Annotated in this window: 49 protein-coding genes, 5 pseudogenes and 1 riboswitch (1 of these 55 only partly in view); of the genes and pseudogenes, 22 read left to right on the forward strand and 32 right to left on the reverse strand. The window is 63.1% G+C overall.

All coding sequences use genetic code 11. The features are described from left to right. A protein-coding gene (locus tag AC0L2M_RS17810; protein WP_473535489.1) for an iron-containing redox enzyme family protein crosses the window boundary here: on the forward strand, nt 1-224 show its 3' end. 466 nt of this gene lie to the left of the window's left edge; only the last 224 of its 690 coding nucleotides appear in the window; its start codon lies off the left edge, out of view; the stop codon is at nt 222-224. Nucleotides 225-469: 245 nt separating this feature from the next. On the opposite strand, the gene AC0L2M_RS17815 is transcribed toward AC0L2M_RS17810, so the two are convergent. The 3 genes and pseudogenes from AC0L2M_RS17815 to AC0L2M_RS17825 all read right to left on the reverse strand — a co-directional run bounded on the left by AC0L2M_RS17815 (nt 470) and on the right by AC0L2M_RS17825 (nt 2355). Further along, complete coding sequence (locus AC0L2M_RS17815; RefSeq protein ID WP_473535490.1) at nt 470-946, reverse strand: ferredoxin reductase domain-containing protein; 477 nt, start codon at nt 944-946, stop codon at nt 470-472. 242 nt (nt 947-1188) lie between these two features. Further along, nucleotides 1189-1441, reverse strand: a pseudogene (locus AC0L2M_RS17820) (patatin-like phospholipase family protein); the annotation flags it as partial. Nucleotides 1442-1455: 14 nt separating this feature from the next. After that, nucleotides 1456-2355 (reverse strand): HNH endonuclease, encoded by a 900-nt coding sequence (locus AC0L2M_RS17825; protein ID WP_473535491.1) that lies wholly within the window; start codon nt 2353-2355, stop codon nt 1456-1458. Between the two features lie 198 nt (nt 2356-2553). Between AC0L2M_RS17825 and AC0L2M_RS17830 the strand changes: the two genes are divergently transcribed. Both AC0L2M_RS17830 and AC0L2M_RS17835 read left to right on the forward strand, forming a co-directional pair. After that, nucleotides 2554-3204: a dihydrofolate reductase family protein gene (locus AC0L2M_RS17830; protein ID WP_473535492.1), complete on the forward strand. Its 651-nt coding sequence runs from the start codon at nt 2554-2556 to the stop codon at nt 3202-3204. A gap of 136 nt (nt 3205-3340) precedes the next feature. After that, nucleotides 3341-3446 (forward strand): annotated as a pseudogene (locus AC0L2M_RS17835) (GntR family transcriptional regulator); the annotation flags it as partial. Between the two features lie 130 nt (nt 3447-3576). On the opposite strand, the gene AC0L2M_RS17840 reads toward AC0L2M_RS17835, so the two are convergent. The 7 genes from AC0L2M_RS17840 to AC0L2M_RS17870 all read right to left on the reverse strand — a co-directional run bounded on the left by AC0L2M_RS17840 (nt 3577) and on the right by AC0L2M_RS17870 (nt 11477). Further along, the gene (locus tag AC0L2M_RS17840) at nt 3577-4290 is read right to left on the reverse strand and encodes an ABC transporter ATP-binding protein (protein WP_027156099.1); all 714 of its coding nucleotides are present in this window, start codon (nt 4288-4290) and stop codon (nt 3577-3579) included. Further along, entirely contained in the window at nt 4287-5027 is a 741-nt protein-coding gene (locus tag AC0L2M_RS17845) for an ABC transporter ATP-binding protein (RefSeq protein WP_473480489.1), read from the reverse strand. The genes AC0L2M_RS17840 and AC0L2M_RS17845 overlap by 4 nt, the downstream gene beginning before the upstream one ends. A 2-nt stretch (nt 5028-5029) precedes the next feature. Continuing rightward, the gene (locus tag AC0L2M_RS17850) at nt 5030-6016 is read right to left on the reverse strand and encodes a branched-chain amino acid ABC transporter permease (RefSeq protein ID WP_128248390.1); all 987 of its coding nucleotides are present in this window, start codon (nt 6014-6016) and stop codon (nt 5030-5032) included. A gap of 13 nt (nt 6017-6029) precedes the next feature. Beyond that, nucleotides 6030-6902, reverse strand: coding sequence for a branched-chain amino acid ABC transporter permease (locus AC0L2M_RS17855; protein WP_128176818.1), 873 nt, complete (start codon nt 6900-6902; stop codon nt 6030-6032). Between the two features lie 181 nt (nt 6903-7083). After that, on the reverse strand, nt 7084-8355 hold the full coding sequence (locus AC0L2M_RS17860; RefSeq protein ID WP_128248389.1) for an amino acid ABC transporter substrate-binding protein: 1272 nt from the start codon (nt 8353-8355) through the stop codon (nt 7084-7086). 456 nt (nt 8356-8811) lie between these two features. Next, nucleotides 8812-10170, reverse strand: a complete 1359-nt coding sequence (locus AC0L2M_RS17865; RefSeq protein ID WP_473535493.1) for a phosphatase PAP2 family protein — start codon at nt 10168-10170, stop codon at nt 8812-8814. A gap of 398 nt (nt 10171-10568) precedes the next feature. Then, nucleotides 10569-11477 carry a LysR family transcriptional regulator gene (locus tag AC0L2M_RS17870; protein ID WP_473535494.1) on the reverse strand — a complete coding sequence of 303 codons (909 nt, stop codon included), beginning with the start codon at nt 11475-11477 and terminating at the stop codon, nt 10569-10571. 166 nt (nt 11478-11643) lie between these two features. Between AC0L2M_RS17870 and AC0L2M_RS17875 the strand changes: the two genes are divergently transcribed. Together AC0L2M_RS17875 and AC0L2M_RS17880 are read left to right on the forward strand one after the other, a co-directional pair. Next, nucleotides 11644-12540 carry an MBL fold metallo-hydrolase gene (locus AC0L2M_RS17875; protein ID WP_288142302.1) on the forward strand — a complete coding sequence of 299 codons (897 nt, stop codon included), beginning with the start codon at nt 11644-11646 and terminating at the stop codon, nt 12538-12540. Nucleotides 12541-12802: 262 nt separating this feature from the next. Continuing rightward, the gene (locus tag AC0L2M_RS17880) at nt 12803-13948 is read left to right on the forward strand and encodes a CapA family protein (RefSeq protein ID WP_473535495.1); all 1146 of its coding nucleotides are present in this window, start codon (nt 12803-12805) and stop codon (nt 13946-13948) included. 32 nt (nt 13949-13980) lie between these two features. Here AC0L2M_RS17880 and AC0L2M_RS17885 read toward each other — a convergent pair whose 3' ends face one another. Both AC0L2M_RS17885 and AC0L2M_RS17890 read right to left on the reverse strand, forming a co-directional pair. Further along, entirely contained in the window at nt 13981-14406 is a 426-nt protein-coding gene (locus AC0L2M_RS17885; protein WP_023802275.1) for a c-type cytochrome, read from the reverse strand. A 65-nt stretch (nt 14407-14471) separates the two neighbouring features. Beyond that, the gene (locus tag AC0L2M_RS17890; RefSeq protein ID WP_023802274.1) at nt 14472-14831 is read right to left on the reverse strand and encodes a hypothetical protein; all 360 of its coding nucleotides are present in this window, start codon (nt 14829-14831) and stop codon (nt 14472-14474) included. Between the two features lie 358 nt (nt 14832-15189). Here AC0L2M_RS17890 and AC0L2M_RS17895 point away from each other — a divergent pair, with 358 nt between their 5' ends. After that, entirely contained in the window at nt 15190-16341 is a 1152-nt protein-coding gene (locus AC0L2M_RS17895; RefSeq protein WP_023802273.1) for a helix-turn-helix transcriptional regulator, read from the forward strand. Between the two features lie 128 nt (nt 16342-16469). Here AC0L2M_RS17895 and AC0L2M_RS17900 read toward each other — a convergent pair whose 3' ends face one another. The 5 genes from AC0L2M_RS17900 to AC0L2M_RS17920 all read right to left on the reverse strand — a co-directional run bounded on the left by AC0L2M_RS17900 (nt 16470) and on the right by AC0L2M_RS17920 (nt 23106). Beyond that, entirely contained in the window at nt 16470-17354 is an 885-nt protein-coding gene (locus AC0L2M_RS17900) for a patatin-like phospholipase family protein (protein ID WP_023802272.1), read from the reverse strand. Nucleotides 17355-17374: 20 nt separating this feature from the next. Further along, entirely contained in the window at nt 17375-18715 is a 1341-nt protein-coding gene (locus AC0L2M_RS17905; protein ID WP_473535543.1) for a M16 family metallopeptidase, read from the reverse strand. A 262-nt stretch (nt 18716-18977) separates the two neighbouring features. Beyond that, the gene (locus tag AC0L2M_RS17910) at nt 18978-20342 is read right to left on the reverse strand and encodes a M16 family metallopeptidase (RefSeq protein WP_023802270.1); all 1365 of its coding nucleotides are present in this window, start codon (nt 20340-20342) and stop codon (nt 18978-18980) included. Nucleotides 20343-20435: 93 nt separating this feature from the next. Then, entirely contained in the window at nt 20436-20990 is a 555-nt protein-coding gene (gene rsmD, locus AC0L2M_RS17915; protein ID WP_473535496.1) for a 16S rRNA (guanine(966)-N(2))-methyltransferase RsmD, read from the reverse strand. Then, nucleotides 20971-23106, reverse strand: a complete 2136-nt coding sequence (locus AC0L2M_RS17920) for a pseudouridine synthase (RefSeq protein WP_473535497.1) — start codon at nt 23104-23106, stop codon at nt 20971-20973. The genes rsmD and AC0L2M_RS17920 overlap by 20 nt, the downstream gene beginning before the upstream one ends. A 176-nt stretch (nt 23107-23282) precedes the next feature. Here AC0L2M_RS17920 and AC0L2M_RS17925 point away from each other — a divergent pair, with 176 nt between their 5' ends. After that, entirely contained in the window at nt 23283-23735 is a 453-nt protein-coding gene (locus AC0L2M_RS17925; protein ID WP_023802268.1) for a nucleoside deaminase, read from the forward strand. A 28-nt stretch (nt 23736-23763) separates the two neighbouring features. On the opposite strand, the gene AC0L2M_RS17930 is transcribed toward AC0L2M_RS17925, so the two are convergent. Both AC0L2M_RS17930 and ileS read right to left on the reverse strand, forming a co-directional pair. After that, nucleotides 23764-24438 carry a hypothetical protein gene (locus AC0L2M_RS17930; protein WP_023802267.1) on the reverse strand — a complete coding sequence of 225 codons (675 nt, stop codon included), beginning with the start codon at nt 24436-24438 and terminating at the stop codon, nt 23764-23766. 272 nt (nt 24439-24710) lie between these two features. Continuing rightward, entirely contained in the window at nt 24711-27698 is a 2988-nt protein-coding gene (gene ileS / locus AC0L2M_RS17935) for an isoleucine--tRNA ligase (protein ID WP_473535544.1), read from the reverse strand. Nucleotides 27699-27753: 55 nt separating this feature from the next. Between ileS and AC0L2M_RS17940 the strand changes: the two genes are divergently transcribed. Beyond that, nucleotides 27754-27939 carry a hypothetical protein gene (locus AC0L2M_RS17940; RefSeq protein WP_023802265.1) on the forward strand — a complete coding sequence of 62 codons (186 nt, stop codon included), beginning with the start codon at nt 27754-27756 and terminating at the stop codon, nt 27937-27939. A 37-nt stretch (nt 27940-27976) separates the two neighbouring features. Further along, nucleotides 27977-28270, forward strand: coding sequence for an antitoxin Xre/MbcA/ParS toxin-binding domain-containing protein (locus AC0L2M_RS17945; protein WP_473535545.1), 294 nt, complete (start codon nt 27977-27979; stop codon nt 28268-28270). A 35-nt stretch (nt 28271-28305) separates the two neighbouring features. Here AC0L2M_RS17945 and AC0L2M_RS17950 read toward each other — a convergent pair whose 3' ends face one another. The 3 genes from AC0L2M_RS17950 to AC0L2M_RS17960 all read right to left on the reverse strand — a co-directional run bounded on the left by AC0L2M_RS17950 (nt 28306) and on the right by AC0L2M_RS17960 (nt 31237). Continuing rightward, complete coding sequence (locus AC0L2M_RS17950; protein WP_473535498.1) at nt 28306-29118, reverse strand: MipA/OmpV family protein; 813 nt, start codon at nt 29116-29118, stop codon at nt 28306-28308. Between the two features lie 231 nt (nt 29119-29349). Beyond that, complete coding sequence (locus AC0L2M_RS17955; RefSeq protein WP_473535499.1) at nt 29350-30333, reverse strand: bifunctional riboflavin kinase/FAD synthetase; 984 nt, start codon at nt 30331-30333, stop codon at nt 29350-29352. Between the two features lie 43 nt (nt 30334-30376). Further along, the gene (locus AC0L2M_RS17960) at nt 30377-31237 is read right to left on the reverse strand and encodes a TIGR01459 family HAD-type hydrolase (RefSeq protein ID WP_023802261.1); all 861 of its coding nucleotides are present in this window, start codon (nt 31235-31237) and stop codon (nt 30377-30379) included. Nucleotides 31238-31606: 369 nt separating this feature from the next. Here AC0L2M_RS17960 and AC0L2M_RS17965 point away from each other — a divergent pair. Beyond that, nucleotides 31607-33554 (forward strand): annotated as a pseudogene (locus AC0L2M_RS17965) (pilus assembly protein TadG-related protein). 294 nt (nt 33555-33848) lie between these two features. Here AC0L2M_RS17965 and AC0L2M_RS17970 read toward each other — a convergent pair. Continuing rightward, nucleotides 33849-34676 (reverse strand): DUF2189 domain-containing protein, encoded by an 828-nt coding sequence (locus tag AC0L2M_RS17970; RefSeq protein WP_419696669.1) that lies wholly within the window; start codon nt 34674-34676, stop codon nt 33849-33851. 170 nt (nt 34677-34846) lie between these two features. Next, nucleotides 34847-35551, reverse strand: coding sequence for a glutathione S-transferase family protein (locus AC0L2M_RS17975; protein WP_473535500.1), 705 nt, complete (start codon nt 35549-35551; stop codon nt 34847-34849). A 106-nt stretch (nt 35552-35657) separates the two neighbouring features. Between AC0L2M_RS17975 and AC0L2M_RS17980 the strand changes: the two genes are divergently transcribed. From AC0L2M_RS17980 to AC0L2M_RS17995, 4 genes are all read left to right on the forward strand, one after another. Continuing rightward, entirely contained in the window at nt 35658-36017 is a 360-nt protein-coding gene (locus tag AC0L2M_RS17980; protein WP_023802257.1) for a winged helix-turn-helix transcriptional regulator, read from the forward strand. A gap of 234 nt (nt 36018-36251) precedes the next feature. Then, nucleotides 36252-37373, forward strand: a complete 1122-nt coding sequence (locus AC0L2M_RS17985) for a PspA/IM30 family protein (protein ID WP_023802256.1) — start codon at nt 36252-36254, stop codon at nt 37371-37373. A 5-nt stretch (nt 37374-37378) separates the two neighbouring features. Next, on the forward strand, nt 37379-37999 hold the full coding sequence (locus tag AC0L2M_RS17990; RefSeq protein WP_128169755.1) for an OB-fold-containig protein: 621 nt from the start codon (nt 37379-37381) through the stop codon (nt 37997-37999). Between the two features lie 54 nt (nt 38000-38053). After that, nucleotides 38054-39754 (forward strand): flotillin family protein, encoded by a 1701-nt coding sequence (locus AC0L2M_RS17995; protein WP_128169754.1) that lies wholly within the window; start codon nt 38054-38056, stop codon nt 39752-39754. A 175-nt stretch (nt 39755-39929) separates the two neighbouring features. On the opposite strand, the gene AC0L2M_RS18000 is transcribed toward AC0L2M_RS17995, so the two are convergent. Further along, the gene (locus AC0L2M_RS18000; protein ID WP_128169753.1) at nt 39930-41024 is read right to left on the reverse strand and encodes an alkene reductase; all 1095 of its coding nucleotides are present in this window, start codon (nt 41022-41024) and stop codon (nt 39930-39932) included. Nucleotides 41025-41084: 60 nt separating this feature from the next. After that, nucleotides 41085-41870 carry an SDR family NAD(P)-dependent oxidoreductase gene (locus AC0L2M_RS18005; protein WP_023802252.1) on the reverse strand — a complete coding sequence of 262 codons (786 nt, stop codon included), beginning with the start codon at nt 41868-41870 and terminating at the stop codon, nt 41085-41087. 110 nt (nt 41871-41980) lie between these two features. Between AC0L2M_RS18005 and AC0L2M_RS18010 the strand changes: the two genes are divergently transcribed. Then, on the forward strand, nt 41981-42544 hold the full coding sequence (locus tag AC0L2M_RS18010; RefSeq protein WP_023802251.1) for a TetR/AcrR family transcriptional regulator: 564 nt from the start codon (nt 41981-41983) through the stop codon (nt 42542-42544). A 227-nt stretch (nt 42545-42771) separates the two neighbouring features. Beyond that, complete coding sequence (locus tag AC0L2M_RS18015) at nt 42772-43257, forward strand: CAP domain-containing protein (protein WP_128169800.1); 486 nt, start codon at nt 42772-42774, stop codon at nt 43255-43257. Between the two features lie 69 nt (nt 43258-43326). Here the strand turns inward: AC0L2M_RS18015 and AC0L2M_RS18020 are convergent, their stop codons facing one another. The 3 genes and pseudogenes from AC0L2M_RS18020 to AC0L2M_RS18030 form a co-directional block, all read right to left on the reverse strand. Next, nucleotides 43327-46014, reverse strand: coding sequence for an EAL domain-containing protein (locus AC0L2M_RS18020; protein WP_473535501.1), 2688 nt, complete (start codon nt 46012-46014; stop codon nt 43327-43329). Between the two features lie 435 nt (nt 46015-46449). Further along, nucleotides 46450-46554 (reverse strand): annotated as a pseudogene (locus tag AC0L2M_RS18025) (iron ABC transporter permease); the annotation flags it as partial. A gap of 286 nt (nt 46555-46840) precedes the next feature. Then, a pseudogene (locus AC0L2M_RS18030) lies at nt 46841-47290 on the reverse strand (ATP-binding cassette domain-containing protein); the annotation flags it as partial. 88 nt (nt 47291-47378) lie between these two features. Continuing rightward, a riboswitch (cobalamin riboswitch) is annotated at nt 47379-47579 on the reverse strand. Between the two features lie 265 nt (nt 47580-47844). Here AC0L2M_RS18030 and AC0L2M_RS18035 point away from each other — a divergent pair. Next, nucleotides 47845-48675 carry an AraC family transcriptional regulator gene (locus AC0L2M_RS18035; protein ID WP_128169747.1) on the forward strand — a complete coding sequence of 277 codons (831 nt, stop codon included), beginning with the start codon at nt 47845-47847 and terminating at the stop codon, nt 48673-48675. A gap of 99 nt (nt 48676-48774) precedes the next feature. Here the strand turns inward: AC0L2M_RS18035 and AC0L2M_RS18040 are convergent, their stop codons facing one another. After that, nucleotides 48775-49710: a bifunctional helix-turn-helix transcriptional regulator/GNAT family N-acetyltransferase gene (locus AC0L2M_RS18040; RefSeq protein WP_128169746.1), complete on the reverse strand. Its 936-nt coding sequence runs from the start codon at nt 49708-49710 to the stop codon at nt 48775-48777. A gap of 250 nt (nt 49711-49960) precedes the next feature. Here AC0L2M_RS18040 and groES point away from each other — a divergent pair, with 250 nt between their 5' ends. Next, nucleotides 49961-50257 (forward strand): co-chaperone GroES, encoded by a 297-nt coding sequence (groES, locus tag AC0L2M_RS18045; protein ID WP_006203049.1) that lies wholly within the window; start codon nt 49961-49963, stop codon nt 50255-50257. 61 nt (nt 50258-50318) lie between these two features. Continuing rightward, a complete protein-coding gene (groL, locus tag AC0L2M_RS18050) occupies nt 50319-51974 on the forward strand; it encodes a chaperonin GroEL (protein WP_473535502.1) in 1656 nt (551 codons plus the stop codon). 230 nt (nt 51975-52204) lie between these two features. On the opposite strand, the gene AC0L2M_RS18055 is transcribed toward groL, so the two are convergent. Then, nucleotides 52205-52816, reverse strand: coding sequence for a TetR/AcrR family transcriptional regulator (locus AC0L2M_RS18055; RefSeq protein WP_128169192.1), 612 nt, complete (start codon nt 52814-52816; stop codon nt 52205-52207). Nucleotides 52817-52931: 115 nt separating this feature from the next. Here AC0L2M_RS18055 and AC0L2M_RS18060 point away from each other — a divergent pair, with 115 nt between their 5' ends. Together AC0L2M_RS18060 and AC0L2M_RS18065 are read left to right on the forward strand one after the other, a co-directional pair. Beyond that, nucleotides 52932-53381: an OsmC family protein gene (locus AC0L2M_RS18060; protein ID WP_023800599.1), complete on the forward strand. Its 450-nt coding sequence runs from the start codon at nt 52932-52934 to the stop codon at nt 53379-53381. Between the two features lie 17 nt (nt 53382-53398). Beyond that, nucleotides 53399-53785, forward strand: coding sequence for a nuclear transport factor 2 family protein (locus tag AC0L2M_RS18065; RefSeq protein ID WP_128169193.1), 387 nt, complete (start codon nt 53399-53401; stop codon nt 53783-53785). A gap of 11 nt (nt 53786-53796) precedes the next feature. Here the strand turns inward: AC0L2M_RS18065 and AC0L2M_RS18070 are convergent, their stop codons facing one another. After that, nucleotides 53797-54408 carry a LysE family translocator gene (locus AC0L2M_RS18070; RefSeq protein ID WP_128169194.1) on the reverse strand — a complete coding sequence of 204 codons (612 nt, stop codon included), beginning with the start codon at nt 54406-54408 and terminating at the stop codon, nt 53797-53799. A 492-nt stretch (nt 54409-54900) separates the two neighbouring features. Here AC0L2M_RS18070 and AC0L2M_RS18075 point away from each other — a divergent pair, with 492 nt between their 5' ends. Further along, nucleotides 54901-56205: a metal-dependent hydrolase family protein gene (locus AC0L2M_RS18075; RefSeq protein ID WP_287074329.1), complete on the forward strand. Its 1305-nt coding sequence runs from the start codon at nt 54901-54903 to the stop codon at nt 56203-56205. The last annotated feature ends 20 nt before the right edge of the window (nt 56206-56225 follow it).

Raw genomic sequence — 56225 nt, forward strand, 5'->3', positions numbered from 1 at the left:
GAGATCGGTCGGGCGTTCCTGAAGCGGCATTCAGGACATTGAGAATTCATGGAGAGCTTGATCCGACACATAGTGCCGAGATCGACGACACATTGAATGAACTCCCGCTGGGCAAAACCCATCTCGAAATGATTGGCGTGAGCGTCCTTCATACTTGCGAGTGGCTCTCCAGGAGCGTCCAATCCTTGAGACCCGTCGAGTCTTTGGCGAGAAGGGTTCGCTGACATACAGCAACCGCGTTCGACAGATCGCATAGCCGACCTGCTCGTTCGCTGTGTGCAAGGTGTAGCCAGCTCACCGTCTGCACAATTTGGTGATGTAGAGGTGACAATTGTGCGCCGCATCGAGCAGGATCTCTCCGGGCGCACAAAGATGCTCCACGCCAGACCTGGCGAAGCGGACGCGCGTTGGGCCAGCGACAGCCGATTGCGGAGGCATGGAATTGCCCACCGCGCCCCCGAAACTTTCCTCATGATACTGCGAGAGTGCGTGCCGATCTCCGCGAAGCAGGCCCGAACCGTCTGCATAAACGGCTCGGGGCCGCAAACGTAAGACGTGCGTGGTGAAGGTCCGGAACCAGCCGCAAGAGCATGGGGCCGTCGATCCGACCCTTAGGGCCCTGCCACGCCGAACCTTCCTGGCTGCAGATGAAACTTACATCGACATTGGAGAATCGCGCGGCGAGCGCCTCCAACTCGGAGCGGAAGGCGATGTCGTCCGCCGTCCGAGCGCAGTGAATGAAACGGATGTCATGGCCAGATGCCCGGTCGGTTAGCGCCCGCAGCATCGACATAACGGGAGTGATGCCGCTGCCGCCCGAAAGGAAAAGCGGCTTCTCGCATGGTAGATCGTCGAAGTTGAAACCTCCGACAGGCCCTTCTATTTCAATGTCGTGGCCTGCCCGGAGATTATCGTGGAGCCAGTTTGAAACGAGGCCGCCCTTCACTCGCGTCGACGCGTGGGAGGATCACCCAAGCTTGGTAGCAACGGCTGGCTTCGGTAGCTCCAGCCGTAGCTCGAATGTCTGCAACGGAGAAGCCTGATCAACGTCCGGAATTGGCGCAACTACGATGTCCAGAGTAATCGCCGGCAACGTCTGCTATCGGGCAACAGCAAAGATCACCTCAATGGCCGACATTGGGCGCGTTGCTGCCATTCGCAACGCCGAGAATGAAGGTCTCGAACGGGTCAAAAGCGACAGTTCCAACTCTCCCCTTCGCGAGGCGCACCCCTGCACCGACCACCTTCCCGCTTTAGCTCGTCCATAATGTCAGCCGTTTCGGCCAGCAAGGCATCGATCTTCATGAAATGGAGCAAGCGGTATTTCGACACCGCCGGGCGGATCAAGATGATCGAGCTGACACTGCCTCACCTTGTTGGCAATGATCGACCGCATCATCAGTTGCGCGGCGCCGAACATCGGGTCGACTGAGGTCGGGTGTCCGGCGACGCGCCTCACTGCTTGAAGCAGTGGTCGCGGTGCCATTGCAGGAAATGAGCATGCGGGCGTTCAAACTGTCGGCGAGGCGGAAGCGCGCGACGGGCCTTGTTTATGAATGCCTGCACGCTGTCGAGGTCGTTGACCTGTCGCGAGATCAGAATTTCCAAGTCATCGGATAGGCTGATCAATCCGCGATCGAACATCCAGTGTGCTGTACCAGACAGTGCGATCCCATTGTTGATGACATCCGGGCCGTTCGCTTCGACCGGTCGAATATGGGCGGCGGAAACTTCGGCCCGGCCGCCGCCATTGATCAACTTCAGTCCCGTGATCGCGCACCGCTTATCATAGGCGCGCAAGACGATGCGACGAAAAATGCGATCCCGCACAATTCGCGATTCGATGTAGCTTACGCGATCACGGCTCTGCTCGAATTCGAATGGCGCCTGCTCATCCTGAAAGCCAGCAGATGTACCGGTCTCATCAACGCGCGGTAGCAACAACTCATTCGTCTCCAGGCCCAAATCGATAATGCGGTTGAAGTCGCTTGGACTGATCGGCCGGACGGCCGATTGGGCGCGACCGGAAATCCGCTCTTGGTCGTTGAGCAAGCCTCGTTCAACGAGACCGTCAGTTCCGTTGAACGGGACAGGATTGACGAAATCGAGATAGGTTCCGGGCTCAATCAGAGCGAGATACATATCAGGCGTCACAGGATCGGGAATGACCTGTTGGACTTTGGCTACCGCGTAATAGCCACGGGTATCGGTTACCTTGCTAGGCTCGTAGTAAATGATCCAGTCACCCACGCATGCTTCGACACGACGTAGATACGGGCGAGGAAACTGGTATTGCTCTGCGGGGCGGTCGTTGTAGATCGAATCTGGGCGGTGAATGAAGACCCCGAATCCCATGAGCTTCCTGCAATGCGTTCTTTGGGAATATCTGCGTCAGATGTAACACCAATCCGATCTTGGGAACTTAGTCCAGGTCGGAGAAGCTTTTCCCCATGGTATCGGTCCTTTGGAGGCGAATAGGGAAAGCCCCTAACAAGCGACCGCGCTATTTTCACGGAACGTGTCGCGAAAGGCCTGTGACAGAAGGAGAGCGCCATGCGAAAACTCATCGTCACCGAATTCATCAGCGTCGATGGCATCGCCGAGGTCGAGAGGCTGCCTGGCGTGACCTGGAACGATGAAATGCAAAGGTTCAAGGAGGATGAGCTTGCCGACAGCGGCGCCATGCTTTTGGGGCGCACGACCTATGAGATTTTTGCCGGCTCATGGCCCAAGGAAACCGGAGATTTCGCCGACCGGTTCAACGCGCTGCCGAAATATGTCGCGTCGACGAGCTTGAAGGCGCTCGACTGGAAACCGGCCGAGCTGCTGAAGGGCGCATTGCCGCAAGCGGTCAGGCAACTGAAGCAAGGCAGCGGCGGCAACATCTATGTGCATGGCAGCCTCAGCGTCGCGCAGGAATTGCTGCGCCATAACCTGGTCGACCGCGTCAGGTTGCTCAGCTACCCCCAGCGCCGTCGGCCAGGGCAAGCCGCTGTTCCCGTCCGGCGAGCAGGTGCCGCTCGAGCTGATCTCGGCCACGCAATTCAGCAACGGCGTGGTGGCGCTCGAGTATGCGGCTGTGGTTGCGAAGTCGTGATGAGCGAGCGCCGATGTCGGCCAATCTCCCCACTCGTGGGGAACTCGTGGGGGAGATGCCCGGCAGGGCAGAGGGGGCGCGAAAGAACGCAAGCATTTGAGTTTTAGCTGCCGTAACGGCGCAGTTGCGATTTAGGTTGGCGGGACAGAGCCCCCTCTGGCCTGCCGGCCATCTCCCCCACAAGGGGGAGATCGGCAGCTTCAGCCTACGACGCGCTACTGGACGGCTCGCTGAAGCCCGGCGGAGCGCGAGCTTTCGCTGCGGCTAGGCGTGTCGCGACCGCTACTGCGAGAGGCGCTGCGCTCGCTTGCCATGCTCGGCTTTCCTGGACCTCCGCCACGGCAGGGGCCGCCGCCGTCGCGCTCGCGCGCGCCATCAGGGCCTGCCACAGCCTCGGTAGGCTACCGCGAGACTGTGACAGCGGCTCGGTTGGACAATTCACGACACAGTTTGCAGTACCTATAAAGTGCCAAGCGGCATCAGGCGCCGCCCATATAGATGTCCATGATCTGTCGGTCGTTGCGGACATCTCCGGGCGTGCCTTCGAAGCGCTTTTCTCCGGCGGCCAGGATATAGAGCCGGTCGGCGATCGGCATGGCCTCGCGAATATTCTGCTCGACCATGAGAATGCCGATGCCACGCGCGGTCAGCACCTTGATGCGCTCCAGCGTCTCGCTCACCATGGCCGGCGAAAGGCCGGCGGACGGTTCGTCGAGCAGAATGAAACGCGGTTCCGACACCAGCGCGCGCGCCAGCGCCAGCATCGCCTGTTCGCCGCCTGAAAGGGCTCCGGCCGTGGTCTTGCGCCGCCGCGCCAGCGATGGATATTGGTCGACCAGAGCCTCGATGCGCCTGTCCACCAGCTTCCGGTCGGCAATGGCGTAGCCGCCCATGCGCAGATTTTCCATCACCGTCAGCCGTGGAAACACGCCGCCGCCCTGCGGCATCAGCACCAGGCCCTGGCGCACGACTTCATGAACCGGCAAATTGCCGATCGTTTCGCCGCCAAGCCCGATTGTGCCGCCCCATACCGGCAGCGCGCCGGCGATCGCTTTCAGCAAGGTCGACTTCCCGCAGCCATTGGGGCCGAAGATGCAGGTGATCTTGCCGGCTTCCGCGACAAGGGAGACGCCATGGACGATCTCCTGCTTGCCGTAGCCCGCAACGACGCTGTCTGCGACCAACGTGCTCATTGCGGACGCCCTAGATAGGTCTGCATGACTTCGGAATTTTGCACGATGTCCTCGAACGCGCCGCTGGTCACCACCCGCCCTGAATCCATGACGATGATGCGGTCGCAGACATTGCGCACCATTTCCATGTCATGCTCGATGACGAAGAAGCTGGTTCCCTGCTCGCGCAGCCTGGCGATCGCTTCCAGGATGATCTTGCGGATGTTGGGGTGGACGCCGGCCGTCACCTCGTCGAGCAGGATGAGGGACGCCTGGCGCATGATCACGCGGCCGAATTCGAGCAGTTTCTGCTGGCCGCCGGACAAGTCGGACGCGCGGTTGTTGGCGACCGGTTCGAGATGCAACAGCGCCAGCGTCTCGTCCGCCCGCTGGTGCGCGCCATGCCAATTACCCTCAGCAGCCGCGGCCAGAAGGTTCCCACTGACTGTCATGTTCTCGAACAACGCCGGGATCTGAAAGGTGCGCGCGAGACCGAGGCGGGCTATCGTATAGGCCTTTTTGCCACCGATCTCATGGCCGTCGAACAGGATCTGCCCGCGATCGGGCGTCTCCATGCCGGCCACGAGGTTGAACAGGGTCGATTTGCCCGAGCCGTTGGGGCCGATGAGGCCGGCGATCTCGCCGCGTCCGACCTCCAGGTCGACGCCGGCGGCTGCCTGGATGCCGCCGAAATGCTTGTGCACGTCGCGAACGAAGAGGATGGGCTGGTCGCCTGGCGCGGGCGCTTGCGCCGTCATGCTCACGAGCGTCCTCCCTGGCGGGAGCCGAGCAGGCGTCCGAGCACCGTGTCGAGCACGCTGCCTGATTTCCCGCTTCGCCGCGCAAACAGGCCGACGATGCCGTTGGGCAGGAACAGCACCACCAGGATGATGGCGGCGCCGAGAATGGCGATATAGAAGGCGGTATCGCCATAGTACATCCAGATAAGCCGGTTGACGAAGAACAGCGCGACGCCGCCGATGGCCGGCCCCCACAGGCTGCCGAGCCCGCCGAGCAGGACCATGACGACCATCTGGTCGGTGATGTCGCCGCCGAACACGCTCTTTGGATTGATGAAGGTCACCCAGTAGGCGAAAATACTGCCGAACACGGAGGCGACGACGGCGCTGAGCATGAAGGTCTGCAACTTGACCAGCGAGGTGTTGATGCCCATGGCTTCGGCCGCCGGTTCGTGATCCCGTAAGGCCTTGACCTTCAAGCCGAAGCGGGAGCGCTCGAACAGCGACCAGGTGAGGAAATAGGTCAGGACGGCGGCCGCGAACATGGCGAAGTAGAAGAAGCGCTCGTTGAGGAAGGGAGGCAGGCCGATACCGCCGGTTCCGCCGGTGAAATCGACGACGGTGGCGAACTGCATGAGCACTTCGGCGAAGGCCCAGGTGGCGATGGCGAAATAAGCGCCGCGCAGCCGCAATGTCGGCGCGCCGATGACGACCGCAAACAGGGCTGTGACGATCATGCCGATGGGAATGGTTGCGAGGAACGGCACAGCGAAATCCGCGCCCATCAGGATGGCGGTGGCGTAGGCGCCGATGCCGAAGAAGGCCGAATGGCCGAAATTGATGTAGCCGGCATAGCCGCCTAGCATGTTCCAGGAACAGGCGAGCCCCGCCCACATCAGCGCGCCGGTGGCGATGCGCAGCCAGTAATTGTTGACCAGCACCGGCAGCAACGCCAGCACGACGAGGATGACGACGAGGAGAAGCGGGCCGGCCCAACGATTTTTCATGATCTGGGCCATCTCACAGTCCGCGCCGCAGGATGCCGCGCGGGGAAATCAACAGGACAAGGAAGAGCGTTGCGAAGATCGCGAGATGCGAGTAGCTGGCTCCGCCATAAGTCGCGACAAAGGCTTCGATGACGCCCAGAAGCAGGGCCGCCACAAGCGCGCCGCCCAGCGAGCCCAGCCCTGCCAGCACGGCGACGAAGAAGGCGAACAGCGTATAGCGCAGGCCGATCTCCGGATTGACCGAATAGATGCCTCCCATCAGAACGCCCGACATCGCCGTGATCCCCGCGTAGAGCCCGTAAACATTGGCGCTGAGACGCCGGATGTTGACCCCCATCAAGGCGGCGTTCTGGCGATTTTCGGCCGTCGCCCGGATCGCCAGCCCGTAGCGCGTGCGAAAGAGAAAGAAAAACAGCCCGCCGGCGATGAGTACCGCGAACGCCGCCGCCGCCACCCGGATCAGGGGCACCGTGACCGGGCCGATCATGATGCTGTGACCGCTAAGCGCCGTCGGCACGCTATGCGTATTGAAACCCCAGACGGTCAGCATTCCGCCGCGCAGCAAGGTGAAGATGCCGAAGGTCAGCGCAAGCGCCATCAGTTCGGGTCGCGCCGTGCGGCTGTTTCGAACATTGTAGATCATCGGCCCCATGAGATAGCCGATCGCGCCGAACAGGACGAAGGCCATCGGCATGGCGAGGAACCCGTCTATGCCGAGAAAGGCCGCCATGTAATAGGCGAAGTAGCCGCCGAGCACGACCCATGCCCCGACCGCAAAGTCGATGACATGGAGCACGCCGAAGGTCAGTTGGAAGGCGATCGAAAACGTGGCGATGACACCGCCTATCAGTAGGCCGTTGAGCAGGGTTTGAAGAAAAAGATCCAATGGCAAACCTGTCCGTCAGTCCAAAAAGTCCGCAACATGCTTTTGGCGCGAGTGTGAATAGACGCCCGCAGTATAAAGCCCAACCTACATCCTGGCCTTTGGAAGAGCCGGCCGTCATCATGCTGCCCGCTGGCGTAGCAGGCGACGGCGAATAGCGACTCCGCCCGGCCTCAAATCGCGATTATTTCCAGGCCGGCAACGGGTAGATGAACTCGGCCGCGGCCGCTTCCTTCGGGCCGACAGCGACGGTCTTTCCATCCTGGATCTGGATCATGACCGGCACCGGCTGGATGTTGTCGTGATAGTGGTCGCCTTCCTTCTCGAACTTGATCGGTCCGTAGAAAGTCGTGATGTCGGTGCCGGCGATGGCGTCCTTGAGGGCGACGCGGTCCTCGGGGGTGAGCGAAGGCTTCTTGCCCAGTCGCTTGGCGGCGTCGGCGAAGACGAGGCCGCTGGCCGAGCAGGCGGCTTCCGTGTAGTCGGGCTCATGGCCGAACTTTGCCTGGGCCCGCGCGACATAGTCCTGTGCGGTGCCGAACAGGTCGTCCTTGTAGGGTACCGTAGGCAGCCATACGGCGACGCCGGAGGTGCCGTTCGCATCGGCGCCGAGCGCTTCGGCGAAGGCCGGATTGGTCACGCCGTAATGCATGATCAAGGCCTTCGGCCGATAATTCAGCGATTTCGACGTCTTGATCACATTTATCAGCGGCTCTTCATGCCCGCCCACCGCGACGATGTCAGGGTTGAGGGCGGCGATTTTGGACATTACGGGGGTGAGATCGCCGGAAGCTGGAACGAGCTCGTAGGCGACGACTTCGAGCCCCGCTTCCTTGGCGCCGCGCTGGAAGCCTTCGCCGGTCTCCTTCGAAAAGGGTTCGTTGACGCCGATCACCGCGATCGTCTTCGCCTTCGGGTTTGACAGCGCCACCAGCACGCCCAGCGACTGGCCGGATGTCGTGTCGACGGAAGGGATGATGCCGAAATTGAATTCGGGCTTGGCCAACCAGACATTGGGCGACTCGGCCGAGCCCGAAATCATCGGCACCTGGTATTTCTGGCAGATCGGCTGAACGGCGATTGTCGAGCCACTGGTGTAGGGGCCGAGCAGGAAATCAACCTCGTTCTGCACGATCAGCCGTTCGGCGGCGTCGGCGCCGGTGGCCGGATTGCTCTGGTCGTCGCCATAGAACATCTCGACCATGAAACGCTCGCCGCCGACCTCGACGCCGCCCTTCTCGTTGGCCGCTTCGGCCCAGAGATCGTAACCGTTCTTGGTCAAATTGCCGCCCGAAATATTCTCGCCCGACAGAGACGTGATGACGCCGGCCTTGAAAGTCGCCGCCTGGGCGCGCGCGGTCCGCACGAACGGCATCGAAATCGTGCCGCTGGCAAGCGCCAGGGCGCTGCCGCCGAGAAACGTGCGTCGAGAAAAGCTTACGTCCTTCTTTGGCATGATGGTCCTCCCGCATTCGTTCCTAAAGTTGCAGGATATGTCCGCACACCGCACAAATCTACTGGAAACGCTCGCTGCAGCTCTCTGAAAATCCATAGTTGCAGCGCACCACAGCACTTCGTGCTGGTCGTCCATGTGGCGACCCGCGCGCAGAAGCCATGTTCGGCCCTCCCTTTCCAATGCCGCTGAGCTTTTCGCCCGTCCGGTCATGGATTTCCGTGACCTCCGGCGTCAGAGTGTCATTGCAAATCAGCCATCTCGTACAGCGGCCGGATTTCGATCTTGCTCGGTCCCGGCATGTGATTGGGGCAGCGCTTCACCCAGGCGACCGCCTCGTCCATGTCCTTAAAATCCCAGAGTCAGAAGCCGGCGACAACTCGCGGGTCTCGGCCAACTGCCGTCTCAACCATTTGCGAATAGCACCCATGGCATCAAAAGGGGGCCTCCTTCCTTCCGCTAGTCCGCCCCGTCGGTTTTTGCCCGCTCGATAAATTTCCCCGCGACCGCTTTGCCGAGCGCGGCGCCGGCCCGGTTGTCCATCTCATAGTGGATGCCTGCCCAGACGCGGGAATCACCCGCCTCTTTGCCAGCCGCGCGGATGAACTCCGCATGGCCGGGAAACAGGTACGCCAGGACCTCGCATCGGGCAGTCGAGAGCGTGGAATGGTTCGACGGATAACTGGGATGAGCTGGCACCGCGAACAGGGGAGTGATGCTCGCGTCAAGCATGTTGGGCCGCAGATACCAATAGGCGTACTTCCCGTCGTTGCTTGCAATAAAGGCGTCGTAATAGACCGTTGCGAGCATAGCGTAAGCCCGCGCGGCACGCGGCGGGTTCGTATCCGTCTTGTCCTCGAACATCCACTTGCTGGCATAGTCATACCAGTCAGTGAACAGGCCGGATGGGCTTTGCCAGTAGAACGCTTTGTAGCTGTTAGGGAATTTTCTCTCAGACTGTCGGATTGCATCCATCTCGGCCTTTACGGCCGGGGACTGGCAGTCGGGCGGCGCCGGCGGCCTGAATTCATCGGGTGCAGCCAGCACGATCGGCTTCCAGTTTGGCATGGTTACATTGGCGGGTTTGTTCCCGACCCACATGCACGCCCCGGTCGGAACAGTGCCGCTCCACGCTGCATCGGAGCCATCGGCCTTTGCCCGCGCAATCACCTGCTCTGCGACCCTCTGCCCCAACTCCAGGCCGGCGGAAGAATCGCTTGGGAACTGGACACCGGCAAGGACACGCGACTGTGCCGCTTCTTCGGCCATTGCCTTGAACGACAATGTCTCTTCGGGAAAGAAATAAGAAAGAACGGTCGCGGCAGCTCCGGCGGCTGCGGCATGCTCGGATGGATAGGAGGGACTCCGCGGCGGCGGCAGCGCAGTCGCCAGTGTCGCATCCGCCTCGCTCGGGCGCGGCCGATTGTAGAAGTACTTCGCGTCCCAGGCAGCAATGGTGGCGTCGTACATCGCCATCGTCAAATAGGAGTAGACGCGGTGCGCATTTGGAATCTGCTGGTTTTCGAGAAGGCGATTGTTGACCAGATCGATCCATCGGTACCCAGGCGAGCCGGCGTCCCAGAAGGTGATTTTGTCGGCGGCAGCCGGATCCTTTTGCGCCAAGAGATCCCGCATCTGTGCCAATTCGGCTGCTGCGGCGGAGGCGTCAGGCGGCGGCGGGACTCGGAAGTCCTCGCCAGACGTGATTACCCACGTCTTCCACGTTCCAGCCTCTGGTTCTATCAAATCCGATTGGGCGAAAGCGCAGTTCCCTGAAAAAAGGATTACTGCGCAGGCCTTGCCAAAACCGCTAAGCATGCGAGCCTCCCATAGGTTGCCCCCGCCCAAAGACGGAGGGTTTTCCGTTTTCAAGCTTTTATTTTAGGAAAATCTAATTATACCGCGAGACGCTGCCGACTAAAAGGATAAAAGCTAGAGCCCGGCAGCATTGTGAAAGGGCACGTCCGAGGGCAAACTGTCTTCCTGATTTGCACCCACGTCCTACCCTGCCGGCCACATTGACTGGCACTTTGACCAAGGCGCAAGTCAGCACCGAGATCGTGTTCACGAAGTCAGCGTTCAAGCTGCAGTAGGGCAAACTATGATGGGCTGGGAACTTGCGCGGTTACGCTATGCAATCGACTGATAGGTTGGCGGGACAGCGCCCCCCTCTGGCCTGCCGGCCATCTCCCCCACAAGGGGGGAGATCGGCAGCTTCAGCCTCGGCGCCCCTGCCCGCCTGACGCCACGTTCTGCTCAGCCGCAACAAGGATCTCGACAAACCTGGTCACCTTGGGCGGCCGGAACCTCGCGGCGGGGTAGACTGTGTAGATGCCTCCGGAGGGCAGCTGCCACTCGGGCAGGACCTGGACGAGCCGGCCCGTGGCCAACTCATCCCGCACCAAAAAATCCGGCAGCACCGACAGGCCGGCACCGGCGCGGACGGCCGCCAGCACTGCCGGCGTCGCGTCGATGGCGATCGTTGCCTGCATGCGCACGGTCTGCTCGGCGTCGCCGCGCGAAAATTGCCATAGCAGCGGTTCGCGCAGCGCCATGTTGGCGACGAAGGGCAGCCCGGCCAGGTCTTGCGGTTCGCCGGCCTGGAAGCGCCCGGCGAACCCGGCGCCGCACACCATGAATTGCCTAAATGTGCCGATGCGTCGTGCCTGCAGGCTGGAATCGGCCAGCCAGCCGACGCGGATCGCCACGTCCATTCCACCGGACGCCAGGTCGATAGTGTCGTCGCCCAGCGTCAGCTCGACCCGGCAGGCGGCATAGCGGGTGCTGAATGCGGCGACCACCGGCACCACCGCCGAGGTGCCGTAATCGTTGGGCGCCGCGATGCGCAGCGTGCCGGTCGGCTCGGCGGCCGCCTGCGCGAGCTCGTCGAAGGCATCCTCGGCCTGCTGCAGAACCTGCAGGCAGCGGGCATGGAATGTCCGGCCGGCCTCGGTCGGATGGACGCGCCGCGTCGTGCGGATCAGCAGCGTCGTTCCGACATCACGCTCCAGCCGCGCCACCTGCTGGCTGACGACCGCCTTGGTTATGCCCAGCCGCTCGGCGGCCCGCGTGAACGAGCCGGCATCGACCACCGCGGCGAAATAGGCCAGCCGGTTCAGGTTCATGCGTGGTTCATGGCAGGGGCGATCCTATTGTCAGGCAATGGCATACATTACGTCTATTTTGTTGGCCTTCAATACGCATTCCGTCTTTGCCATCTTCCGGACATCGAGGCTGCGTGGGGGAGAAGCGCCCGCCTCGCCCGAATTCCGCATCTCCCAGGAGAGATCCATGTTCACACGGAGAGCCATCATGAAAACCACCCTCGCCGCCGGCGCCGCTGCGGTCTTCGCTCCCGCCGGGCTTGGCCATGCCGCCGCAGGGCTGTCCTGGAAGCATTTTCCGGCCGGCGAAAACGGCTTCTTTCGCGCCCCCGTGCTGATCACCGGCGCCTCCGAGGCGCTGCTGATCGACGGCGGTTTCACCTATTCCGACGGCCAGGCCGTGGCCGACGCGATCAAGGCGACCGGCAAGACGCTCACCACCATCTATGTCAGCCAGTCCGACCCGGACTATTATTTCGGCCTCAAGCCGATCAAGCAGGGTTTTCCGCAGGCACGGGTGATCGCCGCTGCCGAGACGGTGGCCTCCATCAATGGCAGCGTCGACAAGAAAATCGCCGTCTGGGGGCCGCAGCTCAAGGAGAATGGCCCACAGGCGCTCGCCGATGTTGTCATCCCCGAAGTCTTCGACGGCAAGACGCTCACCGTCGATGGCGAGACCATCGAGATCGTCGACGCCGAAGGCCTTGCCAACCGGCGCTATCTCTCGGTGCCGTCGCTGAATGCCGTGTTCGGCGGGGTGATGATTTTTTCGGGCGTGCATGTCTGGACCGCTGACACGTCGAGCAAGGAACAGCGCGCCGCCTGGCTCGCCAATCTCGAAAAGATCGCGGCCAGCAAGCCTGAAATCGTCGTGCCCGGCCACATGACGCCGGAGGCCGCCACCGACCTTTCGGGCGTCGAGCACACCAAAACCTATCTCATCGCCTTCGAGGAAGAACTGGCCAAGGCCAAGGACGCGGCCGCGCTCAAGACCGCCATGGAAGCCCGCTTCCCCGGCCTCGGCATGGGGGTCGCGCTCGACATCGGCTCCAAGGTCGCCACCGGCGAGATGAAGTGGGGTTGAGAGCGCCTCGATCTGATCCGCACTATTTACGAAGGATTATCATCGGAGGAGAATGGCGGCAAATTGTCGACGTCGCGCTGCCCCTCATCCGCCTGCCGGCACCTTCTCCCCGTATAGGGACGGGAAAAGAAGCCCCCCGCCCCCAGGTGCTCTTGGTTCCCAGATGCCGGAGCGATGCGCGCGGCGCGCGATGCGATCCGCGCAAATTGGCTGGGAACCCCTTGGGGTCACCGGGTGTTGGCACGCAGGAGATTCGACAGCGATGCCGCAGATCGCGAACAACGCCGCCGCAGGATCTGAACGGTCCGTCCGAAGCAGCGCAAAACTGTTCCTATGCGGCGACGTGATGCTCGGGCGCGGCATCGACCAGATCCTCGCCAGTCCCGGCGATCCGCACCTTGGCGAGCGCTATGTCAAAACGGCAACGACCTATGTCGAGCTTGCCGAACGCATCAATGGACCGATCCCGAGAAAGGTCGACGACAAGTATGTCTGGGGCGATGCGCTTAGCGAATTGGATCGTGAAGCGCCCGATGCGCGGATCATCAATCTCGAGACCAGCATCACCACCAGCCTGTCCTTGGCGCCGAAGGGGATCAATTACAAGATGAACCCGGCAAACATCGGCTGCCTGGCGGCGGCACGGATAGACTGCTGCGTGCTCGCCAACAACCATGTGCTCGACTGGGATGAGCCTGGCCTCGTCGAGACCCTCGATACGGTGCGACTTGCCGGCCTCGCCCATGCCGGGGCCGGGCTTGACGCGGACGAGGCGGCGGCGCCTGCCGTCATTGAACCGGCCGGCGGGGGCCGCGTGCTCGTCTTCGGCTTCGCGCTGCAGTCGAGCGGCGTTCCAGCTTCATGGGCAGCCGGAGCTTACAAGCCAGGCGTCAATTTGCTGGCGGATCTCTCGGAGCTCAAGCAGATCGCCCGATCCGTGCAGGCCATAAAACAGCCTGGCGACCTCGCGGTGGCCTCGATCCACTGGGGCGGCAACTGGGGCTACCAAGTCCCGGCGGAAGAACGCGCGCTTGCCCATGCTCTCATCGATGTTGCAGGTTTCGATGTCGTGCATGGGCACTCCTCCCATCATCCCAAGCCGATCGAAATCCATCACGGCCGGCTGATCTTCTACGGATGCGGCGACTTCCTCACCGACTATGAGGGAATCACCGGCAACGAAACGTTTCGTGGTGAGCTTGCGCTGATGTACCTGCCGCGGCTCGCCATACCGGACGGTACGCTTGTTTCGCTCGAGCTGGTGCCGTTCCAGCTCGCCAGGTTCCAGCTAAACCGCGCCCTGCGCGAAGATGCCGCCTGGCTCGCAGCCATGCTTGAGCGCGAGTGCTCATTTTTCGGCACGCATGTGGCGCTCGGCGACGACAATCGTCTCACCGTCGTCTGGTGAAGCCGGCAACCTGCGATCAGCAGCCAGCCGCTCTAGCGTTCAAGCCGCTCAGGCCGTCCTCGGCCAAGCGCACCGTCGGCGCGGGCCTGCAGGTAGGCGTAGATGTCGTCGATGTAAGGAGCGACGTTGGGGTCGTCGGCGAAGCCCTTCATCACCGAAGGGCCGCTGCGCACACCGTCGCGAACGTTGCGCCGAAAGACCTCGAGATCGGGCAGCCGGTCGACAAGGGCCGAGGCGAAGGTCGAGCCCATGCCGTCGGGACCATGGCAGTGATTGCAGCTGCCATGATAGCGACGGAAGCCGTTATAGGTCCGCGCATCGACCTTGCCGCCGACAATTTCGTAGAACTTGCCCGGGGCCAGCTCAGCCTGGGCGCCGAAGCCGGCGCCGACGGTAAAGACGACAACACACAGGACGAGCCATGCAGACGTCGTCTGTCGCCGACGTTGCAGGCTCATCCGGCGCCGCCGCAAGGCACCCGCCTCTGAATCACCAACCTTGGATCGCCTCACTCGACCTTGGATCAGTCAACGGCGAGCTTCGGGGAAGATACCACGATTCCGTCTATAGCCTGCGGACTGACGACGAGCTTGCCGCCGACACGCGATATCTCGATGATCTGGTCCGACTCTCCCAGCTTGCCCGGCACGGAGACCGCGACTATCTGGTTCTCGGTCAGTGTCGCCACGAAACGCACGGGCAAGCCAGCCTCGCCCTGCGCGATCGTGGTGACCACCCGATAGCCGTCCTCCTGCGGCGTGTAATAGACGACACCAAGGAAACCGGCGAGATCGATGCTTTCGGCCTTCATGGCTCCAAGCTCGCCGGCATGCGCGGGCATCGCCGCGATGCAAAGTGCTGCAAAAGCAATGTACTTGTACATAATGCTGCTCCATTCCGAATTGTCCGGGTCGAGCCCGGCTCAAGGTTTCAGCAATAGACGGTCGCGCCGTGATAATCGGCGCACGCAGGCAGAATTCTGGATTAGTCCCCCCGGCTGCATCACAGTGGCGAAGGTCCGCGAGCCGAGAACGCGCTGAACCCACTGGTTGTCACAGTTAAGTGTGACCTTATCTTCTGGGGCGAGAGTATTTCACCGCCCGGGTGCTTGCGCATCCCCTGTTTGGGGGAGATAATCGGAATTTAAGCGATCGCTAAAGTTGGAGAAGCGAGAGCACCTGTGAGAGGGCGCGGCTTTCCGCCCGCATCGGACGCGCTGTCGACATGCGAGGGGGCCGTCGATGGCCAAGGCATTGTCGCATCATGAGCTGTCGAAGCTGATCGGCTCGATCTACGATTGCGCACTCGACCCGGAGCGATGGGAGCACGCGCTTGCCGGAATCAGGGATGCGCTCGACGCCCAGACTGCGGTCCTGCAGCTTGACGACCTCGCCAACGACCGGCTGCTGATCTACAGGACCGTGGGCATAGAGCCGTACTGGCTGGAGCAACAGGCGAAATATATCCCCGAGATCCACGCCCGGCTGCTCGAGGATCTCTCGACATGGCCTTCGCTCGATATGCCGCATGTGGTCTCACGCCATATCCCTCAAACCTACCTGGAGACCTCCCGGTATTTTCAGGAGTGCCTGAAGCCGCAAGGCCTGGTCGACGTCATGTCGTTCTTCCTGATCCACACCCCTACCCGCCTTGCCGGCTTCGCCGTTGCTCGGCATAAGCGGCAAGGCATTATCACCGAGCGCGAAATCAAGCTTGGCAGACTGTTGCAGCCGCATGTGCGCCGTTCGGTGATAATCAGCAACATGCTGGACATCGGCACTGTCGAGCGCGCAGGAATGGCCGAGGCACTCGATGCGCTCACATGCGCCGTGGTCCTCACCAATGAACGTGGCGCCGTCCTGCACGCCAACCGCTCGGCCAAGCACATGCTGCGGAGCGGCGGCCCGATCCAGGATGTCCGGGGCATTCTGCAAGCGAAGATCCCGTCGGCTTCCAGGGAACTTCACAGCGCCATCATGCTTGCGGCTCAGGATGAGGTCAGCATCGGCAAGACAGGGCTTGCCGTCCTCCTCAGCGAATCCGGCCTGCCGCCCGTCTTCGCCCGCGTGCTGCCGATGGCCGGCGGCGACCTGCGCGCCGACATGGAACCCGCGGCGGTAGCCGCGGTGTTCATCGGCAATGCACCGGACGAGCATGACGCCGCCGGAATGCTGGCGAGAGCCTTTGGGCTTACGCTGGCCGAAACCCGCGTGCTCGCCAGCCTTGTCGCCGGGCACACCTTGGCCGAGACCGCCGCCAGCCTTCACATTGCCAACGCGACCGCCAAGACGCATCTCGACAATATCTTCCAGAAGACCGGCGCCTCCCGCCAGGCCGATCTGATGCGCCTCGTCATGCAGATCGTTCCGCCCGCCTGGCAGCCTGGTCCCTGAACCACACTCGTTCACCGCTTTGGATACAGGTATCCAACGCCGCGGATGGTCTTGATCAGTTCCGGCTTGGCAGTCAGTGCGTTTCTAATGTTCAGCGCTTGCGCTTGTTTCGATGAGGCAACCGAGCATCAGGCTTTCCGCGCCACGCCCCCCACCTGCTTGGTGCGCCTGCTCGTGTCGACCTTGGCCCGCATCTCCACCGCCTTCTCGATCTCCCGCTTCAGCTCGTCTTTGATATCAGCCGTTTCGGCCATCAAGGCGTCGATTTTCATGAAATCGAGCACGCGGTATTTCGACACCGCCGGCCTGACCAGTATGTCCGGCTGGCATTGCCTCAGCTTGGCGGCGATGATCGACTGCATCATCAATTGCGTGGCACCGAACATCAGGTCGACGGAGGTCGGGTATTTGCGCCCGCCTTTGGCCGGCGCGCCAACGACGTCGACGGCGATGATGATGTCGGCGTCGTCCTCGATCAGGTCGAACGGCACCGGATTGTAGATGCCGCCGTCGATCAGCAGCCTGCCGTCGCGCATCACCGGGCGAAATACCGCGGGAATAGCCGCCGAGGCGGCAAGCGCTGAATGCAGGTCGCCGTCGCTCAGCACGGCGAGCTTATGGCCGAAGAAATCCGTGGCCGTCACCTTCAGCGGTATTTTCAGATCGGCGAAGCTTTCGGGTATGGCGTCGGGCATGAATGCCTTGAGGATGCGCTCGACATTGAACTGGGTGACACCCAGCCCGCCCTGCAGCGCCTCGGCAAAGGTGCCTGGCCGCGCCCGCCACATGCGCGCCGCCACCTCGGCGCGGCGGCCGAGGATCGAGCGCATGTAGTGGTGAATGTCGCTGCCGGCCATGCCCGAAGCCATGCCGGCGCCCATGATGGCGCCGATCGATGAGCCTGATATGGCGACCGGCCTTATACCCAGCTCGTCCAGCACCTCGATGACATGGATATGCGCCAGCCCGCGCGCGCCGCCGCCGCCGAAGGCGATGCCGAAGCTCGGGCTCATCCCCTGCCCCCCATTTGGGCTCATTCCTCCTTGGCCTCGCCGTGCTTCGGCCCGACGACCATGATGGCCGGCTCGGCGGAAAGCAGCTTTTTCGCCGCCGCCTTGACCTGATCCAGCGTCACCGCGTCGATGAGGGCGGCGCGGCGCTGCATATAGTCGCTGCCGAGCTTGTCGAGCTGCAGCTCGAGCAGCGTCGCGGCGATGGCGCCGGAGGAGTTCAGATTGTTGATGGCGTAGGCGCCGATCAAGTATTTCTTGGTCGCCGCCAGTTCCGCTTCGGTCGGCCCTTCCTGGGCCATGCGCTTCACCACCTCGCGCACCACAGCCAAAGTCTCGGCCGCCCGGTCCGCGCGGGTCGCCGTGGTGATGGCCAGGGCGTCGGCGTGCTGGTGGTCGACCAGGTCGGAACTGACGCTGTAGGCCAGGCCGCGTTTTTCACGCACCTCTTCGAACAGCCGCGAGGTGAAGGCGCTGCCGCCGAGGATCGCGTTCATCAGAACCGCGGCGAAGAAATCCGGCGCACTCCGCTCGACGCCGGGATAGGCGAGTTGCAGCGACGTCTGGGGCTGGTCGTAATTGACCTCGAGCTGCTGGTTGAGTTTCGGATCGACATCGGCGACGGGCGCGAGCGCCTGATGCTGCGGCAGGCCGCCGAAGACCATATCGAGCTTTTTCTTCAACGTCTCGGCATCGATGGCACCGACCACCGCCACATGCAGGCCATCACGAGCGAAATTCGCCTTGTGAAAGGCGATGAGATTGTCCGGCGTGATGGTGGCGATGCTTTGCCTGGTGCCCTCTTCGGGCCGCGCATAGGGATGGGTGCCGTATAGTGCCTCCAGCCATTTGCGCTGGGCGAGTGTGTCCGGGTCAAGCTCGTTGGCGATGATGCCGGACAGCACTTGCGCGCGAATGCGGTCGATTGGCGCCTGGTCGAAACGCGGCTCGGTGACCGCCAGCCGCAACAGGTCGAACGCCGCGTCGCGCTGCTCGGCAAGCATGCGCATCGAGCCATAGATGCCGTCGCGCGCCGCTTCGAAGCTCATCTCGGCGCCGACGTCGTCGAGCTTGATCTGGAAGGACTCGCTGTCGAGATTGCCGGCGCCCTCGTCGAACAGGCCGCTCATCAGATTGGCAAGGCCCACCTTTCCAGCGGGATCCTGCGTCGTGCCGCCGTCGAAGGCGAAGCGGATGGCGACGAGCGGCACGGAATAGTCCTCCACCAGCCAGGCGGTGATGCCCTTTGACGACGTCACCTCCTGGATGCTCATGGCCGCACGAGCGGAAAGCGCCGGCAGGACGAGGAAGACGAGGGAGAGGAGCAGGGTGACTAAAGGGATGGCAATACGCTTCGGCGCAATCGCTTCGGATAAATGGTAGCTTCCGACTGATTTTCGAGACGAATAGCTGTCGGAGTCAGCGCCGCCCCTCATCGCCCTGCCGGGCACTTCTCCCCGTATAGTGACGGGGAGAAGGGGCTGGCCGCAATGCCCGCGCCCTTCTTCCGAACGCTGGTGATTGGCGAAACCGTCGATGACAGCGCCCCTCTCCCCGTCACTATACGGGGAGAGGATGCCGGCAGGCAGGTGAGGGGCAGCGCAAACGCTCAAGCTCGTCATCACATCAATTCCCTGCCTGTGTCTGCGGCAAGAGATAGCCTGATGTCGAATGGTTGAGATTGAGATAGCGCGCCGCAACCTGCCTGACTTCGTCGGCGGTGACCTTGCGGATGCGGCCCGGCCATTCCTCTACATCCCTGACGTTGCCGCCGGTGGCGAGCGTCGCGCCGTAGATGTTGGCCATCGAATCCTGCTTGTCGCGGGCAAAGATCATCGAGCGGACGAAACGATCCTTGGCCTTCTCCAGCTCGCCCGATGTGACGCCCTCGCTGGCGATGCGGGCGACCTCGGCCTCGACCGCCGCCTGGACATCGGCCAGCTTGGCGTCGCCGCGCGGCGCGCCATAGACGGTGAAGGTGGTAGCATCGAGCATGGTGCCCTGGAAAAAGGCGCCGGCCTCGGCGGCAATGCCTTGCTTGACGACAAGCTGCTGGTACAGCCGGCTGCGGCTGCCGCCGCCGAGGATCTCCGCCAGCAGGTCCAGCGCTTCCGCTTCGCCCGGCTTCGCAGTGTGATAGGAGGGAACCACCCATTGCGTCGAAAAATTCGGCACGCTGACACGCGCGTCAGCGAGCGTCACCGTGCGCCTGGTGTTCTGTTCGGGTTCGACCGGACGGATGCGCGGCGGCAGGTCTGGACCACGCGCGACCTTGCCATAGGTCTTTTCGGCCAGCGCCTTGACCGCCTGCGGCTCGACGTCGCCGGCCACCACCAGCACGGCGTTGTTGGGCGTATAATATTTGTCGTAGAAAGCCTTGGCGTCGGCGCGGTTCAGCTTTTCCATCTCCTGCATCCAGCCGATCACCGGAATGCGATAGGGCTGGTTCTGCCAGAGCGTGGCGTCGACCTCCTCGCCGAGCACTGCCTGCGGATTGCTGTCGATGCGCGAGCGGCGTTCCTCGAGGATGACGTCGCGCTCGGTGGCGATGACGTCGTCGTTGAGGATGAGGTTGCGCATGCGATCGGCCTCGAAATCCATCATCTGCTCGAGCGCCTGCGGCACCACCGTCTCGTAAAAGGCGGTGTAGTCATAGGAGGTGAAAGCGTTGTTCGAACCGCCGATGGCGGAGACGGCGCGGTCGAACGCGCCGGCCGCATGGTTGGTCGTCGCCTTGAACATCAGATGCTCGAAGAAATGGGCGATGCCGGACTTGCCCGGCGGCTCATCGGCGCTGCCGAACTTGTACCACACCATATGAGTGACGATCGGCGCGCGGCGATCGGGGATGACAACGACCTCCATGCCGTTGTCGAGCAGGAAATTCGTCACCTTACCGTCGTCCGGCTTGTTGTCGGCCAGAACCGGCCCGGTCATCACAAGAGCCAGCGCAAAAAGCGTACCGCGCAGCCAATCAGCCTGAGATGTCATCAATGACTCCGGTGTCATGGGGTGGGACGATAGGCGGGGGTGTTGCCACAGGCAAATTGATTTGTTCGTCATTTTGAAGGCGCTGCGCTCCCTTCATCCAACCTCGATAAAGCGGATAACCGTCTCGCCATAGCTGCGCTCGTCGACAACCGAAAAGCCCGGCCCTGCCTCGAACGGCGCCGCTGCCGCCTCCTCGACGACGCAGAGCGCGCCGGGGGCGAGCCAGCCGCCGGCCTTGGCCGAGCGCAAGGCACGCTCGCCCAGGCCCTTGCCATAGGGCGGGTCGGCGAACACCAGGCCGAACGCGGCCATCGTGCCCGCCTCGCCCAGAGCCGTAGCGTCGCGACGGAATATCTTGGTACGCCCGGTGAGGCTGAAGGCCTCGACATTGGTGCGGATCAGGCCGCGCCCTTCCGCCGATTCTTCGATGAAGACGCCATAAGATGCGCCGCGCGACAGCGCCTCGAGGCCGAACGCGCCGGTGCCGGCGAACAGGTCGAGCACCCGCGCGCTGACCAGCCTATCGGGGAAACGATGCGCCAGCACGTTGAAGACAGCCTCGCGGGTGCGGTCGGTGGTCGGGCGGATGGCGCTTGAGCGGGGCGTCGCCAGCGGACGCCCGCGAAACTCACCGCCGACGATCCGCATTGCCTCCCCTGGATCCCTTGGGGCCGCTGCGCGGCCGGTCGCCGCCTTTGCCGCCATCATTTGGGCGTTCGCCACGCGGCTTGCCGAACGGCTTTGCGCCTCCGGGTTTTCCCCCTCCATGGGCGGGCTTGCCGTAAGACGGCTTGAACGAGGCCTTGCGTTCCTTGGCTTCGGCCGCCCTGGCGGCATCGGCGTCCGCCCTGCCCTTGCCGATCGGCCGCGCGCCGGGCGCCATCCAGACATTGGCCTTGCGCTGGCCCGGCGGCTCGATCGGGCGCTGCTCGCGTTCGGACTTTTTCCCGCCGCCCGGTTTGCCGCCGAAGCCGCCCGGCCCGCTACGTTCAGATTTGGGGCCGCGATCGGCAAAGCCGCCGCGTTCGGGTCCGCTGCGTTCAGATTTGGGGCCACGCTCAGCAAAGCTCTTTTCCGGCCCGAAGCTTCTGCCGGGACTTGTCGACAGCTTGCCCAACGCCTCGTCGCGGCTGCCTTCGCGGCGCTTGCGGTTCTTGATCAATCCGCCTTCGCCGATCGGACGGCGTTCGCCATCGCGGGTGAATTTCGGCCGCTCAGGTTCCTCTTCCCGCACCGCTTCGCGCCGCACCGGCCTGTTGGAAAACGGCTTGGTGATGTCAGCGTCGAAATTGGCGCCGGACTCCTCGACCAGGCGTTCGCCGAGCTGGTCGCGCAGCACCCGGCCCTTGATCTCCAGCACATGGCCCTCGGGCAGGTCGTCGAGCTGGAACGGCCCGTAGGAAATGCGGATCAGTCGCGTTACGTCGAGACCAAGCGAGCCCAGTATGTTCCTGACCTCGCGGTTCTTGCCTTCGCGCAGGCCAAGCGTCAGCCAGGCGTTAGTGCCTTGCTCACGGTCGAGCGTCGCCTCGATGGCGCCATAGAAGACGCCGTCGACGGCGATGCCTTCGCGCAAGCCGGCGAGCGCACTTTCCTCGACCTTGCCGTGGACGCGCACGCGGTAGCGCCTGAGCCAGCCGGTCGCCGGCAGTTCGAGCACGCGCGCCAGCCCGCCGTCATTGGTGAGCAGCAGCAGGCCTTCGGTGTTGATATCGAGCCGGCCGATGGTCATCAGCCGCGGCAGGTCGGCCGGCAGCACGTCGAAGACGGTCTTGCGGCCCTCGGGATCACGATTGGTGGTGACGACGCCGGCCGGCTTGTGGAACAGGAACAGCCGGGTGCGCTCGATCGGCGGGATCTCCATGCCGTCGAGATGGATGATGTCGCCAGGCATCACATTGAAGGCCGGCGAGGACAACACCCTTCCATTGACCTTGACGCGGCCGGCCGCGATCAGCTCCTCGGCATCGCGACGCGAGGCAAGACCGGCGCGGGCCAGCCGCTTGGCAATGCGCTCACCAGCCTCTTCCGTCGCTTCGGCGGGACGCGGGCGCGGTTTGAAGCCGCCCGATGCCCCTTGGGGCCGATCACCGGCAAAATCGCGCTTGGGCCGATCGCCGAAGTCGCGTTTTGGGCGATCGCTGAAGTCTCCCTTGGGAGGGTCGAAGCGCCTTTCGCTGCGCTCGCCTTCGGCAGCCGCCGGCCGGTCGCCGCGCGGCGCGTATGGCTTGCGCGGCCCCTCGCGCTTTTCATAAGGCTTGCCTTCCGGACGCGGCCCCTTGCTGAACGGCCGGTCGCCGCTTTTGAAGTCGCGCTTCGGCCGCTCGCCGTCAGCCGCCATCGGCCGGTCGCCGCGCGGCGCGTACGGTTTTCGCGGCCCTTCGCGCTTCTCGTAAGGCTTGCCTTCCGGACGCGGCCCCTTGCTGAACGGCCGGTCGCCAGCCTTGAAATCGCGCTTCGGCCGCTCGCTGTCAGCCGCCAGCGGGCGGTCGCCACGCGGGGCGTATGGCTTGCGCGGCCCCTCGCGCTTCTCGTAAGGCTTGCCTTCAGGGCGCGGCCCCTTGCTGAACGGCCGGTCGCCGCTTTTGAAGTCGCGCTTCGGCCGCTCGCCGTCAGCTGCCGGCGGGCGGTCGCCGCGCGGCGCGTAAGGTTTTTTCACGCCGAAGGACGGCTTGCCGCCCTTGCCGGCAGCGACATCGCGACCACGCGGGCCCGACGGTTTCAAGCCGTTCTTGCGCGGGAATTTCTTGTTTTTGTCGTCCATGTAGCTTTGCTCGTTTGCACTACAGCGCCGCGCGTCCGTACGGACGCGCAAAGGACGCTGTAGGACTTTGATTTGGTGCATGATCCCTTCCGAAAACCGATTCCGGTTTTCGGGATCATGCGCTAGATAACAGGATCACGCCGGAGTAGCGAGGAGATAATCGGAATGGAAACCGCTTGAAGCGGCCGGATTTCATGGCGCTGGCACTGAAGGAGGCCGAAGCCGCCGTCCTGCGCGGCGAAGTGCCGGTCGGCGCGGTCATCGCCAGCGGCGATACGGTCGTTGCCAGTGCCGGCAACCGCACCCGCGAGCTTGCCGACCCTACCGCCCATGCCGAGATGCTGGCGATCCGCGAAGCCTGCCGCAAGCTGTCAAGCGAGCGGCTCACCGGCCACGATCTCTATGTGACGCTGGAGCCCTGCGCCATGTGCGCCGGCGCCATTTCCTTCGCCAGGCTGCGCCGGCTTTATTTCGGCGCCGCCGACGAGAAGGGCGGCGCTGTGGTCAACGGCGTGCGCTTCTTCGCCTCACCGACCTGCCACCATGCACCGGACATCTATCCAGGCATGGCCGAGAGCGACGCAGCCCTGCTGCTGAAGGATTTTTTCAGGGAGCGACGCGAACCCTAACGTCGCAGGATTTCTTAGCGCCGGCAGCTTACCACGGCAGCCAGTCGAACATGCCGCCGCTCTTGTTCTTGGCGGCCGCTTCCCGCTTGAGGCGGCGTGCTTTCTTGTACTCGTCCTCGCCGAGGTCATCGACCGGCGCGGTGGCGGAAGCGGCGCGATACTGCACCGGCGGCTCGCTCAGATATCGGCGGGTGTTCGGGTCGCCCTGCTTTTGTTCGGCAAGGCGGCGCTTGACTTCGGCGGCGCGGCCCTTGTCCGAATCCGCCGGCTTCCAGGCCGGCGGATGACTGGAACCCGAGTCCTTCATCGCAGCCTTGATCGCGGTTGGATCCGTCTGGACGTCATCGACGATCTGCGCCTGGTAGGACGGATCGTCCTGGTTGAGCGTGGCCTCGGCGCGCAGGCGAGCGCGGCGCTGCTCGGGCGATTCCGGCCAATCGGCGCTTGCCGTGGCGCTGTCCTGCGGCGGCGGCAGTTGCTTCTGGCCCGGCGCCGGCTTCACCAATTCGGGGCGCGGCTTGTAGTCGATCTTTTCCTTGTTCTTCGGCATGACTGAAAAAGCGCTGGTGAGATCGCCGGCAAGCTGGGCGGAGGCGGTCTTGTCGGTCCCGTAGGTCGGCGAGCCCATGCAGCCGGACAGGGCCAGGCCGGACACGACAAGCGGCGCCAGCAGCGCAACGCGCGCGCAAGTTCTTTCGGTCATGCCAAAAAGTCCCACTCTAGACAGCCTCTCGATCGCCACCGGCCAAAGGTCCGGTCCCCATCGCCCATGCTCTTCCGACGGAAATCCGGCGACAATTTGTCGTCCGGAGTTTCGCGTGTTTATCTCAACTACTCGTTAAGGGCAACGAGTGGGGGCCGATCAATCGCCTGCCGTGGCATTTGTGCACCGATATGGTCTTGTGCCTGTCGTTATCCCAAAACCGCTACACACCCCCGGGTCAGGCCCGGGGGCATGCTTTTGGGCGACATGCATTAAAGTCGACCATGCGCCTTCAATTCATGCAGCACCGCTGCGTCCCGCGCCGAAACGTCGGGGAATTCCTTGTCCTGCCCGACATCGGCCGTGTAGCGCCATGAGCGCGCGCATTTGAGAAGGCCCCGGTCCTCGGCCTTCTCGACCACCACGGCGACGCCCTTGACGTCGTCCAGCGTGAAGGCGCCAGAAGGCGCGTTGCCATGCGCAATGACCAGATCGCTGGTGATCGCCATTTCGGCCATGTCGACATCTGATATCGCCGCTTCGAGCGCCGCATCATCGAGCGTGACGACCGGCACCGCTTCCAGCGACGAGCCGATGACCTTCTGGGCGCGCGCAATCTCCAGCGCGCCGGTGACGACACGGCGAACCTGCCGCACCTTGCGCCATTTTTCCGCCAGCGCCTCGTTCTTCCAGTCGGCCGGGATTGGCGGAAACTGGTCGAGATGCACCGAGACGGCGTCCGGATGACGGTCGAGCCAGGCCTCCTCCATGGTGAAGGGCAGCATCGGCGCCAGCCATTTCACCAGGCAGTCGAACAGATGGCGCACCACCTGCACGGACGCCTTGCGCTTCACGCTGGACGGCGCCTCGCAGTAGAGCGCGTCCTTGCGGATGTCGAAATAGAAGGCCGACAGCTCGACCACCATGAAGTCGAGCAGCGTGCGGGTGATGCGCTTGAACTCGAAGGCGTCGTAGCCCGCCCGCACGACTTCATCGAGTTCGGCGAGCCGGTGCAGCATCAGCCGCTCCAGCTCCGGCATCTTGTCCAGCGGCACGTCCTCGCCATCGTCATGGGCAAGCGTGCCCAGCATCCAGCGGATGGTGTTGCGCAGCTTGCGGTAGGCGTCGATGTTGGTCTGCAGCACGTTCTTGCCGAGCCGCTGGTCTTCCCAGTAGTCGGTCGTCACCACCCATAGCCGCAGGATATCGGCGCCCGACTGCTTGATGACGTCCTGCGGCACGACAGTATTGCCGAGCGACTTCGACATTTTCCGCCCCTCCTCGTCCATGGTGAAGCCATGGGTGACGACGGTGTCGTAAGGCGCCCTGCCCCTGGTGCCGCAGCTTTCGAGCAGCGAGGAGTGGAACCAGCCGCGATGCTGGTCGGAACCTTCGAGATAGACGTCGGCCGGCCATTTCAGATCCGGACGATCCTCCAGGGTGAAGACATGAGTCGAGCCGGAATCGAACCAGACGTCGAGGATGTCCATCACCTGCTGCCATTTCGAGGCATCGTGATTGCCGAGGAAACGATCCTTGGCGCCGGCCGCAAACCAGGCGTCGGCGCCCTCCTTCTCGAAGGCGTCGATGATGCGCTGGTTGACCGCCTCGTCGCGCAGGACGTTGCCGTCGGCATCGGCGAAGACGGCGATCGGCACGCCCCAGGCGCGCTGGCGCGACAGCACCCAATCGGGGCGCTCCTCGATCATGGCGCGGATGCGGTTCTGGCCGGCGGCCGGCACGAAGCGGGTGTCGTCGATCGCCTTCAGGGCACGGCTGCGCAGCGTCGTGCCGTCGCCGAGCTCCTTGTCCATAAAGACGAACCATTGCGGCGTGTTGCGGAAGATGATCGGCTTCTTCGACCGCCACGAATGCGGATAGGAATGCTTCAGCCGCCCGCGCGCGAACAGCGCATTGCGCTTGATCAGCTCGTCGATGACCGCCTGGTTGGCATTGCCCTTCTTGCCATTGTCGTCGATGACGCGCGCCGCACCGCCCTCGCGGTCCGCGCCGAAGCCTGGCGCATCCTTGGTGAAGAAGCCGGCATCGTCGACGGTGAACGGTATCGCTGTGTCGATGCCGCGCTGGCGAAGATCCGAAGCCGCATCCATCCAGGCGTCAAAATCCTCGCGGCCATGGCCCGGCGCCGTGTGGACGAAACCGGTGCCGGCTTCGTCGGTGACATGCTCGCCGGCGAGTATTGGGACATCGAATTCATAGCCGCCATTCAAACCTTTGAAGGGATGAGAAAGCGTAAGGCTTCCAAGCTCTTCGGCCGAAATGCTACGGAGGCGGTCCATCGTCACCTTGGCTTTGGTCGCAGCCTCTTCCGCCAGCGCTTCGGCAAAGATCAGCCTTTCGCCAGGCTGCGGGCCGAAAGCATTCTCGGCCGCAGTGACCTCGTAGAGGCCATAGTTGATGCGTGGCGAATAGTTGACGGCACGGTTGCCGGGGATGGTCCATGGCGTGGTCGTCCAGATAACGACATCGGCCTCCAGCAAGTCCAGTGACGTCTGCGTCAGCTTCGGATCCAGCTTTGCGAGCTGTCCATCGACGACGTCGGTGACTTGCCGGGCAAGGCTGACGACCGGAAACTTCGCCCAGATCGTGTCGCTCTCATAGTCCTGGTATTCGACCTCGGCCTCGGCCAGTGCGGTGCGCTCGACCACGCTCCACATCACCGGCTTTGAGCCGCGATACAGCTGGCCCGACATGGCGAATTTCAACAATTCGCCGGCGATCCGCGCCTCGGCGTGGAACGCCATGGTCGTATAGGGATTATCGAAGTCGCCGACGACGCCGAGCCTCTGGAACTCGCCGCCCTGCACCTTGATCCAGTGCGCGGCGAACTCGCGGCATTCCTTGCGGAACTCGTTGACCGGCACCTCGTCCTTGTTCTTTCCCTTGGCGCGGTATTGCTCCTCGATCTTCCATTCGATCGGCAGGCCGTGGCAATCCCAGCCGGGCACGTAGTTCGAGTCGTAGCCGCGCATCTGGAACGAGCGGGTGATGACGTCCTTGAGGATCTTGTTCAGCGCATGGCCGATATGGATGTTGCCGTTGGCGTAGGGCGGGCCGTCATGCAGCACGTATTTTTCGCGGCCGGCGGCGTTTTCGCGCAGCTTGCGGTAAAGCTCCATGTCCTGCCAGCGCTTGACCAGCAGCGGCTCCTTCTCGGGCAAGCCGGCGCGCATCGGAAAATCCGTCCGCGGCAGATAAAGCGTCTTGGAATAGTCGATCGTTTCAACAGTGTCGGTCATCGGCGTATCGGTCATTGGTCTGCCATATGCATTGCCCGGCAAAAGAGCCCGGGCGTTGAACTATCATGATCTGGAAAAAGCGCGAGAGGCCGCGCGCAAAATTCCCGGCGGCTCCGGCGGCGCTCAGGCCGCCCGGAACACCGGGCTTGTAATTCGTATCGCAATCGCGAGCGCGCGAGGAAACTGCGTCATGACCGGGCTTTTAGACGAGGCCGGCCCCATTGAAAAGCCCGAACTCTGATGCCTACCCTAGGAGCGTTTACCAATTGCGCCTATGTTTGTCGGCAGATGGTATTGGAAGACCAATATCTAGGGTTGTATTTCACAGTTTAACGCACCGGAAGGAACGAAATGTGACCCTGACGATTGCCAAGTCCGGCCGCGCTCTGCGACTTGAACGCATTTCAGCGATGGCGGATCGCGTTTTCGGCAACCATGAAAAGGCGCAGCGGTGGCTGCGCAAGCCAAGTCGGGTGCTCAACCAAGTGCCCATCGATCTCCTGCAATCGGAAGCAGGTGCCGCGCTTGTGGAAGACGAACTCAACCGCATCGCCTACGGCATAGTCGCCTGAGCCATGCGGCTGCGCGCAATACACAACCTGCGACATCACATCGAGAAATCGAAGCGATAGGTCGTCGAGACGCCGATCGTGAACTGATCCCTTGAGCCGCGCTCCTTGACCAGGCTGGAATCGGCCGCCGGGCCCATCAGCCGCGAATATTCGGCGAACAGGCTGGCCGTCATCGGCTCGGTCACTTTCCAGGTCACCGCACCGCCGAGGCCCGCCGACTTCACGCCACCGCCCGGTCGGTACTGGCTGAGGCCCGACGCCACGGCTTCCTCGGTGCCGACGCCGTAATAGGCGTCGAAATAGTCCGACGAGGCGAACGAAACGCGCGGCCCGCCCGAGATCCTGACCTCCAGCGTCACATCGTGGAATGCGTCGGCGGCGATGTCGGCGACGAAGCCGTTATGGGCGCGAATGCCGTGCCGCAATTCGGCGCGGGCGCGCAACCAGTCCAAAGGATAGAATTCGAAGAAGCCGCCGGCCTCGCCGCCCCAGCGCACCGGGTCGAGGCCTCTCAGTTCGTCGGCGTCGTCGCCATCGCGCGAAAACAGGATTTTTCCGGCCAGGCCGGCGCGGAAGCCGCCTTCGTCGATCAACCCCAGCGAGATGTTGTCGTTGCGCGAGGTGAAGCGGGCCGCAGGACCGACCTTGCCGAGCGAGATGATCGGCTGGGCGCTGAGTATATAGTTCTTGCTGCCTTCGAAATCGGGGGCGACCAGGCCGGTGGCGCCGACTGTCAGATACCAGTCGCCGGACAGCCAGCCCAAGGCGCCATCGGCGGCTTCGGCGGCACCGGGCGCGCCCAGCAGGAAGGTGGCCAAGACCACCTGATATACCTTGATAGAACGCATCGTCACTCCATACGCGCGAAACACCGGCGGGAACAACCTGCCTGCAAAGAGCCATGGCGCCGGTTCAGTAAACTTTGATTTAAACTCGACACGCTGACTCACTTTTTTGGCGTGCATCCAGCGCAAGCTGCTCGCTGGACGGGCATGACCCTCGGCGATACCCGCCAAATTGGCAAGACGTCAAGTGACGACAAATGTCAGGCGACGCTGCGATCGGCCTGGCGAATTCGCTCAAAAAGCAATGGCCGTGTCGAGCTCGGACAGCGGGCTGACGCCGGCAAGCAGCGCCCTCGCCTCGGCCTCGTCGCGTTTCATCTGCGCGACCAGCGCGTCGAGCCCGTCGAACTTCACCTCGGCGCGCAGGAAACCGAAGAAGGACACCGCGCATAGCTCGCCGTAGAGATCGCCGGAGAAGTCGAAGACGAAGGTTTCCAGAAGCGGCGCGCCGTTGTCGTCGACGGTCGGGCGGCGGCCAAAGCTGGCGACGCCATCATGAAGCGTACCGTCGGCGCGGCGGAAGCGGACGGCATAAATCCCTTCCTTCAGAGTGGCTTCCGGCGAAAGCCTCATATTGGCGGTTGGAAAGCCGAGCGTCCGGCCAAGCTGCTGGCCGCCGATCACCTCGCTCTCGACCGTGAAGCGGTAGCCGAGCAGGCCGGCGGCCTCGGCCACCGCGCCTTCGCACAGCAGCGCGCGGATTCGGCTCGACGACACCACTTCGGCGCCTTCGTCGCGAAAGGCGTCAACCAGGGTGACGCCGAAGCCGTGGCGTTCGCCGGCCGCCATCAGATAGGCCGGGCCGCCTTGCCTGTCCTTGCCGAAGTGGAAGTCGAAGCCGGTCACGGCGTGAATGATGCCGAGATTGCTGTCGAGCACGTCGGTCACGAACGCTTCCGCCGACAGTGCGGCGAAGGCGCGCGTGAACGGCTGCTCGACGAGTGCGGCAAAGCCCAGATGCGACAGCAGCCGTGCCTTCATCGGCGGCGGTGTCAGCACGAACAGCGGAATCTCGGGCCGGAACACCTTTTTCGGATGCGGCTCGAAGGTCAGCACCAGCGCCGGCGCGCCGCGCCGGCGGGCCTCGGCCAGCGCGCGCTCGAGCACGGCCTGGTGGCCGCGGTGGACGCCGTCGAAATTGCCGATCGCCACCACGCCACCCCGCAAATGGGCCGGCAGCGGCGAGATGGCAGAAACGCGTTCGAAGGCTTCCGTCATTTCGGGGCTTGCGTCATTTCGAGGCTTCCGTCATCGAGCGAGCCTACTGCAGTCTCGGAATGACCGCGACCGGCCGGTAGCCATGCCTTTCCAGAAAGGCGATCAGCCTGGCCGGATCCGGTTGTAGCGGATCGCCGTAGTCGCGGGCATGGATGCCGCCCGACACGTAGAGCACGTCGAAGCCATTGTCGGCAGCGCCCTTGATGTCGGTCATCATGCCGTCGCCGATAGCCAGCACGTCCGAGCGCTCGACCGGGCGGCCGAGCAGGTCGGCGATTTCCTTCATCGCGACGTCATAGACCGGGGCATAAGGTTTTCCGGCGATCAGCGTGCGCCCGCCGAGCTGGGCATAGTCGCGGGCCAAGGCCCCGGCGCACCAGATCATCCGCTCGCCGCGCTCGACCACGATATCGGGATTGGCGCAGATGAAGGGCAGGTTCCTGGCGCGCAGCCGCCGCAGAAGATCGGCGTAATCCTCCGGCTTCTCGACCTCGTCGTCGAACAGCCCGGTGCAGACCACGCCGGACGCCTCGAACTCCTCGACCAGCTCGACATCAAGCCCGTCATAGAGCGTGAAATCGCGATCGGCGCCAATGTGGAAGATCTTTCGCGGCCCCTCCATGATCAGGTCGCGGGTCACGTCACCGGAGGTGACGACGCGGTCATAGGCCGCAGAGGGAACGCCGATCGCATTCATCTGCGCCACCACATCGGCGCTGCGCCGCGGCGAATTGGTGATCAGCACGACAGGTATCTTCGCCTCGCGCGCGGTGCCCAGCGCCAGAGCCGCGGCCGGAAAATGCCGTTCGCCATTGTGGACCACACCCCAGACGTCGCACAGGATGGCACAATAGGCTCCCGACAAATCCGCGAGCGAGCCGATGATATCGGGCGAGTCCGCCATATCGTTTCCCAAATCATGATGGTTGCGAGCGTCGCCGCCGACGTCCGCCGCGGCAGGGGTCCACCGCGGCAGGTTCGCATTAACCGAAGCACTTGACCCTGTCACCAGCTTTCACATTTTTCAGGATTGCCCTGGTTTCAGGATTGCCTTGGCACTGACGAAGGCAAGCGCGCAAGCCGCTCTTGCCGAGACTTCCCCATTCTGAACGCTTCGGCGGGCGGTCCAGCCGCGCGCAGCAATGCCGGCATCGGCGGCGTGGTTAACGAGCCTTGAAAAAGCAAGCCGATCTTGGATGTTTTCAGCAATCTGAAACTTAAGGATTGATGGCATCTTTCGCCGACTAGGGGTTTTGGCGAGGGGCTGAAGACAATGATCCGAAAATTCGGTAGGGACCGGCGTGGCAACTATACGCTGATGACGGTCATCACGATGGTGCCACTGATGGGCGGAGTGGCGCTCAGCGTCGATTACTCGGAACTGCTGCGCCAGAAGCACGCCACGTTGAACGCTTTGGACGCCGCCGGCCTCGCCACGGCTCAGCAGGTCGTCTCCGGCGCAACCGACGACGCCGCAGACTTTCTTCGAAACCAATCTCGGCCCCGTCGATCCGGCCAACACGTCGCTTACCGTCACCCTGCCCAACAGCAATGCGGGTGGCGGCACGTTGAAGCTCTGCAGCGCCCTTACCTATCACCCCTATTTTCTGCCGGCCGCCGCCATGCTGCTGGGCGGCGGGACCACCAGCGGCGCTACAACTTTCACGGATTGCTCGGAAATCCGTCTCAAGAACACGCTGGAAGTCGCTCTGGTGCTCGACAATTCCGGCTCGATGAACGAACTCGGTTCCGGCACCGGCGCGAGGCGAATAGACCTGCTGAAGACTGCCGCCAAACAGCTTGTCGATACGCTGGCGCTGCAGGCACAGCAGATGAAGCAGGTCAGCAAACCGGTGCAGTTCTCCCTGGTGCCGTTCGCTGCTTCGGTCAATGTCGGTCCCACCCATGACCAGGACAGCTGGATGGACCAGGATGGCATCTCCCCGATCCAGCATGAGGATTTCGACTGGACGAAGATGACCGCCGCCAACGATCCGGACATATACGCCGAGAAGCTCAACGGCGTCTGGTACAAACGCGGCACCGGCTGGGGCGACACCGAGGATCAGCCACTGACCCGCTTCAGCCTCTACGCCGACATCACCGTCGAGTCCGGCCGCGAAGAAGTGCCTAACACGAAACAGTATATCTGCGACACCTATAACAAGAAAGGTAACTGCAGCAGCGGCCACTGGACCACCCCGGAATATATCTACACCACCAGCCGCTATGCAAGTTGGCAGGGTTGCGTGGAGGCGAGGCCGCACCCGTATAACAACGACGACACGACGCCTGATACCGCCACACCTGCCACGCTGTTCGTGCCGATGTTTGCGCCCGACGAGGCCGGCACGCTCTGGCTCGATTTCAACCGCGACGGCGCTAACGACGTGATCTATCTGAACTATGGTTACGGCAACAACTGGTGGGCCGACTGGCCTTACACCGACAGCCCAACCGCTTCGCAGCGGCAGTCGGACATGCGCAAATATTTCCTGGTCAAGCCTTACGGCTCGAAGTCGGCTCCCTGGGGCGACGGCCCAACTTCGTCCTGCACGACCAACCCGATCACGCCGCTCAAAGACGTGACTCAGCTTGCCCAGAAAGAGGAGATCGACAACGCCATCGACGCCATGGCGCCGAACGGCAACACCAATGTGCCGGAAGGCCTTGCCTGGGGCTGGCGGACGGTGTCGAGCAACGAACCTTTCACTGCGGGCCGGCCGAACACTGAAAGAGGCAACGACAAAGTGGTCATCGTGCTGACCGACGGCGCCAATACCTACAGCGCCGTCAGCGACAGCGGCTACGCCAATAACAGGTCGACCTATGCCGCTTACGGTTACACCGGCCTGACATATCCGGGGTCTGGAAGCGTGACGCGGCTGTTCATGAACACAAGCACCGACATCGGCAAGACGACCTACACGGGCGCTAACTACACCGCCGCGCTGGACGAGCAGATGCAGACCCTTTGCGGCAACGCGAAGAAATCGAACGTTCTCGTCATGACCGTTGCGCTCGACCTGTCGACCACCGATGCCGGTGACAAGAAAGCACTCGACGCGCTGAAGGCCTGCTCCTCGGACTCGCGCTTCCGCAAGGATCCCACCGATCCGACCAAGCCGGCCAAGCTGTTCTGGAACGCGACCGGGGCGACGCTGTCGGACAATTTCAGGGAAATCGCCAACGAATTGTCGAACCTGCGCATCGTCGGCTGAAGGGGGTGGGGTCGGCTGAAGGGGGCGCAAGCGCCCGGAAATGACAGGCTGGCGGAACAGCGCCCCCTCTGTCCTGCCGGACATCTCCCCCACAAGGGGGGAGATCGGATGTCGGCACGGCTTTCGCCAATCTCCAACGCCGCAGAAGAGGCGAGGCGCAGAAGCTGCCGATCTCCCCCTCGTGGGGAGATGCCAAGTTGTGGCAAGGGGCAGGCCAGAGGGGGGCGCGGAAGGATCGCGGCCGAACAGGTTGTTTGGGCCGCTGCATTCTTCGGCTGTTAATGCCGCTTCCGCCTACATCGGCCGCCGGTCCGGCTGCGCCCGCTCCGGTTCGACCAGCCTGCGATAGAGATGCCACGTCGCATGGCCAAGCACAGGCATGACGACGGCGAGCCCGGCAAACAGCGGGATCGAGCCGATGACCAGTAGCACGGCGACCATCAGGCCCCACAGCGCCATCTGCAGCGGGTTTGTCATCACCGCCCGTGCCGAGGTCTCGATCGCCGAGACCGCGCCGACATCACGGTCGAGCAGCAGCGGGAAAGCGACGACGGTCGTCGCCAGCACGATCGCGGCGAAGACGAAGCCGGCCGCATTGCCGAGCAGGATCAGCGTCCAGCCTTTGGGCGTTGTCAGCACCTCGCGCACAAAGCCACCGATCGAGGCCGGCGGCTGAGCGCCGAACAGGCTGGAGTAGATCGATTGCGCGGTGAACAGCCAGAGCAGGAACAGTGCCACCAGCATGATGCCGATGACCGCGATCGCCGGCAGCGCCGGCGAGTGGCGCACCTCGAGGGCGTGCCACCAGGACGTGTCCATGCCGAGCTCGCGGCGGCGGCTGATCTCGTAGAGGCCGATCGCGGCGAACGGTCCAAGCAGGGCGAAGCCGGAAATCAGCGGGTAAAGGAGCTGGATGGCGTAGGCGCCGGATGTCGTCCACTGCGCCAGGATCAATCCGACCACCGGATAGATCAGGCACAGGAAGACGTAATGCGATGGCTTTGCCCAAAAATCCTCGACGCCGAGCCGCAGCACATCGATCAGGTCCGCCGTGGTGATGCGGCGCACCCTGGGCTGCACGTGCATCCCACGCGCGTCCGACATGACATGAAAGCTGGCCATACCCATTCTCCCGTATTCAGGGGGCGGCCACCGCCAGGATGGCCGCCCGTAGCTGCCACTTCAAGAGCGATGGCATGATAGCCGAATTCGATGTGCTTGTCGCGAATCGGGTGGGATTGAGCATGCGCGGCGCGGCACAGGCCGTGTTCGTGCCGCGCCGCTGGCGTGTGCTAGACACCAAATCGTTCAATCACCTCGGCCAGCGGAACGTGGCCAAGGCAGGCACCCGAACCCGCCGGCGTTTCGCCGTCCTCAATGGCCTGCGCGTACCGCACGTCCGGATTGCTTTCGATCCGACGGCGCAGCGCTGCCAGCCTGGGATAGGCGGCGCCGTCGACCGCCTGGTGGAACTCCGCCCAACGTGCCACGCCGATCAACGTGGTATCGGCCAACGTCAGGCGGTCGCCGACCAGAAAGTCGGTGTCGCCGATCATCGCCTCAAGCCGGTCGTGGCGTTCGGCAACGGCCTGGCGGCCGAAGTCACGCAAGGTCGCCAGCAGGGCCGGTTCGGCCGATTCCATTTCATAGGCAGCCCAGAGCGGGGTGAAAGCGGCGGTGAAACCGGTGTTCACGAAAGCCATCAGCTGATGCATCCGGTCGGCTTCCGGCGAGCGCGGGTCGAAGCTGGTGCGACGTTGCGTGTCGCGGGCTTCGAGCCAAGCGGCAATCGCCATGGTCTCGGTGAGCACTCTGCCTTCGTCGGTGATCATCACCGGCGTTTCCTGACGGCCGTTGATGCGGGCATAGGCGTCGTTCTTCATTTCGGTGAGCATGTCGACGCGGCACAGGCGGTAGGGCTGTCCGAGGCGTTCAAAAGCAGCGACGAGCCCCATCGAACTTCCCGCCGGGACGCCGTAAAGGAGGATAGGTTCCATTTCTTTGTCTCTTCCATGTTCAGGGATCACGCTGCGCAGCGAAGCTTGACCCTAAACGCTGGTCGCCCCATGTAAATTACGCACTATTTTGTAACCAGGATCCGCCATGAAAGATGTCGTCTCAAGCTGCCCGATCGAAGAGGCCATGCGTGTGCTCAGCGGTCGCTGGCCGACCTTGCTGCTCTACTATCTGAAGGACGGGACCAAGCGCTTCAGCGACCTGAGGCGTGACAACCCGACCGTGTCGCACCGCATTCTGGCGCTGGAACTGCGCAAGCTGGAGGAAGCCGGGATCGTGCGGCGAACGGCGCATGCCGGCTATCCGCTACGCGTCGACTATGATCTCACGGCAGCGGGTCTCAAGCTTGTGCCGCTCATCGACGCCTTGGGCGACTGGTGGGAAGATACCGAGGACGATCGGGCCGGCCGGGTCTCATCGGCGCCAAGGCTGGTGGCGGCGGAGTAAGCAGTGGGGGAAATTTGGCGATTGCAACTATACGTTGTGCAACTGCTTGGGTGGAATCAGCCGACCGGGCCGAATACCTCAGGGAGCGCGCAGCGCCAGACGGTGTCTACTGGCCAACACCTGCGGTTACCAAACAACATACGTGTTAACCCTCCTATCACTAAATCACGTTTTTGGTGATTGTCACTTGAATTCCCCTCAATCACTTGTTAGGTGATTGAGGGGAGAATCATTATGAAGACCGCGCAATACAAGCTGATCCTGAGCCGCGCTGGCGAACGCGCCATCGACATGACTTTCGCGGCTTATGCCGTCATGCACGACATCCTGGATCGCACCGCCTCTAGCCAACGCACCAACACGTTTGAACTCCAGAAGCTCGCCTATGAAGCGATCCGCGCCGAGACGGGCCTGCCGGCGCGACTGGTGACCAATGGCATTCGCGAATACGCCTCCGGCGCCTGGTCGCCCGACCGGCTGCCGCTTGACGACAAGCTCATGTCCTTCAAGGGCGTCGACAAGGTTTCGATTTCTACCGTTGAGGGGCGTGTGATCGCGGGATTCCTGGCCACCGGCTACTCCGATAGCCAGGAGAAGGCGCAACTTTCCCATCTCGTACGGGATAACGGGGCCTATCTGCTCACCGTTCCGCTGTCGGCGGACATGCAACACAGGGAGATCGAAGCCATGCAGACCGAATCCATTTCCGGGCGCGTTTCGCGCCTCGCCGCCGGCCTAGTCGCAACCGTGATCGACGGCCTTGAGAAGAAGGCTCCCGAGGCGGTGGCCGAACAAGCGATCCGCGAGATCGACAAGGCCGCCGACGAGTTGAAATCCAACCTCGCAGCGCTTATCGCCGAGCGCAAGCGCTACACCCTGCAGAAGGACGACCTGACCGAGGAACGCGAGGGGCTGGACCAGAATATCCGTGTCGCCCTGCAAGAGGGCCGCGAAGACCTCGCACGGGCCGGTATTGGCCGTCAGGACGACATCGACGCGCAGGCCGCCTCTATCGACAAGCTGATCCAAGATGTTGATGTGCGCATTGACGAAGCGCGAGGCGCGCTGAGCGCCGCAAGTGCGGCCCGCCGCGATTCCGAGGAGCGGGTGAAGATAGCGCGTCGCGCCCGCGAGGCGCAGAACCCGGGCACGGCAGGCAACGCTGGCGGCGGGTTCCGCAAACCCGCACCGGAGGATCGCATTGCGGCCGCGCTTTCCAGCGTGGCGCGGCTGACCGACCTGCCCGCTGGCAAGCCGCGCGACAACGATCTTGTCGAACTCGAAGAATTTGGGCGCCAGCGCCGCATTGACGACCGGCTGGCGGCTCTGCGCAGCGAACTCAAGGGTAAGAAGTAGCGCCGATGGCAGAAATTCTCCACGCGCCGGCGCTCTATCTCTATCCATTGCTGGCAGGGATGTTGCTGGGTGTCCTGCAGATCGTCCTGTTCTTTGTTGGAGCCGGGCATTTTGACCATGGTGGCGGCGAAGACGGCGCGGTCGACCACCTCCTCGACGCCACACATCTGGGCGACGTATTCGATTGGTTGAATTTCGGTCGGGTACCCTTCGCCATCCTGATACTGCTTCTGCTGGTCACGTTCGGCATGGTCGGCATCATGCTGTGGCAGATCTTCCCGGCCTTGCCGGCGTGGAGCTACGCTTTTGGCGCGGCGCCGGCGGCGGTGATGGTCACGAAGATCACCGGCGGCTGGATCGCTCATCTCCTGCCGCAGGACGAGAGCTACGCCGTCAACCACGATCATCTGGTCGGGCGTCGCGGCACGGTCACGCTCGGGCCGCTGGACGACGGTCGGCCCGGCTCGATCCGGGTGCGCGATGAGCATGGCGAATTGCATACGCTGCGGGCGCGGCCCGCAGACGCGGGAATGAAAATCGAGAAAGGCGCCTTGGTCGTGGTGGTGAAAGCCGCCGAGGGACCCGGTCGTGTCTGGCTGGTAGTGCCGTTCGAGGAGCACATCTAGCCAGAGCTTTGGGCAAAGCTGAACATCAAACACTTTCAAATCTGGGGGCAAGTTATGGACAATATGGTTCAATTTCTGATCTGGGTCGGCATCGTTCTCTTCGTGATAGCGGTGATCGGCTTTGTGCTCGGGCGGCTCTACCAGCGCGCCGAACGTGACGAGGCCTTCGTGCGTACCGGCGTCGGCGGCCGCAGAGTGGTCAAAGACGGCGGCGCGCTGATCCTGCCCATCTTGCATGCGCTGGCGAAGGTCAAGCTCAACACCGTCAAGCTGGTGGTCGACCGCCGCCGCGAGGACGCCTTCATCACCTCTGACCGCATGCGCGTCGACATCCGTGCCGAGTTTTACGTACGCGTCGACGGCACGGATGACGGCATCGGCCTCGCTGCGCAGACACTGGGCGACCGTGTCAACGACCCGAAGGCAATCCAGGATCTGGTGGAAGCCAAGCTGGTCGACGCGCTGCGCTCCGTCGCCGCGCGCAACACGCTCGATCAGCTGCATGAGAATCGCTCGGACTTCGTCAAGGCGGTGCAGGACGCAGTCGAGACCGATCTGCGCTCGAACGGGCTGGAGCTGGAATCGGTGTCGTTGACGGGCCTCGACCAGACGCCGCGTGAGTTCTTCAACGAAACCAACGCCTTCGACGCCGTCGGTTTGGCCAAGCTGACAACCATCACCGAACAGCGCCGCAAGGAGCGCAACGAGGTGACGCGGAAGACCGAAGTGGCGATTGCCGAGCAGGACCTGAACGCCTCGCGCGAAAAGTACGCGTTGAAGCGGCAAGAGGAAGAGGCGCGGCTGGAGCAGGAGCGCGACGTAGTCTCCAAGCAGGCCTCCACCCGCTCCGAAATGGCCAAGGCCGAGGAAGCGGCGAAGCTCGCCGAACAGGCCGCCCAGATCGCGCGCGAACGCGAGATCGCCGAGCATGCGGCGGAAGCGCAGCGCGCCAAGGAAGAAGCGCGCATCAACTCTGAGCGCGAGGTTGAATTGTCGCGCCAGAATATGGCGGTGGCCATCGCCAAGAAGAGCCAGGAAACCAGCCAGGCTGAAGCCAAGGCCCGCGAGGCCGAGGCGCTGACGGTTGCGGCTGAAGAAAAGGTGCAGACGGCGCGCGAACGCGAAATCGCCGACCGTGCCAGGCAGATCGCCGTTCTGCAAGCACAGGAAGCGGCGGAATCTGAGGCTGTGTCGGTGACAGTTGGCGCGAGCGCCGAAAAGGCAGCGGCGGAAGACCGCGCCGAGGCGGCGCTGGTAGAAGCCCGCGCGGCGGCGGAAGCGATGAAGGTCCGCGCCGAAGGCGTGATCGCGGAAGGCGAGGCGGAGGCCGCGACCATCCGCGCGACGAACGAAGCGCGCAACCTGCTCTCCGACCGCCTGATCCAGCTTGAACTGACGCAGGCGCGGATCACCATGCTGCCGGAAGCATTAAAGGCGCTGATGGAGCCGGCGAGCCGTATCGATAGCATCCGCGTGTTCGACACGGCGGGATTTTCGGGCGGTCGCTCGGGCGGCGAAGGCGGGCGTTCGGGTCCGGGCGATCTGGCCGATCAGTTGCTGAAGTTCACCGGCAACAAGTCTCTGATCGACGCGCTCCTGAAGGAAGCTGGCATCGCCGGCGCGGGTGGCTCTCTGAAGGATCTGGTCTCGACGCGGCCGCGGGAAACGGATGCTGACGGGGCCGGTCTGTTCGAGGAGGCAGACGGGGAGGACGACGAGCTGGTCGCCCCCCTGCCGGGGATACCGAGGGCCTGAACTGCCCGAGCGCTGATTCGATCGGGCCTGGAACAATCCACGCCCGATCTATTTGCCAGCCAGGATCGCGTTTATGTCAGGCAGGCCGCCTTGCCGCCACCGTGCTGCCCACCGGCGAAGGCGGCGGCGCTGCTATCGACGTGGGATGGCCGCGCGGGCGCGGCACCCTGATGGCTCATGGCTGGCTTGAAGCGGCGATCGCGGGATAGTCGGTATAGCCGGCGGAGCCGCCGCCATAGAGCGTCGCCTGATCGAACACGGCCAGCGGCGCGCGCGTCTGCAGCCGTTCCACAAGGTCGGGATTGGCGATGAACGGGCGCCCGAAGGCGAACAGATCCGCCTTGCCCTCGGCGAGCCGCGACCCCGCGAGCTCAAGGTCATAGCCGTTATTGGCGATATAGGTGTTGTTGAAGCGCCGGCGGAGTGATCCGAAGTCGAACGGCGCGACATCGCGCGATCCGCCCGTGGCGCCCTCGACGACATGGATGTAGACGATGCCCAAAGCATCGAGTTGATCGACGATATAGTCAAACTGCGCCTGGGGAGCGCTGCTCGAGACGCCGTTGGCGGGCGAGATGGGCGAAATCCGGATGCCGGTGCGCTCAGCGCCGATCTCCTCGACCACCGCAGTCGCAACCTCCAGCATCAGCCGGGCGCGGTTCTCGACCGATCCGCCATAAGCATCCGTGCGGAGGTTCGCGCCGTCCTTGGCGAATTGGTCCAGCAGATAGCCGTTGGCGCCGTGAATCTCGACGCCATCGAAGCCGGCCTCGATGGCGTTCGCAGCTGCTTTGCGGAAATCCTCCACGATGCCCGGCAATTCATCCAGTTCGAGTGCGCGGGGCTCCGAAACGTCGACAAAGCCGTTGCCGACGAAGGTCTTGGTCGCGGCCCGGATCGCCGAGGGCGCGACGGGGGCGGCGCCGTTCTCCTGCAGATCGACGTGCGAGACGCGACCGACATGCCAGAGCTGCAGGAAAATCCGCCCGCCCTTGGCGTGCACGGCGTCGGTGACCTTGCGCCAGCCGCCGATCTGCGCCTGGGTGTAGATGCCGGGCGTGTCCTGGTAGCCCTGTCCCTGCTGCGAGATCTGCGTGGCCTCGGAAATCAGCAGGCCGGCCGACGCGCGCTGGCCGTAGTACTGCGCGGCGAGATCGCCTGGAACGAAGCCCGGGCCAGCGCGATTGCGCGTCAGCGGCGCCATGACGATACGATTGGAGAGGGTCAGCGAGCCGAGAGTATAGGGCTCAAACAGCGTTGTGCTTGTCATAGGTCACCTTTGTTTGTCCCCGCCGCGGCGGGTCGTCTATCGAAACGGGATCGTTGGTGCTCAGGCGACCGTGCGGTACCGCTCGGCGGGATGTTCGTTCCGATAGTTCGGAAGCATGGCCTGGCGTGCGGCCTGAAGCGCGTCCCACTGCCCGGCATCGGGTAGCGGCGGGATGGTCACCAGCTCGCGGCGGTCGAAGCCGACCAGCGCCGCATCCACCAGATCGTCGACCTCCATCACGTTGGAAAGCGTGTTGACGTCGGCGCCGACATGTCCCCAGATCTCCGTTCGCGTCGTGGCGGGAAGCACGGCCTGGACGTAGACACCCTTCGGCGCGAGCTCGAGGCTGAGTCCCTGCGACAAAAACAGCACGAAGGCTTTGGTTGCGCCGTAGACCGTCATGCCGAACTCCGGCGCCAGGCCGACCACGGAGCCGATGTTGACGATCGCACCTTCGCCGGCCGCCGCAAGACGCGGGGCAATGGCGCTGGCAAGCCGCAGAAGCGCGGTCGTATTGAGCGCAACCAGCCGCGCTACGTCATCGGTGCTCTGCTCGATAAAACTTCCGCCGATGGCCGTTCCGGCATTGTTGAGGAGAATTCCGATGCTGGCGTCCTCGCGCAGCCTCGTCTCCACCGCTGCAAGCTCGGCAGGCTGCGTAAGATCCGCCTGGATGATATCGATCGCCACGCCGTTTTCCTGACTTAGACGGGCCGCCAAGGCCTCCATTCGTGCCTTGTCACGGGCAACCAGCACGAGGTCGTGCCCGCGGCGCGCGAAGCGCTCGGCATAGGCGGCTCCGATGCCGGTGGAGGCGCCGGTTATGAGGACTGACGGAATTGTCATGGCATTGCTCTTTTCGCTGATGGACTCTATATTCATGACGATCATCATGAATGCAGGTAAATATGATACCCATCATGTAAATGTCAACGGCGCCGGCGGAGGATTTTGAAATGAAGGTCAGTCGGGAACAGATGGCGGAGAACCGCCGCCGAATTCTGGATGTTGCCAGCCGGCTGTTTCGCGACAAGGGGTTCGACGCGGTCAGCGTGGCGGAGGTGATGAAAGCCGCTGGGCTCACCCATGGCGGCTTCTATGGCCATTTCAGCTCGAAGGACGACCTGATCGCCCAAACCCTTGCCCATGTCATCGCCGCAGACTCAAGCGGAGGGGGCGACCTTCGCGCCTATGCAGATGCCTATCTTTCGCCCCGGCATCGCGACAATGCCGCCGGTGGTTGCCCGACAGCGGGCCTTGTTGCGGACATCCGCCATCAGACCCCGGCTGCACGCTCGGCCATGACCGAAGGCCTTCGCTCGCAGATCGACCGTATCGGCAAGACGCTGCCGGAGTTGGATCCGGCAGACAGACGCCGCACAGCGATCGGATGCTGGGCAGCGATGGTGGGGGCAGTGATCCTCGCCCGGGCTATCGACGATCCCGCGCTTTCGGATGAAGTTCTGGAACAGACGCGTGCCTGGATCGATACCGGGATCAGCCAGGTGTCTGCCAGATAGCCGCCAGGAGCGCCCTTGAGCAATGCGGCTACCGGGGTGGTTGGGCGGCAAGCTTGGAGAATATCGCGCCGCAGCGCGCATCAGCGGGGTTCGCGGACGGCTAAGGCGGCAGCGAACGAGATTTCTGAACGCCTGCCCGGCAAAAGCCACTATTGCCGCTATGTCAGGCAGGCATGACGCTCACCGACACCGCCAATCAACCATCCCTAGAACCCCGCTCTGACGAAATGCGCCCGACGCCAAACAGGCGAATGCTGCTTAGAGCTGCCGGCCTTGCCGCACTGGCCGGGCTTGCCGCTTGCGCCACTGTGCTGCCCACCGGCGAAGGCGCCGGGGTCTCCGCCTCCGCCGTCGGCACGCTGGCGGGCATCCGCGCCTCAGCCGGCCTCGAACCGCTTGTTCCCGACCGTCAGCTCGAACAGGCAGCCCTGCAGCAGTCCGGCTATATGGCGCGCGGCGGCCGCATGACCCACTCGACCGGCTGGGGCAAGGGATTTGCTTTGCGCGTCAAGGGCAACGGCATTGCCGGTGCTGCCGCCGAAAACATCGCCGAGGGCCGTTTCGATCAGCAGAAGCTGTTCGACATCTGGATGCATTCGGCCGGCCACCGCCGCAACATGCTCGACCCGCGCTTCACCCGCTTCGGCCTGGCCTATGTGCGGGACGGCCGCGACAGCTCGCGGCGTTACTGGAGCCTTGTCCTGGGCAAATAGCAACGCGGGCACAGGGCAATCCGCGCTGGCGGCAATGCCGCCTTGGCTGAGGAGATCATGGTCGACCCGTCAATCCATGGGTTCGCCACTGAGCATTTTCTCGATGTCAGGGGCCGAAACCGGCTCGCTGAAATGATAGCCCTGCATTTCATCGCAGTTGTTCTTGCGCAAGAAGGCCACCTGATCGTCCGTCTCGACGCCCTCGGCAATGACCCTCAGATTCAAATTTTGACCCAATGATATTACGGCGCTGGCGACAGCCTGGTCGTTTTCGTCAGCAGCGATATCGTTGATGAACGACTTGTCGATTTTCAGCCGCGCCACTGGAAAGGTCTTGAGCGCACTGAGGCTGGAGTAGCCTGTTCCGAAATCGTCGATCGAGATCTGAACGCCCAGGTTTTGCAGCTGGTTCATCGTTGCGACCGCCAGGTCGATATCCTGCATGATCAGGCTTTCGGTCACCTCCAGCTCGAGATATCTGGCCTCCAGACCGCTGACTTTCAGGGCATCGGCGACGCGGCCGATCAGGTTCTTTTCCCTGAATTGCCGCGTCGACACATTCACGCAGACGGTCATCGGCGGCAGGCCGGCATCCTGCCATGCCTTGTTCTGCCGACAGGCCTCGTGCAGGACCCAATCGCCGATCGGCACGATCAGACTTGTCTCCTCGGCCGTCGGAATGAAGGCGTTCGGTGCCATCATGCCCCGCGTCGGATGATTCCAGCGAAGCAACGCTTCGACGGCAAAGACGAGGCCCGACCGAAGGTCGACCTGCGGCTGATAAAACAGCGCGAATTCCGAACGGGCCAGGGCGTTACGCAAGTCCTCCTGAAGCACGAATTTCTCATGCGCTCTGGTGTTGAATTCGGGAGCGTAGAACTGGAAATTGTCGCGGCCGAATTCCTTGGCGCGATACATGGCCGCATCGGCATTGGCCAGCAGCGTGTCGGGGTTGGCCCCATCCTTGGGGTAGCTGGCGATGCCGATACTGGCCGTCGCCCTCAGCCGATGTGCTCCGAGCTGAACCGGCTCTGCAATCGCCACCCGAATTGTTTGCAGGGTCTCGGAGATGAGATCGACATTCGTCGGTTGATCGAACAGAACGACGACGAATTCGTCGCCACCAAGCCGCACGACCGTATCGGTCGCCCTTACGCGCTCGACGATACGGCCGGCTACGGTCTTCAACAGCTCGTCCCCGGCATTGTGGCCAAGCGTGTCATTGACGAGTTTGAAATTGTCCAGATCGATGAACACCACCGTCACCCAGCGATCGTATCGCTGCGCGTAGAGGATCGCCTGCGAAAGCCGGTCCTCGAGCAGAGCGCGATTGGGCAGTCCGGTCAGCACATCATGGTTGGCCATGAAGTGGATCCGATCTTCGGCCAGCTTGCGCTCGATGGCGATCCCGGCAATACGCGTCGTGAAATCGATGAGCCGGGTCTCGGCCGCGGTCGGCTCGCGCACGGTCATCGAGTACATGGCAAAGGCGCCCAGCACAGCGCCCTGGTGCGACAGGATCGGGGTCGACCAGCACGAACGGTAGCCATAGGCCGCCGCCAATTCGCAGTGATCGTGCCAAAGCGGGTCGTGCATGATGTCCGCGACAATGACTGGCTCGCGCCGGTAGGCAGCGGTTCCGCAGGATCCCATTTTGGGGCCGACGGCGATCCCGTCGATGGCGCTCGTATAGGCCTTTGCCAAGCTCGGCGCGGCGCCGTGCCGCAAGTGGCTGCCATCCTTGTCGAGCAACAGGACGGAACCGAATATCCCAGTCAACTGAGACTCGGCGAGGCGCATGAGGCAGTCGAGCACATCTTCGAGCGGGGCGCTCGTCGCGATCATTTCCAGTATCTGCGCCTGCCCGTCTCGAAGGGTGTCCGCTTGCTTGCGGGCGGTGATGTCGTGGGCGATGCCGACCAGACCGAAGATATCGTTTTGAACATTGCGCAACGGCACCTTCGTCGACGAAAACCATTTGCCGGCGCCTGACGCATCGACAACGAACTCTTCCTCATCGATCATCGGCTGTCCGCTGCGCAGCACGCCTTGCTCGATGGCGCGAAACTTCTGCGCAAGGTCGGGGGCATGAAGATCGGAATCGGTCAAACCGATCATGTCACTGGTTTTGGCCTTGCCGCTGTCGGAAGCAATGGCCCTGTTGGCGACGACGAAGCGGCTTTCGGTGTCCTTCACCCACAGGTAGTCGGGCACCCAGTCGATCAGCGTTTGCAGCGAGATGCGCTCGTCGACGATCAGGCGATTGGCGGTGAGTTCCGTTATGTCCTCATGCGTGGCCACCCATCCGCCGTCAGGCATCGGCTGATGGCAGATCTGAATTGTCCGGCCGTCGGTGAGATTGGCGGTCCAGTTTCTCAGGGTCGTGCCCGAATTGACCGCTCGGGCGAATGCGAGATAAGCGTCGCTGGCCATCGCGGATGTCCCGGCAGCGATGCGGCGTTCGACGATTTCGCCCAGCGTCCGGCCGGGGCGCAAATGCTCGGGTGCAATGCGGTAAATTTCCGCATAGCGGCGGTTGCACAGGATCAGCCGTTCAGCGGCGTCGAAAAAGCAGATGCCTTGCGAGATGTTGTCGATCGCCGTCTCGAATCGCAGCGCCTGTTGCTCGAGTGTTGCGATCGTAGCCCTGAGTTCGCGCTCGAGCGTCTCGTACGAGGAGCCCGCCAGTTTCGCCAGCGTGGCAAGCTCGGTCGATTCGGGCGCCTGGGCGGCTTGCCTCGATGATTTCGTGACCAAACACAGTTCCTCCGGTTCGGCGCCTGGCGCAAAGCAAGGAAAGCTCGCTGCAAGCTAAGCGACCGCATAGTGGTCCAGATATACTAATGGCATGTGAACCGGGTCGATGCCGGGGCATGGCGCAGTTCTTGCCTTCTCCCCTTGTGGGAGAAGGTGGATCGGCGCGCAGCGCCGAGACGGTTGAGGGTGCTGGCCGGAGCGCTGTCGGTTCCAAGCTGGAGCACCCCTCATCCGGCCGCTTCGCGGCCACCTTCTCCCACAAGGGGGCCCACAAGGGGAGAAGGTGGAGCCAATCTCGTGCAGGCCCATCGCACATGATGGCCGATCCTGCCGGTGAAAATCTCGACGGGCGGTTCGGCGCGCTGCGCCGGTCCCAGAGGTCAGTCCAAAGACTCGGCATTGTGCCAGAAGCCGGCAAGTGTGCATGGCAGCCCATCATGAACGATTGCGAATGAGCATGGTGACCACGAAGAAAGCGCCGACCGAACTGGTGATGATGCCGATCGGCAGTTCCTGCGGCGGCAGCAGCGTGCGCGCCAGTCGGATGGCGCAGCCGAAGCACGTCGACGCCGAAAATCTCGCGGATCAACTGCTTGGTCAGCGCCTCGCGCGGACCGGCGAGTGCCTGCAGCCGGGCCTCGTTCATCACCGCGACCCTGGTGGCAAATGGCGTGACCAGCGACAGATCATGCAGCACCGCCACGACGGTCATGCCAAGCTGCGATACGAGTTCGAGAAGTTCGCTGCGGGCGCGCGGATCGAGATGATTGGTCGGTTCATCGAGGAACAGGATTTTCGGCTCCTGGGCGATGGCGCGCGCCAACTGGGCGCGTTGCCGCTCACCACCCGACAGCGAGCCGATCGTGCGGCCGAGCAGCGGCAGCAGGCCAGTTCTGCGAAGCGCTTCGACGACGACGTCGCGTTGCTCGCTCCTGCGTCGCCAGCCGGCATGCGGGACCCGCCCAAGTCCGACGTAGTCGATCACGGCAAGCCGCGGATCGGGCTGATCGGTCTGGCCGACGACCGCCATGTGCAGCGTCCGCTCGGCGGCCGGAAATGTCTCCAGCCGGCGTCCGGAAAATCTCACACCTCCCGCGCTCGGACGCAGCGTGCCGCATAGCATGCGCAGCAGCGTCGTCTTGCCGGCGCCGTTGGGACCGATGATGGCGAGGCGGTCTCCCGCCGCGACGGAAAGGCTGACCGCACTGACCAGGCGCTGGCCATTCGCCGTGGCGCTCAGTTCACGCGCTTCAAGAAGAGGCTGGCAGGCATCCAACTTACCGTCACTTTCTCAAATGGCGACGGAAGGAAGCTGGACCGGCCGACAAGACCGATGTCCACGTCTCCTCCCGGCACACCCCGTCCGGTCAACTCGTGCGATGGCAGGTCTCCTGGCTCGCGGGTCCTTGCGCCATCCTGCCTTCCCAGCCTTGGCCAGTGGCATTTCGGATTTTGCTCGCCGCTTACAGTTGCGGGGGCAGCCACGGCCTCGATCCGAAGATCTCACCGTGTTCCCTTTTCACCCCTCGCCTTTCGGCTTGGGGACCATCAGTCAGCCACCCTAGTTTTCCGCCAATCCCAGCGCAATAAATTTCCGGGTTCCGGAGTGCCCCGCGAGCAATGGTCTTGTCAGAACGAGCATACCGAATCTCGTAATGTAATAACGTTACTACTTAAAAGACAACGCCTGCGCCTGTCAACCCCTTCGCCCAACGCTTTCGGCTTGCCGATCACCGTCGCATTGCGCGGTGCGCAATTTCGATCAAACTGCCTCCACCAGTAAGCGATACCATGACCTGGCCAATGCGCAGTCCCACAGCGAGGAGCCATATGAACCCGACCGAGAAAGCGCTGTGGTTCGTCGAAAGCCATCTGCCGGAGGCCATCTCGCTCGACGATGTCGCCAACAGCAGCGGCGTGTCGCGCTTTCACGTGACGCGGGCTTTCGGTGCGGCGACCGGACGTTCGGTGATGGGCTACCTGCGTTCTCGCCGCCTGACCGAGGCGGCGCGCAGGCTCGCCGCCGGCGCACCGGACATCCTCTCGGTCGCGCTCGACGCCGGCTATGCCTCGCATGAGGCTTTCACCCGTGCCTTCCGCGACCAGTTCGGCACCACGCCGGAACTGGTGCGCGCGCAAGGCTCGCTCAAAAACCTCGATCTCGTGGAGCCGATCCTGATGGACCAGTCCTTCCTCACCAATCTCGAGCCGCCGCGTTTCGAAACCAGCCGGCCGTTCCTCATCGCCGGTCTCGGCGAGCGCTACAGCTGCGAAACCAGCGCCGGCATCCCGATGCAGTGGCAGCGGTTCGGCCCCTATATCGGCAACATTCCAGGCGAGGTCGGCGACGTCGCCTATGGCGTCTGCGTCAACGGCGACGATGCAGGCAATTTCGACTATATCGCCGGCGTCGAGGTGTCCGATTTTTCGGACCTGCCGAAGGAGTTTTCGCGCGTACGCGTGCCGATGCAGAAATACGCCGTGTTCGCCCATCGTGGCCACATCTCGACCATCCGCCGCACGGTCAACACGATCTGGAACAAATGGCTGCCGGCCTCCGGGCACAAGATTGCCGACGCGCCCGAATTCGAGCGCTACGGCCCCGAATTCGATCCGCGCAGCGGCAATGGCGGGCTGGAAGTCTGGATACCGGTCGGGTGAGGAAGGGCCAGTTTTCAACTTGTGTTGGAGACTAGTGTCGAGGCGCTCCGCCTTATCTTGCCTACTCCCCTTGTCCCACAAGGGGAGTAGGGAAAGACGCTACAACTCCAGGTTCCAGTTCTGGCCGACCAGATCCTTGCCGAAGGCGTGGTGGCGTTCCTGATTGGCCAGCTTGAACCCGGCCGCCTCGTAGATGCGGCGCGCTGAGGTGAGCACGTCGTTGGTCCACAGCGTCAACGTCTTGTAGCCCTTGGCACGGGCAAAGCGGATGCATTCCTCGACCAGCCGCCTGCCGATGCCGAGACCGCGCGCCGAGGGTTCGACGTAGAGCAGGCGCAGCTTCGCCACCGCGTCCGACTGGCGCACGACGAAGACCGAGCCGACGACTTCCCCTTCCCGCTCGGCGATCCAGCTGCGTTCCCATTTCGGATCGTAGGATTTGGCGAAAGCGCCGAGGATTTCGGCGACCAGCGCCTCATAAGTTTCGTCCCAGCCATATTCCTGCGCGTAGAGCAGGCCCTGGCGATGGATGATCCAGCCGATGTCGCCGACCTGCAAGGACCGCAGCATGTAAAGGACCTTGGGCTCTGCACTCTCGCCCAGTAGGTGCTGCACCGTCTGCATCGCCTTGACCAGCCTGTCCTGTTCCGGTGCGGAAAGCCGCTCGAGCAGGGCCGCGACCTGATCGTGCGAACCCTGGTTCAGCGGCGCGAACGCCGCTCTTCCCGCCGGCGTCAGCGCAATCGACGAGCGCCGCGCATCGGCTCGCGTCGCCACGCGCTCGACCAGACCACGCTCCTCGAATTTTTTCAGCAACCGGCTGAGATAGCCGGGGTCGAGACCGAGATCGCGCGCAAGATCGGTGGCGGTCAGGCCATCGCGATGCGCCAGTTCATAGAGCACCCGAGCCTCGGTCAGCGAGAAGGCGCTTTTCAGCAGCCCTTCATCGAGCAGCCCGATCTGGCGGGTGTAGAAGCGGTTGAAGCCCCGCACCGCATCGATCCGCTCCCTGCCGGGTTGATGATGAATCGTCATGGCATCCTCCTGCCAGCACAAGATCAACCATTTAGTTGACTTAGTCAAGTATCAGTTCGAAGCAGGCTGCGGCTGTCGATCAGCTCACTCAGCGCCTTGACTCTCGCCAGCCACCGGCTTATCTCACCGCCACGTTAGCACTCGCCATTGGTGAGTGCTAAGCGTAGGTCCGGCGCCGCCGGGCTTATAGGTTTGTCCGGCGCCGCCGGACGGAGGAACTATTCTCACCATTCTCACCGAGGAATAAAAAATGGCAAAGTCGAAGTTCCGCCCGCTTCATGACCGCGTGGTCGTACGCCGGGTTGAATCCGAATCCAAGACTGCCGGCGGGATCATCATCCCCGACACGGCGAAGGAAAAGCCGCAGGAAGGCGAGATCATCGCCGTTGGTTCCGGCGCCCGCGACGAAGCCGGCAAGCTCGTCCCGCTGGACGTCAAGGCCGGCGATCGCATCCTGTTCGGCAAGTGGTCGGGCACCGAAGTCAAGCTCAATGGCGAAGACCTTCTGATCATGAAGGAATCCGACATCATGGGCATCATCGGCTGAATATCGGCCTCACCATCGCTTAAACCCCGGGCTCAATTCAAGCCCCTGCCAGGAGCTAAAAATGGCTGCCAAAGACGTAAAATTTTCTCGCGATGCCCGTGAGCGCATGCTGCGCGGCGTCAACATCCTCGCCGACGCAGTGAAGGTCACGCTCGGCCCCAAGGGCCGCAACGTGGTCATCGACAAGTCGTTCGGCGCCCCGCGCATCACCAAGGACGGCGTCACCGTCGCCAAGGAAATCGAGCTTGAGGACAAGTTCGAGAACATGGGCGCGCAGATGGTCCGCGAAGTTGCTTCGAAGACCAACGACATCGCCGGCGACGGCACCACGACCGCGACCGTTCTGGCGCAGTCGATCGTCCAGGAAGGCCACAAGGCGGTTGCCGCCGGCATGAACCCGATGGACCTGAAGCGCGGCATCGACCTCGCGGTCAGCGACGTCGTCTCGACGCTGATCAAGAACGCCAAGAAGATCAAGACCTCGGAAGAGGTTGCCCAGGTCGGCACCATCGCCGGCAATGGCGATGCTTCGGTCGGCTCGATGATCGCCGAAGCGATGCAGAAGGTCGGCAATGAGGGCGTCATCACGGTCGAGGAAGCCAAGACCGCCGAGACCGAACTCGAAGTCGTCGAAGGCATGCAGTTCGACCGCGGCTATCTCTCGCCCTACTTCGTCACCAACGCCGACAAGATGGTTGCGGATCTGGAAGACGCCTACATCCTTCTCCACGAGAAGAAGCTCTCCAATCTGCAGGCCATGCTGCCGATCCTCGAGGCTGTCGTGCAGACCTCGAAGCCGCTGGTCATCATCTCGGAAGACGTCGAAGGCGAGGCCCTGGCCACGCTGGTCGTCAACAAGCTGCGTGGCGGCCTGAAGATCGCCGCCGTCAAGGCGCCGGGCTTCGGTGATCGCCGCAAGGCCATGCTGGAAGACATCGCCATCCTCACCGGTGGACAGGTCATTTCCGAAGACCTCGGCATCAAGCTCGAAAATGTCGGCCTCAACATGCTCGGCCGCGCCAAGAAGGTGTCGATCTCCAAGGAGAACACCACCATCGTCGACGGCGCCGGCAAGAAGGCCGAGATCCAGGGCCGCGTCGCCCAGATCAAGCAGCAGATCGAGGAGACCACCTCGGACTATGACAAGGAGAAGCTGCAGGAACGTCTCGCCAAGCTGGCGGGCGGCGTTGCCGTCATCCGCGTCGGCGGTGCGACCGAGATCGAAGTCAAGGAAAAGAAGGACCGCGTCGACGACGCCCTCAACGCGACCCGCGCGGCCGTCGAAGAAGGCATCGTTCCCGGCGGCGGCGTCGCACTCCTGCGCGCTTCGCTGGCCATCACCGTCAGCGGCGCCAACTCCGACCAGACCGCTGGCATCAGCATCGTGCGTCGCGCGCTGCAGGCTCCGGCCCGCCAGATCGCGGCCAACGCCGGTGCGGAAGCATCGATCGTTGCCGGCAAGATTCTCGAGAACACGGGCCCGACCTTCGGCTTCAACGCCCAGACCGGCGAATATGGCGACATGATCGCCATGGGTATCGTCGATCCGGTCAAGGTCGTGCGCACAGCTCTTCAGGACGCGGCCTCGGTCGCCGGCCTGCTGGTCACCACCGAAGCCATGATCGCGGAGGCTCCGAAGAAGGAGTCGGCTGGCGGCGGCATGCCAGGCGGCATGGGCGGGGGCGGCATGGGCGGCATGGGCGGCATGGACTTCTAAGAAGTCCATAAGCACGCCCATGAATCTAAGTTGCTCAAGCCCGCAAGCGGGCTTGAGTGGCGGCATGGGTTTCTAAGAAGTCCATAAGCACGCCCATGAATCTAAGTTGCTCAAGCCCGCAAGCGGGCTTGAGTGGCGGCATGGATTTCTAATCCAACATTGCCTCGCATTCACGGAAAGGGCGCCGAAAGGCGCCCTTTTTGTTTGCTTTATTTAGCGGGCTGCCCGGCTCAGAAGGCGGCGTCAATGCGCCGTGTCAGCTCCCCTTTGGCAGGCAAGGCACCTTCAATCAGCGCAGCAACTTCATCTGCCACCGCCAGCACCGGGGCGCGGTCGCGGCTGGCGCGCGCGATCACCATCAGCCCTTCCAGCGACGATTCGACAAGCAGCGCCAGGGCGCGGGCGCGGCGCTCAGGCACCCCTGCCCTGACGAAGGCCGCCTGCAGCAGGCCTACCCATTGCTCAAAAGCCGACCGGCACAGTTCGGCCAACTCCGGCACGTCGGCCGGCGAGTCCAGCACCACGGGTGCGATCGGACAGCCAAGCGTGAACTGGTTGTCCTCCAGCATGCGTGCGACCGACTGGTAGATGTGGTGGACAGCCACCGCCGGATCCATTTCGGCGGTCAGCTCTTCGGCAAGCCATCGAGACACCTTGTCCACGCTGTCGCGCGTCACCTCGATGACCAATTGGTCCTTGCCGCCCGGAAAATGAAAGTAGAGCGATCCTCTCGGCGCACCGGAGGCGCTCAAGATGTCGTTGAGCGAGGTGCCGTGATAGCCGCGCTGCCTCAGCAGCAGCGCCGTCGCCTCGATCATGCGGATGCGGGTGTCGTTCGCCATGTCAACCTCTGTCAGGAGTGAGCTTTATAGGCTTGCGCCAAATATGACAATCGGTCTATATAGTATGTAGATCAGTCTATATATTCGGCTTTTCATCGAAGAGGAGAACGACAAAATGACCATCCGTGAAGCAGAGGCCCAATGGCAGGGTTCGTTGAAAGAAGGCTCGGGCCGTCTGCGGCTCGGCAGCGGCGTCTTCGAAGGCGCCTATTCCTTCCCGTCGCGCTTCGAAAACGGTCCCGGCACCAATCCCGAGGAATTGATTGCGGCGGCACATGCCGGCTGCTTTTCAATGGCGTTGAGCGCCATACTGGGCAACGGCGGCCATGTCCCCGTAGGGATTCACACCGTCGCCAAGGTGCATCTCGGCACGAGCACGGCCGGACCGACGCTCACCCGCATCGACCTCGAAACGGAAGCCGAAATCCCGGGCCTGGCGCCCGAGGAATTCCAGCGCCTTGCCCAATCGGCGAAAGCAACATGCCTCGTCTCCCGGGCTTTGGCGGGCGTGGCGGATATCAGGCTCAAGGCCGACCTCGTCACGGCCGCCGCTGCGGAAAAATGAAATCAGGAGGTACCGAGATGAAACGGGATAGCATCATTGTCGTCCATCCCGACGACCAATCCAGACAGACGGCCGATATCATCCGGCGCTTCAACGACGTGTTCCAGCTTCATGATCCGTCGGCGCTCGCCGAGCTGGTGGCCGAGGACTGCGTCATCGAAAACACCGTGCCGGCGCCGGATGGCGCCCGCCATGCCGGCCGTGAGGCATGCGTGCGGCTGTGGTCGGCGATCGCCAGCGAACCCGGCACCCGCTTCGACGTTGAAGAAACGTTCGTCGCCGGTGAGCGGGCGACAATCCGTTGGCGCTACTGGCCCGCCGAAGGCAACTCCATCCGTGGCGTCAATCTGATGCGCGTTGCGGACGGGCTGATCGTCGAAGCGATGGGATATGTAAAGGGATAGCACCGGCGGCTCTACCGCTCGGTCAGCGCCAGTTTTGCGCCGAGCGCGACGAAGGCGCCGGCGAAGGTGCGGCGCATCCAGGTGAGCACCATCGGCCGCGACACGACATGGCTGCGGATCGAGGCGGCGAAGATGCCGTAGCCGACAAAGACGATGAAGGTCAAAAGCATGAAGACGGAGCTGAGCTCCAGCATCTTTGACAGCGCATGCGGTTCGGCGGTGCTGACGAACTGCGGCAGGAAGGCGAAGAAGAAAATCGACAGCTTCGGGTTGAGGATGTTGATGAGGATGCCTGAGGTGATCACCTTGCCGGTCGTGCGCGGCGCGACATCCTGCCCGACGTTCAAGCTGCCGCTCTCCTTCAGCGTGTTCCACGCCATGTAGAGCAGATAGGCGACGCCCAGGTATTTCAGCGTCTCGAAGGCGAGCGCGCTGGTGTGCAGCAGCGCCGCCAGACCGGTGATGGCGGCCGCCATGTGCGGAATGATGCCGAGCGTGCAACCAACAGCCGCGATGATGCTGGCGCGCGCGCCACGCGAAAGTCCGGCGCTCAGCGTATAGAGAACGCCGGTGCCGGGCGAAGCCACGACGATCAGCGACGTCAACAAGAATTCGATGCTCACGATGCGTCCTCCGGTGACCTGCCGCCGGCAAGGTAGCCAGCGAAACGCGCGGGCACAAGCCAGCCCGAGGACCGTTAGTGCCTCATTTCGAATTTCGGGTCACGACCCAAGGCGGTATCCCTCGGCGGGATTTTAAAACCAACTCCCGTAGGCGACGTTTCGTCAGAATCGTCAGCTCGTTTCCTAAGGCAAACCTTGCACTGTTGGCCCTGCCGTCATCGCATTGGCCTGACTTTGGATACCACCTTCACTGCGAACGAGGCCAGTCCGGTGCCAGTCCGGAACACTTCTTGACCCGATGCCGTGTAAGCTACAAACTTGTCCTTGCGCCGTGACCACCTCTCCTGAAGCGGGATAATCGTCATGTGTCACAAATCCTTTGGATCGCAGGAGCTGACGAAAGGCAAGGTTGCGGCGCATGCCCTGTCCTGCGCCGCTGTGTTGTTCTTTGTTGCGCGCCCGGTTTTCACGATGCTTCGCTCTGGCAGACAAATGCTTGCGGCGGCTCTCCTGCTTGGACTTTGCGCCAGCGCGAGCGCCGATGACGTGCTTTTCGAAAACGTCCGTATCTTCGACGGGAAGGGCGCCGCACTTTCGGCTCCGTCGAGTGTGCTGGTGCAGGGCAACCTGATCGCGCGGATTTCGACAAGTCCCATCGCGGCCGAGGGCGCGCAGCGCATCGCCGGCAACGGGCGAACGCTGATGCCGGGGCTGATCGATGCGCATTGGCACGCAATGCTGATTGCATCCACCCCGGCAGAGGCGATGGGCGACATCGGCTTCGCCAATCTTGCGGCCGGCGACGAGGCGACGGATACGCTGATGCGCGGCTTCACCACCGTTCGCGACGTGGGCGGGCCGGCGTTCGGCCTCAAGCGCGCGATAGATCAAGGCATCATCGCGGGTCCGCGCATCTATCCGTCCGGAGCCATGATCACCGTGACCAGCGGGCATGGGGATTTCCGCCAGCTTAGCGACTTGCCTCGGACGATCGGCGGCTTGTTCACCCCCATGGAGAGGAACGGCGGCAGCATAGTCGTGGACAGCCCCGACGAGGTGCGTTTGCGCGCCCGCGAGCAATTCATGCAGGGGGCCGCGCTGCTGAAGCTGACAGCGGGCGGTGGAGTGTCGTCGCCCCACAGCCCGCTCGACGTCACCACCTTCACCGAGCCCGAACTGCGGGCCGCCGTTGAAATTGCCGAGAATTGGGGCACCTACGTCGCCGCGCACGCCTTCACCTCGGATGCGATCCGGAAGGCCGTCGCGGCTGGCGTCAAGTGCATCGAACACGGCTTCCTCATGGACGAGGCAACCGCCAAGCTGATCGCCGAAAAGGACGTTTGGCTGAGCTTGCAGCCGCTTCCCGAACTGATGAGGACAGGCCTCCGAGAGGGTTCGGTCGAGCGAGCCAAGGCCGATGAGGTGTGGCCGGGCATCGGCAGGACCTACGAATTCGCGAAGAAATACAAGATCAAGACGGCATGGGGCACCGATGTCCTGTTCTCCCGCGCGCTGGCGAAGCAGCAGGGAGCAATCCTGGCGTCGCTTGTGCGTTGGTACACGCCTGCCGAAGCGCTCGTCATGGCGACCGGGACCAATGCCGAGCTGCTCTCGCTGTCGGGGCTTCGCAATCCCTATCCGGGAAAGCTCGGCGTGATCGAAGAGGGTGCGCTCGCCGACCTCCTGCTCGTCGAAGGCAATCCGCTGGAGAACCTCGACCTGGTGGCCGATCCTGCCAACAACTTCAAAATCATCATGAAGGACGGCCTGATCTACAAAAACACGCTGACTCAGTGAGGAACGACTGAGCCGCCCGT

The sequence above is a fragment of the Mesorhizobium sp. WSM4806 genome, from assembly GCF_055811635.1.

Bases quoted from the DNA above. Each gene is read 5' to 3' on its own strand.
- groL (WP_473535502.1), top strand. From the start codon at position 50,319: ATGGCTGCCAAAGACGTAAAATTTTCTCGCGATGCCCGTGAGCGCATG.
- AC0L2M_RS17840 (WP_027156099.1), bottom strand. From the start codon at position 4,290: ATGAGCACGTTGGTCGCAGACAGCGTCGTTGCGGGCTACGGCAAGCAG.
- AC0L2M_RS18065 (WP_128169193.1), top strand. From the start codon at position 53,399: ATGAAACGGGATAGCATCATTGTCGTCCATCCCGACGACCAATCCAGA.
- AC0L2M_RS17870 (WP_473535494.1), bottom strand. From the start codon at position 11,477: ATGAACCTGAACCGGCTGGCCTATTTCGCCGCGGTGGTCGATGCCGGC.
- AC0L2M_RS17990 (WP_128169755.1), top strand. From the start codon at position 37,379: ATGGCAGAAATTCTCCACGCGCCGGCGCTCTATCTCTATCCATTGCTG.
- AC0L2M_RS18040 (WP_128169746.1), bottom strand. From the start codon at position 49,710: ATGACGATTCATCATCAACCCGGCAGGGAGCGGATCGATGCGGTGCGG.
- AC0L2M_RS17980 (WP_023802257.1), top strand. From the start codon at position 35,658: ATGAAAGATGTCGTCTCAAGCTGCCCGATCGAAGAGGCCATGCGTGTG.
- AC0L2M_RS17975 (WP_473535500.1), bottom strand. From the start codon at position 35,551: ATGGAACCTATCCTCCTTTACGGCGTCCCGGCGGGAAGTTCGATGGGG.
- AC0L2M_RS18005 (WP_023802252.1), bottom strand. From the start codon at position 41,870: ATGACAATTCCGTCAGTCCTCATAACCGGCGCCTCCACCGGCATCGGA.
- groES (WP_006203049.1), top strand. From the start codon at position 49,961: ATGGCAAAGTCGAAGTTCCGCCCGCTTCATGACCGCGTGGTCGTACGC.
- AC0L2M_RS17955 (WP_473535499.1), bottom strand. From the start codon at position 30,333: ATGACGGAAGCCTTCGAACGCGTTTCTGCCATCTCGCCGCTGCCGGCC.
- AC0L2M_RS17895 (WP_023802273.1), top strand. From the start codon at position 15,190: ATGGCCAAGGCATTGTCGCATCATGAGCTGTCGAAGCTGATCGGCTCG.
- AC0L2M_RS17880 (WP_473535495.1), top strand. From the start codon at position 12,803: ATGCCGCAGATCGCGAACAACGCCGCCGCAGGATCTGAACGGTCCGTC.
- AC0L2M_RS17865 (WP_473535493.1), bottom strand. From the start codon at position 10,170: ATGCTTAGCGGTTTTGGCAAGGCCTGCGCAGTAATCCTTTTTTCAGGG.
- AC0L2M_RS17825 (WP_473535491.1), bottom strand. From the start codon at position 2,355: ATGGGATTCGGGGTCTTCATTCACCGCCCAGATTCGATCTACAACGAC.
- AC0L2M_RS17930 (WP_023802267.1), bottom strand. From the start codon at position 24,438: ATGACCGAAAGAACTTGCGCGCGCGTTGCGCTGCTGGCGCCGCTTGTC.
- AC0L2M_RS17970 (WP_419696669.1), bottom strand. From the start codon at position 34,676: ATGGCCAGCTTTCATGTCATGTCGGACGCGCGTGGGATGCACGTGCAG.
- AC0L2M_RS18075 (WP_287074329.1), top strand. From the start codon at position 54,901: ATGCTTGCGGCGGCTCTCCTGCTTGGACTTTGCGCCAGCGCGAGCGCC.
- AC0L2M_RS17830 (WP_473535492.1), top strand. From the start codon at position 2,554: ATGCGAAAACTCATCGTCACCGAATTCATCAGCGTCGATGGCATCGCC.
- AC0L2M_RS17890 (WP_023802274.1), bottom strand. From the start codon at position 14,831: ATGTACAAGTACATTGCTTTTGCAGCACTTTGCATCGCGGCGATGCCC.
- AC0L2M_RS18000 (WP_128169753.1), bottom strand. From the start codon at position 41,024: ATGACAAGCACAACGCTGTTTGAGCCCTATACTCTCGGCTCGCTGACC.
- AC0L2M_RS17845 (WP_473480489.1), bottom strand. From the start codon at position 5,027: ATGACGGCGCAAGCGCCCGCGCCAGGCGACCAGCCCATCCTCTTCGTT.
- AC0L2M_RS17860 (WP_128248389.1), bottom strand. From the start codon at position 8,355: ATGCCAAAGAAGGACGTAAGCTTTTCTCGACGCACGTTTCTCGGCGGC.
- AC0L2M_RS17900 (WP_023802272.1), bottom strand. From the start codon at position 17,354: ATGAGCCCGAGCTTCGGCATCGCCTTCGGCGGCGGCGGCGCGCGCGGG.
- AC0L2M_RS18055 (WP_128169192.1), bottom strand. From the start codon at position 52,816: ATGGCGAACGACACCCGCATCCGCATGATCGAGGCGACGGCGCTGCTG.
- AC0L2M_RS17875 (WP_288142302.1), top strand. From the start codon at position 11,644: ATGTTCACACGGAGAGCCATCATGAAAACCACCCTCGCCGCCGGCGCC.
- AC0L2M_RS17910 (WP_023802270.1), bottom strand. From the start codon at position 20,342: ATGACATCTCAGGCTGATTGGCTGCGCGGTACGCTTTTTGCGCTGGCT.
- AC0L2M_RS18060 (WP_023800599.1), top strand. From the start codon at position 52,932: ATGACCATCCGTGAAGCAGAGGCCCAATGGCAGGGTTCGTTGAAAGAA.
- rsmD (WP_473535496.1), bottom strand. From the start codon at position 20,990: ATGCGGATCGTCGGCGGTGAGTTTCGCGGGCGTCCGCTGGCGACGCCC.
- AC0L2M_RS18010 (WP_023802251.1), top strand. From the start codon at position 41,981: ATGAAGGTCAGTCGGGAACAGATGGCGGAGAACCGCCGCCGAATTCTG.
- AC0L2M_RS17985 (WP_023802256.1), top strand. From the start codon at position 36,252: ATGAAGACCGCGCAATACAAGCTGATCCTGAGCCGCGCTGGCGAACGC.
- AC0L2M_RS17960 (WP_023802261.1), bottom strand. From the start codon at position 31,237: ATGGCGGACTCGCCCGATATCATCGGCTCGCTCGCGGATTTGTCGGGA.
- AC0L2M_RS17920 (WP_473535497.1), bottom strand. From the start codon at position 23,106: ATGGACGACAAAAACAAGAAATTCCCGCGCAAGAACGGCTTGAAACCG.
- AC0L2M_RS17995 (WP_128169754.1), top strand. From the start codon at position 38,054: ATGGACAATATGGTTCAATTTCTGATCTGGGTCGGCATCGTTCTCTTC.
- AC0L2M_RS17850 (WP_128248390.1), bottom strand. From the start codon at position 6,016: ATGAAAAATCGTTGGGCCGGCCCGCTTCTCCTCGTCGTCATCCTCGTC.
- AC0L2M_RS17950 (WP_473535498.1), bottom strand. From the start codon at position 29,118: ATGCGTTCTATCAAGGTATATCAGGTGGTCTTGGCCACCTTCCTGCTG.
- AC0L2M_RS18035 (WP_128169747.1), top strand. From the start codon at position 47,845: ATGAACCCGACCGAGAAAGCGCTGTGGTTCGTCGAAAGCCATCTGCCG.
- ileS (WP_473535544.1), bottom strand. From the start codon at position 27,698: ATGACCGACACTGTTGAAACGATCGACTATTCCAAGACGCTTTATCTG.
- AC0L2M_RS17885 (WP_023802275.1), bottom strand. From the start codon at position 14,406: ATGAGCCTGCAACGTCGGCGACAGACGACGTCTGCATGGCTCGTCCTG.
- AC0L2M_RS18015 (WP_128169800.1), top strand. From the start codon at position 42,772: ATGCGCCCGACGCCAAACAGGCGAATGCTGCTTAGAGCTGCCGGCCTT.